This is a genomic window from Pedobacter jeongneungensis (genome assembly GCF_039538295.1).
GTDB lineage: Bacteria > Bacteroidota > Bacteroidia > Sphingobacteriales > Sphingobacteriaceae > Pedobacter > Pedobacter jeongneungensis.
In genome coordinates this window covers 57,672-115,342 of sequence record NZ_BAABBY010000015.1, presented here as the reverse complement: position 1 = coordinate 115,342, position 57,671 = coordinate 57,672, and the positions used below count along the sequence as shown (strand labels likewise).

Sequence of the window (57,671 nt, the reverse complement as noted above, 5' to 3'; positions counted from 1 at the left end):
CTATTCCCAAAACAGTTAATGTTTATTTTGTGTTCTTTTTCTCTGTTACCTCAGCGCGGATTTCCTGCGCAAGGTTTTTAAGGTCCTGCATGCCTTTTCTCAGACGTGTACCCGCAGCAGCGTTTCCATTTTCATAAAATTTTACCGCATCAGCCTCAACTGCTGTCACGAGTTCTTTAACTTTTCCGAATTTTTCCATTTTTGATATTGGTTAAATATTTAACAATAGGTTTTACCTGCTTAAAAGCAGGCGACTAAAGTAATAAATTTTATTAAATCCCCATCTGCCTGTTTACAGACTGCTTCTGGTGTTTGGTTTTTTCCTTTCCGACCTGCTGCACCACCTGTTTCTGGTACTCCTCACGCTTTAGTGCCTTCCCCTCTTTGCTGTAAAGGTTCAACTGAAGAAAACGGGGTGTTGCTTCAAGATAAACCGGCTCCAGCTTACCTTCTTTTTCGATTGATACCAACGCCCGGTCACCGTTCTGCAGTGCCGCAATAATCCCATCCGAAATGGTACGGTTTTCCATGCCGTTGATCGGATAGCTGCCAAGCAGGCTCCTTAAGTCAAAGCCATAGGAAGGGTCATTGTATGTATTCATCGCATAATTATGGTGCCGATCCCTTTCCGCATCCACATCCAGCTTTACCCAGGCTTTATAAGGCGTACCAGCCTGGCTCATCAGGTCATCGCGGTACACACTCCGCCCCTCCATCAGGTTTGCTGCCTGCTGGGCGGTAAAGCCCCTGCCGCGGTCCACCCACATCGTCTGGGTTACGGGAGGGTTACGGTAAGTGGCAATAAACTCCGTGGGTATCTGCGAGAGCTTACCATCCACCCTTTCCACGATCAATTGTGCATCTTCCAGCGACCTGCCAAACCCAAGCTTGGCGGTCTGGTCGGATTTCTTGAATTCTTCCAAAGCCTCGGCAACCCTGGGCGTCTGAAGTTTAAGTTCCAGTTTTCCATCCGCAGATGGCAAGAGTACAAAATACTGCTGTCCTTCCTCCAGGCTCCAGCCCTTACCCTGCGTCACTTCAAACTTATTAAAATAAAAATATTCAGACTTACTGGACTGCCTGAAATACAGGTCCAGATCAACTGGCCCGTTCAAACCCTGCACCTGCTCACGCAGGGTAAAGGCAGTAATCCCCAATGCAATGCTCTCATGCATCCTATCTACTGTTTCCTGACTGAAACCAAGGCCCACGAGTTCTTCCTTTAGGCCCTTGATGTTGTTCTCGTTCATCATCTTTTGTTTTGGTTAGAAATTTTACCGTTTATTTTTTACCATTATCCCTGAGCAGTACCTGGATCCCTCCCGGCACACGCACTTTAACCGACCTGACCTTTTTCGAAAAAAGTCCCTTGGCAGCATCAATTCCGGCCCCTGCCAGTTGCGTCCCGACCGATTGGTCAAAGCTGGTCAGCTGCAAGCCACGCACCGCGTCGTCAGCTCCTCCCGAAGCCGCATTTCCGATCACCGCCTCGGTAGTTTCAATCCCCCTTATCCCGTCCATCCCATAAATGCTCAGATCAACGGGCAGGATCAGCTTCCCCATCCTTACTGTTTTGATATCGATGAGAAGACGCTGGTTGGTAAACTTGCATATGCCATAGAGTTCATGGCCACCCGGCACCATTACGCCACTCAGCAGTGCACTGTCCAGAAGCCTCAGCCGCAATACTGCTCCCTCGCGGACTTTCTGTTTTTCTTCGATAAGTGCCGGGATTGCAGCGAAAATGCTTTCTTTTTCTGCGCCAGGATTCACCTTGTTTCCACCTGCCTTTCCAGGGTTCTGGATTTCAATGATCTTCTCCAGCATCGAATTGAGCTGGGCCACTTCCGGGTCTTCGGACTTATTTTCCTGCATAGTTTTCATCAGCAGCTCCAGCCTGTCGACATCTCCGCCAATTCCGGGCACCTGTAAAACCCTTGAGCGGTCCGGGCTTTTAAGATCATCCTGAGGGGAGGCCAGTGTCTTTTGCAGCAACGATAATTTAGTTTCAAGCTCCTTTGCCTGCTGATCTCCGTTACTTCGTCCGGTGACTTCAACAACATAGTTTTCGGACCTTGCTTTTTTTGCAGAATCTGCCTGCATCACTGCATAAAAATCCATCTTCCCCGACGGCTCTTTTTCCTTTAATTTAGCGTCGGGCAATGTGGTATTTATCCCTTTTGCCGCCACTGTTATTTCCCCGTTTTCCTTGCCTCCACCAAGCGCATAAAAGCCCAGTGCAACAAAGGGCAAAACCATCAATGGGAGCACCAGTAATATCTTTCTGGCATCCTTTTTTTTTCCTGTTTCCATATCCTTTTTTTTTAATTGATTTTTCCCACTATCAGTGCCAGGCAAACGAGCGTTCCCAGACAGCAGAATATCACCAGCGCTGCCATTAATATTCTTGCAGAAATGTTTTTCGTCCGCGCGTTTAGCCAATCGGCCGTTTGCTTTTCCACTAATTGTAACTGCTCCCGAAGCATGTATACTGTTTTATTTTTGACCTGGCCATAACCGGGCCGTGATTGAAATAACCTCATATTAATTTTTACTTTATATGATTTTATATAAATTATTTATATACTGGTTTTTATTTTTTATTATACTTGAATATCTACTCTTATAAACCAAGAATAACCAGGTCATAAAAACACAGCATACAATTTATTAAATATTTGATTTTTAGTTAGTTAACAATCATCAAACCATAAAAACCAAACAGAAACAACAATAACTATCTGTAATTAAGATGCTTAATTTAATTCACCCGTAAATACCAATATTTCACAAAACCACCAGATGACAATATCGTACATAAAAAACCGCGCTATTTCGTGACCAAATCCCGGTTTTCCAGTGTCTGCCACTTTTGGATCAGAAAGCCGTGCGGGTTCTCATCACTCCTATCCTCGAGCGTCCTGACCTCTCCTGTTGTCACCAGTTTGCGATAAGAAATTCCACTGCTGCGCACCAGTTTTTCAGTGGCAAAACAGGTGAATTTATAGGGGTAATTATCCAGCGTTAAGTGGATGCTGTCCACCTGTATTTCCTGCGAAATATTGGCTGCGATCATGCGGTTGTAAAAGCCGGATTCGCGCAGGTTATCATACTCTTTTTTCGCTGATTCATCGGCTAAATAAAGTGCCTTATCCATATCCCTTTTGATCGCCCCGTCATCAGGACTGACCGAGAAAAAATACCCGTGAAAGGTGCGTATATGGTCCCGCAATTCTACCGGCAGGTTTGCACGCCGATCTGCCGCCAATGCCTCCAATACCTTCCCGTTATGAAGCACATAAACCCGCTCCTGAGACAGCTCCACCATATGGTAACTCTGGTAGATACAGAATACCATACACAAAAAATTAACCACCATAAAACCTACGCTTAACGCCTTTACATGTTTAAAGGCAGTATCAATATTTTTTAGCTGCATGAACATAAGTTCCTCCCCCCGATCTTAACTTTTACCTGAAATCCTTTTCTGCTGCGCAGATTCCCCATCGCCATCTTTAAAATAATCTCCTGATGCATCCGAAGCATATCCACCTGCCTGCCTTCTGGCCATATCCCCGTAAGCATCCATTGCCATCCCACCAGCCCCACTGACGATCTTTCTTCCCGTAGAAACAGTTCCACTCGCCACAGAATTCACCTTGCTCAGCATCGCATTACCTCCACCTGCATTGACAATGTAATTGGACACGCTTGGCACAGAAAAATAGCCCACTATGCCAATAATCAAAAAGACCATGTATGCGGTATCGGTTGAAGAAAAAAAGGTATCGCCCTGCGCCTCGATCTGCGATAGGTCAAGCTTTAACATATTCTGCTGGATCTTTCCTAGGATACTTCCAAATATATTGGCCACTGGCAGCCATAAAAAGATATTGATATACCGTGCAAGCCAGATGGTAAGCGTCTGCTGAAAGCCGTCGAAGACCGCAAAACCAAATACCAATGGCCCAAGGATTGCCAGAACGATCAGAAAAAACGTCCTGATGGTATTGATGCACAGCGCTGCAGCCGCATAAAGCACCTCCAATACCTCGCTCAGCCAGGTTTTCACAGAGTTCCTGAAATTATAACTTTGCTTCTCCATCCAGAACTGCAGGTCATTTCCAAGCCCATCCAGGAAAGTCTCTTCATCACGACCGGGGTCTTTGGGATGGGTATACTTATACCACTTATCACTATCGCCCATCCCACTTTCCCCGACATACATCTGCCAGTATTTACTTTTTTTGATGGCCTCTTCTTTAGCTTTAAGCAGTCTTTCAATCGCAGCATTACTGTCCGATACCATCTGCCCGGTTGCCGAAACCGTTGGCTGCAATACTCCATTCATGATCCCGATCACGGTAGGAAACATGATAATGCACATCCCCAGACCAAAAGGACGAAGCAGCGGATAAAAATCTACGGGTTCAGCTGATGCAATATTCCGCCACACCCGGTGCGCGATATACCACATTGCACCAAACCCGGCCAGTCCCCTTGCAACACCGATAAGCCGGGAACACATTGGCAACATCTCTGAATAAACCCTGTCCAGTACCGGCTGCATGCCTTTGATCGTTCCCACTACGCTCTGCGCCATGGCAGGGCTGCCCAACATCACTAATACGAACACAATGGCCAGCCCGTACCTTCCAGGGTTATAGTTCTTTCTCATCACACTCATCATTATTTTCTATTATCTCATTTTAATTTCATTCCCGGTTTTCACTTGGTTCCTGCATAATGCCGATACAAAACCTTGTTCATCTTAGTTTAAAACCATTATTTATCGTTTCTAAGTGTTCTGTTCTTATTCTCGGTTAAAACACGGTTCCTGCATAACACAAATACAAAACCCTGTTCTTCCCGGCATAAAATCATTATTCGTCATTTTTAAAAAGGCTATTCTTGTTCTGGGCCAAAACCAGAGAAGATAGAAAAAGCCTATTGCTTATACAGCGACTGCATACCGGTAATTGATGTCCTTGCACGTTCCCGCTGCATCTTTAACTGTACCACCTCACCGTTAAAACTCCTCAGAAAGCCCAGTTGCTCTTCCACCTCACCAAATAACCTATCGATCACCTTCAACCTTTCATCATCACTCATCCTAAGCTCTGATGCCGTCAATACCGTGGTCAGCGCATCCAGATTGGACAGACTCTGCTGAAACAGCTCTCCATAAACCCTTGAAAAATAATCCAGCTCTCCATCTTTAAAGACACCGGATAACCTGAAGCCTTTCAGGGCTGCCTTATATTCCGAAACGATCCGTCCTTGCGCAGTAATAATGCCGGCCACTTTATGATACTTTCTGACCTCTGGGCTGACCAGCATCAGCCCATCCAAAAAGACTTCGTGCAGCGAAAAATTCCCCTGCGAGATATTCCGGACAGCCTGATAACTCTTCGATACCACCTCATATCCCTTCTTCATATCTTCCAGAATATTCTTGAACTGGGTCAATTTCTCCACATTGATCAGTAACTGTTCTACCTCCACGCTTTGCGCCCTAGCCTTACCCGGCACAAAAAGAGAAACAAACATGAAGAGTAAACACATCACCAGTATGTTAATCTTATGCCGGGCAGGTAACCAGCCTGCCCAGCGATAAGACACCTCAAACCAAACCCATATCTTAATTCTCATATAAACCTCCAATTCCGATCAGATTATTCAACAGCTTATCCTTCTGACTATTAAGCAGCAGCACCTCACCCCTTAACCATCGCACAAAGCGGTACTTCTCTTCAACCGAAGCATGCAGTTCGTCCAGCCTCCTGAGCCTCTCCTCCTCATCCAGCTCCAGCCTATTTGAGCTGATAATCATCATCAACACTTCCATATCATACACCGATGCCTCCAGTATTTCGCTACCAACCGAAGCGATATAAGCCAGCGCCATCGGCTCCAGATCATGCATCCTTCCCAAAGTCTTAAACACCGATACCATCTCCAGCTGCATGGCAATGACTTCCGCCACCTTTTTATGCCGGGATATCACCGGACTTACCTTTGAAAGTGATGAGATAAAAGCGCTATGTAGACCAAACTCACCATTAGTAATATCACGCACAGCCTGTATCCCGTCCCTTCCGATCTGGTAACCTTTCTGCAGATAGCCGGCATACACTTTCAGCGCAGCCAACTGTTCAATAAAATATTTACGCTGCGTTTTCTTCTGGTTAAAAAACTCGCCGAACGTCTGTCCGTAGCCCCAGCTACCCGCCAAGCATAATATCAACAGCAGACAAGCCATCTTCCTGATTTTTATTTTAAAACCAGGCATAAAACCGGGTTCCTGACCAAATCCTATATCTTCTTTCATGTTATTCCTGCTCTTTAATACCCGGCTTCCACCTGGCCCTATCATAAAATTTCAAAACAAAAACACTAAACTAGCACATGGAAACGGGCTCCAGACTACTGCAGTCCATACAGCTCTTTCAGCACTACCACCTCATCAGCAGACGCGGCACGATCGATACTGAGCATTGCGTTACGTGTATTGAACTGCTTTAAATCACGGAGGTTATCTTCCAGCTGTTCACCGGCTTTGTAGATAATTTCCAACCGCTCCCCGTCACTCATCTGCGTTTTGAAGGCATTCACCACCAGCAGAATCTGATCTAAGTTTTTTAAGCTTTCTTCCAGTATCCCCGAGTACACCTGTCCCATCTTTTCCAGCTCCTCCACACTAAAATGTTTGTCTTTTGAAAACAGCCCCCAAGCCCATTTATATTCTTCGACAATCGCCACCTGCTTCTCGGTCAATGATTTCACTTGCCGGTAATAACTGATCGCTGCTTTCACTTTCCATAACTCTTCATAATACTCCGCATAAAGTTTCCGCTGCCTCTCCGTCCAATCCGCAATCTCCGTCAGCTTTAGTTTCGATAACTGGTTCTCCAGTACCTTCTGCGCATTCTGTAGCCAGATCGTTTCGTTCTGCAGCCGCTGCACCTTCAGGTCCACTGCCTTGATCACCTTTTTAACTCCTGCCTTGATTACTTCCAGCACCGCAATCTGTGCACTGGCCCCTTTGGGCATCGCCACAAACAGCGTCATCGCGCTCACCGGCAGGATCACCATATACTTTTTCATCTTACTGATCCAATTCATGTTACACCACTCTGCTTAATTTTTTAATTCACCTTTCCATACACCCGTTTCCCCAACATGAGCCGGGCCGAATCCTGGTCTAAATACAATAACCGCCCCTTTCGCAGCTCCTTCAGAATACCCTGATCTCTGTACCAGATCGCTTTCCATTCCTCCTTTTCATATTCCCTCTTGCCCAGTTTCCCATCAACAACCCTGTTAAATCCCGTCCTCCGATGGATCAGCACCAGATTGCCATCGCCCACCTCTACCACCAGTGTGTCATCTGCTATACTTTATTTTCCTTCGCTATGGCTGACATAAATCCCTTCAAGTGCGGTTTTACCTGTCACCACATTACATGCCGTCAGAACTAAGCCCAGTAGCAAAGCCGGCCATAAAACTTTATTATTCATATCATTTATTTTTAGCTGTCTATTACTTTTTGATCTTGGTTTCAGTCCCGATTCCTGCATCCGCCATAAGAAATCCAAGCATCAATCCTGGCGACAAAAACTCTTTTCATATCCTTATACTTTTTGCCCGGTTTCAAACCTGGCTCCTGCATCCGAAATACAAGAGCCATGCTATATCCAGGCAAAAAATCATTAAACATCTATTTTTCTCTTCAAAACGATCTTGGTTTAATCCCACCAGAAAGGAACCCAGCCCTCACCTGGTCAAAAACAACTATCGTCTATTATCGGCGTCATGATAGCTTTCCTTTCAGGCTCTCCTCCCGCATCTCTGCCGCCAACATCTCTATCCCCTTACGGATCGATCCATACATACGGGCATATTCATAAACTTTCAGTTTCTCCGATTCCTCCGTGGTATAGGTCAAATATTCCTCAAGCGATACTTCTGTACGATACACCTGTGAATGGTTACCAAGTACGAATGCCACTTCCTTATACTTCCTGCCAGGTTCATTAGCACGGTTCATCGACAGGATCAATGATTTATCCTTATCCGATAATCCCATTAGCGATTGTATCTGCTCAAACCTGTTCTGGTATTTGCTCTGATCCAGCAGTATTTTACAATCAGCATTATTGATAATGGCCTGTTTTACGATCGGAGATGAAATAATATCTTCAATCTCCTGCGTCACCACCACCGCCTCGCCAAAGAACTTCCGTACCGTTTTAAATAAGTATTTAATGTATTCCGCCATGCCTTCCTTAGCAATCGCCTTCCAACATTCCTCGATCAGGATCATCTTACGTACACCTTTGAGCTTCCTCATCTTGGAAATGAAGGACTCCATGATGATCAGGGTAACCACCGGAAAGAGTATGGGATGGTCCTTGATCTCGTCGAGTTCAAAAACAATAAAAGGTTGGTGCAACAGATCCAGGTTCTGCGTAGCATTGAGCAGATACTCAAATTCTCCGCCCCGATAATACGGCCCAAGCACATACAAAAAGTTCTGGATATCAAAATCACGGCTACTCACCCCCTTACTTTTTAAAGCAGCAGAATACCCTTCGCCTAAAAACTCATAAAAGGTATTGAAGCAAGGAAATACGTCACCTGAAGCGGACAGATGCTCAAAATACATCGTCAGTGCATTGCTCAATCCCACATATTCTGACCTACGGTACTCTTCATCCTCTTTTTTCCATAGCGATAACAGCAGCGTCTTCAGGCTTTCCTTCTTCTCGGTATCCAATACTTCTCCCTTTCCCAAAAAGAAAGGATTAAAGGCTATGGGATCAGATTCACTGTAGGTAAAGTAATATCCACCAACCAGCTCACACAAACCGCGGTAACTATGCCCAACATCAACGATCAGCATATGCGTTCCCTGCTCAAAATAACTGCGCACCAAATGGTTGGTAAAAAAGCTCTTCCCACTACCACTTCCTCCAATAATAAACTTATTGCGGTTAGTGATCCATCCCTTTCTCATCGGCTCATCAGACAGGTCGACATGCAATGGCCTTCCGGATAACCTGTCCCCCATCCGTATCCCAAAGGTGGATAGCGAGGACCTGCAATTACCCTCCAGGTTAAAAAAGCAGGCCGCCTGCTCTGGAAAAGTATCAAAGCTATCGTTCATCGGAAAATCTGCCCCATTACCTGGCAGCCCTGCAAACCAGATCTGCGCTGCGCCGTCACTTTCCTGTTTCGCCACTGCATCCATGCGGGCCATGGCTGATGCCACCTTGTTCCTGATCTCCCTTCTCACCGCTATATCCCTTGACCAGGCTAGCACATTAAAATGCGCCTTCACCGGGATCCTCGACATTGCCACCGCCTCTGACAGGTAATCATTTACCGCATCCCTTGCCACCGCATTCTCCCTTGAATAACCCGCCAATGATCCCAGACGCAGCTTTTTAGCTTCCAGCCTCTTGATCGTTTCCTGCCCATCACCCACAAACACATACTGGTTACAAATATGCTCGCAGTCCAGTAGCTGCCCCAGTGGCGCTGCAAAGCCAATTGAGAATCTGCTTTTATCGGTTGAATAAGCGTCATAATCTATCCTGCTCCCGCAGATTGCCGGCAGGGATTCCACCTCACCCAAAGTATATAACTCCAAAGGCAGATCCCCTACCACCAGGCCATCCTTTACCCTGATATCCCGTACTACGCTCATCTCATCTGACCTGAGCAAAAAACAATATCTCTCTATCAGGCCAGGTTTTACAGCAGTTCCGGCCAGCTCGTCATCACCCAGCGCGGTTACCGTTACAAAACCGCTATCCGTTAAAATCTGGCAGAACTGGCTGCACCTGTCCCTGAAATCTTCTATGGTTCTCCTTTCCACCGCCTGCACGGGAACCAGACTTTTGCGCAGGATATTGCTGTAAGCTGAACTGGAAAGCCTTTTACCCACAGGCCTTTTGCTCAGCATTAAAAAACAGCTATGCTCCAGATAGGGCCTTTCGGCAAAATACCGCTCTGATGACCTGGACAAAAATGCATCACCGCAGGTCTCAAAATCCGCTTTCACCTTTTCCTGCATGAACCAGTCCTGCTTATGGACCACCGAGTAGACTGGCAAAACCCTGATCGCACGCACCCATACTTCATGGAAGGCTTCATAGTCACTTGCCGACATGGAGAATATCTCTGGCAGCTTCAGCTCATAGGCATAAGTAATATCACCTTTGCGGGATAATATGCAGCCGTTCTCGATCTTATAGATGGGAAATATATTTGCTGATTCGATCATAAAATGAATACTTAATCTTTTATTGCTATAGTTTATTTTTACTGGCTAGGTTTTACATCCGGTTCCGATTTCTATTTTCCGGGCCAAAACCGGGTATTAACCCCGCGCAGAATCATTTGACATTTTAAGCTTTTATTTTGCTATTGGTCAGAACCAAACCTAAACCCGGTCGATAAAAACTGAACAGATAAATCCGCAAATGCTAAGTCTTTACCTTCAGCGAAGTAAATACCCTCCTTGATCGAAAAATGATAGCTTTCGGCAAACTACGCTTGGCAAAATACTTCATCAGCCCATACTGCCCGAAACGCCTGCTCAATGCAAATACCCCATAAAACAGCAGTGTACCCAACCCCAGTATCACCGGCAACACCACAAAAAGCGACAGCCCCAAAATGTACAGCACCGCAAATGTGATCAGCAGCAGCACCAGCCCTACGGCCAGGTAAGCGATATACTGCGCTTTTAATCCCTTAAAAACGATCGGCCTCGACACGCCCTTATTGATCTGGAATACCCTTGCCATGGCTTATATCCCGAAAAACGATTTCAAAACAGTGGCCACGACCACCAAAAATATACAGCTCCCAAACCATGCCGCGGCCACTTTATTCGTATCGGGCTCTCCCGCATTCCACTTGTTGAATACCTTGACAGCACCTATGATGCCAACCACTGCACCGATGGCATACATCAGGTCACAGCCGGTATCAAAATATCCCTTCACCTTATTCGCTGCCTCCTGTATCCCGGCATTGCCGTCCTGCGCCCTCACGCGTATTGCTATCACTAGTAGCAGCATCGAAAAGATGTAGATTACCTTTAAAAAATATGCACGTTTTTCTTTCCTTTTCGCTTTATACCTAAATCTCATGTCTCAAACACATTAAATGTTATCCCCAAATTATTTTATCACTTTTACCTACCCCGTTTTTCTTACTGCCAGGAATCACTTGGTCACAAAAAATACCCTCTCTTGGAAAGATTAGCAGGTTTAATTCCACAACCCTTCCAGTTCATCTTCACTGATCGCGAACGGCGCACTGTCTTTGATAAAAGCATTTACTCTTGCTATACAAGGACTTGAACCCAATGGTCCAAACTGAACCTTTAACTCCGTGACCATTCCAAAGAAGTCTTGTTTGGTGCCATCATTAGCTGCCAGTATCTCATAAATCTCCCTAATGCCAGCTATCAAATCCTCATAAAGGCCACCAGTAGTTACCTCACCATTCGCTAACCGATCGGCCCCGTCATTGTCTTTTTGCGCAGGAGCAAAAACCGGGTTTCCACTTGCTACCCTTTCCATTCCCTGCTGTGGCTTGGCCTTGCCCATCAGATCATGATCTCCTGCCTCCCCTCTATCGTGTTGATTACTTCTGGCCGGCTTTAATTCCTGTTCCTGATCAGCAACAGACACTCCTATCTCCCTTTCCTGAACACCTGCATCAATTACACTATCATTAGATTTTCCTTTTTTCTCCTGGACAGGACCAGGCCTATTATCGTGTACCGGATCATTTTGAGACCTGAACTTTAAAACACCGCCCGCTCTGTCTCCATCTGCCCCTCTACCCAGCAAGGCCAGCACCTCTTTTCGGTAAGCTGTAAACAGCAGTCCCAGATACCACAGCAGGCTTACTGCCCCATAACAGCTTAAAAACTGTCCCCATGTAAATTGCCCCAACATAAGTTTGAATTGTTTCATCGGGCGGCTCCATTGCCCTTCCGACAGGACAAAATTGGTTCAGATGCCGTGCCTTGAAAGGTATAAAGGGGGCAGTACCCTTACATATTTTTTATCCAGCGCTGATTGAGCCGAGAGCTGTTTCTCCAGCGGTATAACCGACCATGCAAAACCACTTTTTTACCTAAAAGGTATCTGCATTAAAAGATATAGGGTGCTAGTGAACATATCGCAGGCAACACCATCCCCTCTGCTCTATCGAATGAAAATCTTAGGCATAAAAAAACCACCGCTATGGGTGGTTATAATCCTTAAAAGAGGTATTATTTATCGCGATGGATATACACCTCGACAGCAATACTTATCCCAACACAGATCAGGATAAAAACAATACTCCAGGTACTCATCTGTTTTCTTTGACATAGGCAAAATATGCCTTTGCATTTGCCGAGAAATTCAGCCTGTATAGCGCCAGTGAATAAACTACCAGCCCCACAAACAACGGTATCTTATTTACTATCGGCGCATCTTCAAATACCGGAGGTATAAGTATTACCAAACCGATTGCTGTAAGTACACTGAAAAGGTTCCTTGCCCAGCTATAACCCTGGAAAATTAGATAGAAGATCAAGACAGTAAGCAGGAACCTGATGATATGTACCACAAGTTTATCCTGATCCACATGTCCAAGAGAGACATGATAGGTTACCGATACATATAAACTAAATAAGAGAATACTTGCCAGGGAGCGGAGAATGTCATTCCTGCCCTGTTTTTCCATTTCGTCCATGAGATGCGTTAATTTATTCTGATAAGCGAATATAACAATTCGCCGTTTTTCTCCAAACAAAACATGGATAGCATGTAGTCCTGGGATTGATCAATCTCTTTTGAACGCACCTGAGTTCCCAAACAAATTCATGAATTAAAACCTAAAACACATTCCTTGAAAGCACATCGGTATCCTCAACGATCTTTCCATAATATACAACCGGTTCCTTACCCAACCTAAGCGTCTCCCTGAGGCCCCGGCTTACATCTAAGGGATAGTATGCAAAAAAGTAAAAATCATTAAATTCTTCTGGAAAGATCTTGAAACGCAGTATGGTATCTATTGGCTTTGCCGGAAGCGCTAAACGTTTATAGTTAACGAATAACGCCATACTGTTTGCAGTCGTTTTTGAGACCTTAAGGTGCATCTCCATTACGTTCATTTCTATGCCCCTTATCTTGATGTTATTTTCCTTTCCTGCCACTAGCCGATAGGAATAAATGCTTCTCGGACGGACATAATCTTCATTCTCTACCATTGCCACATCATAACTGTGATAGTTCCCTTCAGCGGTAAAGTCCATCGAAAAATTTCCGTTTTGATCAGCGGTGACATCCATGAGCCGGTCTGAACAGCTCCTACTGCCATTTACCGAAAGGATTTTACAGCCGAGCAGCATAACCTTCGCATTCGCCAGACGTTTGTTTTTTGCACTATCGATCACATAACCTTTTACGGTAGTCCTAACGCCTTGCTTCACTTTTTTGCAGGAAAACAAACTTAAAATTATAAAGACCACCAGAGAGAGCGTGAAAATAGGTTTCATAAATATCAGTAATTCTTGAAGTTTAAATATAGCGGTAAATTATCCGACTGATGTTAAGCAGCTGTTAACATCTCAGTACCCACATATAATCCTACACTGCCACTTAAAAAAGGCAACAGAGTGATTTTTCCGGTTATTTTAGCGCTGTTTTGATTATCCCGGCAAAGGTTGCCGCCCAGATTGCCCCATCTTTGTCCTTGGTGATCCGCTCAATATTGACACTGGGAACATTAGAATTTTCAGTGGTATAGGTTTCGGTCTTTTTACCTGCAATATCGTATCTGATAATGCCAACGTTGTTCTGACTGAGCCATAAAGTGTTTTTTTCTTCATCCAGAAAGAAATCATTGATGCTGTTGCCGGCAAACATTGTCGGGTTGTCTTTCCACAAACGCTCCCATTTCCCCTCTGGTGAAAGCATATACATTCCTGCTGCCGTACCTTTTTCATTATACAGCGAGAACCAAAGATTACCTTTTTTATCTTCCCACATCTTTGATATGTAAGCCTTCGATAGCGGTGAGGATTTATCGTTTAATGCTGTGGTCTTACCTTTTTCAACAACGACGTTGCCTTCAAAAGTACCGATCCAGGTGCGGTCCTTGCTGTCCACAAACACTCCCAAAACCCTGTCAGATGGCAAATTTGAGTTCTTCCTGTTCATCACGCTCCATTTGCTACCGTCAAACCTGGCCACGCCTTCCCAAGAGGTAAAAAGCATATTCCCCTTGGGATCGACAACGATATTTCTTGCCCAGTTAATGGGTGAGTTCAGGGAATCGAATCTGGTCCAGGTACGGTTATCATAGCGGTAAACATCATAGCCGATCACAAACCACTTATTGTCTTTTTGATCAACCGCCATATCCCTAACCGACTCTGTCTGTCCCTTATTGTACTGCGTTGCCGAAATAATGGTATTCCCAGAATTAAAGTGCTGCCATTTACTGCCCGATATTTTCACTATCCCGTTATCAGTTCCTATCCAGACATCACCCTTCAAGTCGGTAGCCACAGCCCTGCTCATATCCCAGGGCAGTTCTGAGTTGCTTTGGGTAAATACTTTCCAGCTCTCGCTCAGCTCGCCCCGCTCGCTTCCCTTCCGATCAGGCGTGCCTGCAGCTTTCATATTGGACTGGTTGGTAAAGTTAAATGTCCGGCGTTTCGCACGGAATTTCCCACCCTCGAATTCCATGATGAGCGATACGGAGCTACTCTGCTTCTTCGTACCGTCTATTGCAGGTGTCCAGTTTTCAGTAGCATTGACTGATTGCTTGATACCGAGTTCAGCTGAACCCAGGTTTGTCTTGTTATCAACGCTCAACAGACATGGCTTGCCTTCCTGGTCGACCAGGATCTGCATTTCTATGGTTCCTTTAAGCGTTGTAAGGTTCTTCTCGCCGATCCCGCGCAGGATATTCTGGAATACAGTCTTAGGTGGCTGGGCCTGCGGATTTCCGCAGTCCAGGCAGAACTCGGACAATTTGCAGTCTTCAAACTTTTCAGGGTAAAGGCTCTGCGCATTCAGCTGCATTGAAAAAAGGCTTAGGGCAATAATGTAGATTGTCTTTTTCACGATAATTTTATCTTTTGTTTTATTCCAAGGTTAAGCATCCAACCAATCCAGGTTATCCCACTGCGATATCCTCTTCCACTGCTGACTTTGGACAAAGCCTGATGCAGTCCCAGGAATATTGCAGGAGTTTTTCAAGCTTTCCGCCCGGTCCCTGGACTATTAACTGCTGATGTAATTCGGTTCTGGTCATTTTTGTTAAGAGTTGACTACAGCAATAATAGCATTATTGATCGCTGTATAAAGTGCTGAGGATACGGTATTGTAGCGATGCTGAACCTGTTTGTCTTCAAATCCCATATCGTTCCAGGATCCCATTCCCCCAAACACCCATGCATGTGAGGCAGCAAAAAGCAACTGTTGCTCTGCCATCCCGTAGGTATTTTCAGGCAATAGATCACTGTGATAATAATCCTGGTCAGGATGTGCTGACGCCAGGGCAGCATTCGCCCTTTGGAAAACCTGGGCAAAATTTTCCATATCTATTTCCTTGGCAAATGATTCTATTTCATTAAGTGCTTTTGAAAGCACATCCCTTTGCAGTCCTACGCTGAACTGGAGGTTTCTGGAATCAATCTCATACTCGATGCACCTGTATTCAACTGACCAGAAACGGTTATCTTCAGCCTTTTCACTGCTCACTGTCCATCCGCCATACCAAAAATCTGAATACTTGGGGTACATCGCCTCGATCACCCAGGTACCCCCTCCGCCAATCATGCCAGCCAGTTTATGGTCAGCTGTACCAGAACTTCCATCCGAAGGCTCATAGTATAAACGCAGTGCCTGGCATCCGTCCAGACCAAGATACCGGAACCATTCAAGCGGGTTTTCGGCAACTGTTGTGCGCTTGCCTTCAGAAAAAAAGTATTTTTTCTTTTCGGCCGTAAAAAAGACCTTTTCGCAGAACCGGAAAGTGCTATGATGCTGAACGAACTCCCTGTGAGTGCCGGGATATGAGATACATTGGTTTCCATATGCAACCAAAGCGATGAGCTGGGCCAGGGTTCCTGTCATGTTTTATTTGAGCGTATTAGATGAAGAAAAATAAATTACGAAAGATATATCATTTCATTTAATTACTCAAAATTAATTCTTAAGGATATCAAGAGATTTTTTAAGACTTATCATTGTCCGGCAGCATATCTGGCGTTGCGATATGTATAAAACCTTCAAGCTGCAGAAGAATGAGATATTGAGCATATTTTTCACATTAATTACTAACATATAGATGATTGTTTATCAACTTGTTAAATCCCTATTTAGATCTAAACAACCGCATTTATGACAATACTATTATTATTAGCAGCCAAAAAGATCGGATCAGTGTTGATAACTGAGATATACTAATATAATTCGCAATTATTAAATTTGATATAGATTAATATTTTTATGTAATCGACTGTTAAACAATAATTTTCATTAAAATATCAAGTAGTATGGACAACCATCAGAGTGAAGTAAAGCAGGCAAAGGTTGTCGAAGATCCCAGGCTCTCATTGACTCAATTTTCCAGGTATCATGGCTCGACCCTAAAAGGCCGCCAGAGGATACTATTGGACAGTAAATATCCTGGGGATTATATCCCAAAGTATTACAATATCGCAAGGAAGATCATCACAGGAACTTTTTCAGCCAATTTCAATGACTACGATTTGTACTTTGAGGAATTCCGCAGACAAGCCACTATATTGAAAAAGGAAGCGCTTGCCTTCCCGTCTAATACGGACGACTACAAAAACCGTTATCTATCGGCAGGAGCCCTTGAAGCCCTGATCAGGATGGCTGATAAGCTAACCCGAGTATTGGATAGGTACGTACTGAATACCAATAGCAAACGAGCGGCTATAATGGTTAATGGGGTAAAAATCAGTTCAAAAGCGGATATGCAGCTATTTGATCTTGCAGCTGAACAGATTGGTCTACTTAGGTTCAATTTTTCACAGAGCCGCCTAAAAACCAATGAAGCTGACCTTGCGCTGAAAGTACTCATGAGTTATGCCAAGGAAACGGATGGAAAATCTTTGGCACCAAAGCATTGCCTGTTAATAGATATCCATTCTGGCAATATCCTTACCGCTAAAGATAACCGGTTAATTGAAAGTGTGCTTCTGGATAGCTGTTCCGAAATCGGACAGATATGGAAGGCTCTTTAAATATAACATACAGATGTTGCTCAGTACTCGATGGTACAATCAGTTTGTACCATCGTTTTCATTCAAGAGTGAAAAATCTAAGTCAGGGTGCACCGTAATTCACTCACCGCCCATCATCCTGATCCATTTTCCGCTCCAGAGCATCTTTAAGCTCATCCAAAAATTTCGTCCGACTCAACCTTTTCCTGCTCCTGATCGAAGCCAGCCTTCTTGCTGGTACACCAATGGCTACCGATAACTTTTCCTCCAACCAGCGGAATACCTGCGCCACCCCTGCCTGCCCGTTATTGAACTGCCCGCTTAATACCAGCGCATAACCAAGTTCCGCTAGGTTAACTGAATCTCCCGTCCACCTCAACTCCCCCGCCTCCGACCCCGGCTGATATGCTACAGCAGGATTCCTTGCCAGATAATCCAGTCTTTCAAAAATCCATTCCTTTAACAGCCCATAGGCACGGAACTGCGAAAACAGGTAATCCGCCGGCGTGGAAAAACTCTTGTCAAAATCCGCTGCCTCTGACCCAAATAATCCCCCGCCTTCAGAAGACATCAGGAAATACTGCCTGTCAAGCTCTATTGCACCTGCGCGGTAATACTCGTAGGCAAAAGGATGCGATAAAAAAGCGTTCCACATAAGCTACCTCCGCCAGAAAATACAGCCTTTGTGCCTCCGCATCCCGGTTAGGCATATTCCGCTCTAGCGTATAACGCTCGATAACAAAAATCTGCTGGCCATAAAAGTCCGGCTTGATGTTTTTAAAAAAATGAACCTCCTCTTCTTCCGAGCTAAAGCCCTGCTCCGTACACTACATGCGGAGCTTGGCAATCGCAGTCCTTACAATTTTAAGCGAGGATTTCATTTTTTCGAGCGGATCGCTCACCTGATAGTCGATGGAATGGAGTTCATCCATAAGCTGCGCCAAAGCGCGCACTGAAAATTCTTTGATCATAGGATAAATGGTTAGTGAACAAAAAGCGCAAACATTATAAGGCTTGCATTCAGGCTGAAAATGAAAAATGAACAATAATTTTTTCCATAAAATTTCCGATATTCATTTTTGTATCCCCGTCTGATAAGACAAATCTATTTCCCACAGGTAAGAAAAAAGTTGGTTTGAAGCACAATCGAACCACATGGAAAAACATTACGACGAGGCTACCGAACTGCTCGCCGCACTTTCGTTCATCACCCCAATTTCACAGCCCTTCCAGCAGCGGCTCAATGAGCAGCTCCTGACAGACAAATTCCCCCGTCGCCATATCCTGCTACGGCCTGGCGAAACAGCCCGTCACATTTACTTTATCAAGGAAGGTTTCCTGCGCGCCTATTTCCTTGACCGCGAGGGCCGCGAATGCACCACGTGGTTTATGGGAAAATATGACTTGATGATATCGGTATACAGTTTTTTTACCCAAAGACCCGCATACGAATACATCGAAGTCCTGCAGGACAGCACGCTTCAGCACATCACTTATCTGCAGCTCCAAAGTTATTATGCCGACTTCCGCGAAGGCAACTTAATTGGCAGGGCAATGATGGAACGCTACTACATGATGAGTGAGGAACGGGCTATATTCCTGCGCTGTAAAACCCCATCAGAGCGCTATGAGCAGCTGCTTAAAACCCACCCTGATATCACCCAAAAAACCACACAGATCATCATCGCCTCTTACCTCGGTATCGGCCGCGAAACTCTTAACAGGTTAAGCGTCCAAAAACTAAAAAGTGATTTCAAGCACAAAAACGGCCTCGGGCAGGAGTATCATTAAACCATAAAAACAAAAACCACATAAAAAACAACCAACACTAACCAAATCTAAAACCATCATGAAAAATTTTAACCTCAAAGGGCGGCACCCGCTCATTCCCAATTTTCTTATCCTCATTTTTCTGTTCCTTTTATGCCAGGCCATACTCCTCGGTTCCTGCAAGAAGACGGAACCCGCCCCATTAAGTGGCCAAGAAAAACAGGAGCTGTTATCACTCACGATTGAAGAAGCCACCCAGTTCTTAAAAAACAGTATTGCAACAGCTAAACACACTCCTACAGATACCACCAACCATTTCCTTGCGAAGCTAAACCCTGACTACACCAAAATATACCATAGGAAAAATTCAGGCACAGATTCATGGAACCTCGTCTTAAAAGGTTCCCCTAGCTATCTTGGCCAAAAAATCGGCTACCGCAAACTGCGCATCTTCCGCGACAGCACCACCAAACGAATCTCAGCTGAAATCATCGAAGTTTTGCCTGACCCCATTGCCCTGCAACTCGGAAAGATCAAAAACCAGCAAAGCTTTACCGGAAAGATATACCGTTATGACCTTGGCTATAACTTTAAAGGCGGCTCCATCCTCTCTCAAGGAAAAACCGTCGGCGAAATCCGTCCAGGACCTGCCCCAACACAAAACCTGATACTGGATAAACCTGGAACAATGAAAGGCTCCAGTCCAAAAGACCCGCTCATGTTCATCACCGAATCCTGCGGCTGGACCCAGGACTGGTACATTGACAGTGAAGGCGGCCTTAATATTCATAGCTTGATGAGCTGCTCTTATTCCTTCTACCAGGACATGATGTGGAGCATCTCCGATGACTTCGGCGGCGGAGGTGGTGGTGGTGATTACTATTATGAATATGGTAATGGAGGCTCTGGAGGCACAGGACCGGTAAACCCTACCGTTCCAGAGCCCTCCAACCTCCCTATGGAGGATGCAAAACCCGTAAATCCCAAAGAAATGACCGACTGTTTTTCGGCCATCACCACCCCTAATGCTGCATTCACTGTGCGTGTGCTGGTTAGCGAAGCATTTGCCGGCACCAGCTTCAATGTCGGCCCTAACAGTTTCGGCCATGTAGCCATCCAGCTGTCCAAAACCGGAAATGGCCAGACCATTACCCAGACCATGGGGCTTTACCCCACCGGAACAGGCCTTGCTAAACTGGAATCCAGAGGCCAAATCCTGGACAACGGCGATATGGAGTACGGCATCTGCGCTACTTATGCCGTAAACAGCGAAACATTCACTAAGCTCATCAACTACCTTTCGGGAGAAAGAAAAGATTACCATTTTACCGATTTCAACTGCGCCAGCTATGTCTATCAGGCTGGACAGTCGGCAGGAATCAACATCCCGAATCCCCTCACCTCAGTTGGCCTCTCCGGCCCTGGCGGTGCTAGTTTTGCCGATACCCCTTCCGGAATGGCAGCTGCCCTGCGGGAATAAAAATTCAAGAACCCTAGCATGGATCTAAACCAGGGTGGCGGAAAAGTCGGACCAAGTAAAGGACCTTGTGAATAAATATAAATCGAACAGCAATGAAAAGCCAACAAAAGAAACATCGCACGATACGCACCATCACCATCATTCTCCTGTGCCTGATCGCCATCAGCAATACACCTCCTATCCAGTTTTTTACCCTAAACGATTACCATTACCAAAATGCAGATGGCAGCTTTACCTATACAGAATTCCCAGGAAAAAGCCTGGACTTTGAAGTTGGAATAACCAGATGGGAACGCTTCAAAAATCAGCACCCAGACAGCCCGAACAAAACCCTTTACCGCACCTTCCAAATCAACCACTTGAAGTTCTGGGAATGGTGGCAGTTTATCGCACATCATGAACGTTTTTTACTTCCTTACCTACCTAAACAAAAAACAGAAAAAGCCGCAATAAACTACTACAAATCTGATAACGAGCAAAATACCCAATATCTAGTATTTGTTTCCACAACCATTAAGAATACTTTTATTTAAACCAAACCAACCAATTATGGCACAGCACAATACACCTCCATCAAAAAGGACCTGGATCATCATTGTACTTATTGTGATCTTCCTGATCGCTGTATTTTACTTTTTTAACCTGAACCGAAAAACAGAGCTGGAGGGCAGCGCAAGCCCGGACACCACTGAGTCTGTTTCATTGCCACCACCTTGCTTTGAGGATCTTGAGGGCAGGGACTCTTCCCAATTCATCAAACTGGAAGTTAAATATACCTCAAGCAAATTCGGCAGTCTGGACATCTCCTCACTTAAATTTGATGGGGATGAGTTTGCTGACCACTGTCTCACCAAAAACGCAGAAGGCGACGCTTACATCATGTCAGCCTATGTTGCCATCGGGGATACCGCGACCACCTTCCCCATCAGCTCTACTGTTTCTGCAGACGTGAAGCCATTTGATTACACACTGGCCATTACCGCCATCAGCACCAAGGGTGATACACTGCTGAAATTCAGCAAGGAGAAAAAACTGACCCTTTCACACACCTATGACACCATCACCAGCACCATTAAGATCAAAAGATGAAAAAGACCATAATTTTCTGCATAACAGCGGTACTGATATATTCAACCGCTTCAGCACAGACCATTTTCGAGGATGCCAAGGGCGAATCTTCTATCTTTCTTTCCAACAGCCCCTGGGCAGGCCTGCGCATCAATACCTCTGATAAATCTGCGACACTGGGTTTTAACAAGGTCAAAAAAACAGGATACGATGTGCGCACCACCGGACTACTGGGTAACTTCAGATGGCTTTACGGGACAGAAATCAAAATCAGTTCAGACGATGGGATCGGCAGTATCGTAAGTAAGGGAAAGTCGGCCATCAATTACGGCATCAACCTGAACTTTGGCATTTCAGGCCACCGGCCATACAAAACCAGTTCCACCACCAACGATTATCTGCTCTATCTCAAAGCGGGATACCGCTACGACCGCTATAAGCTGATCGATCTTTCTTCCTCAACGCTCAGCAAGACCAACCGTTACCTTCCATTCCTTGATCTGCATTTCAACAAGGTCTGGGTCAATAACATTAACACCACCAAACAGCTCTACACCTTCTTTGGTGCCTCGCTTGGTGTACACAGGGGCAACAACATCGATGATCTTGATGACGGCCAGATCAATACACTGGTTGCCCAGTCAGCACCTAATAGTGTCAGCACCGTAGAAACAGGAAAAATAGGCTCCTACCTGCAGCATACCTATTATCCACTGAAGGCAGACCTTGGATTTTTGCCCTACCTATTTGACCAGAACGTACTGGGCTTCAACGGCTATGCCAGGGCAAACTTCAAAACACCTGGCAATCCGGTCAATACCGGACTGGGCATTTTCTTTGCGGACCCTAAAAAGGTGACCAGCATCAACGGCGGTGCCGCAGTGCAGTTCAATGATATCTTCAAAGCAGGAACAGCCACCAAAGATAAAACCTCGGTTTTTTCTACGTGGGTTATACCATCAAATAGGTGCAGGATAATCTCCAGCGCCTGCATCACCACCGCCTGCAAGAAGACAATAATTTGATATCTTAGATCCATCAATCAATTGCTATGTTAATGCTTTTACAAAATCATCCATTACAGGACCAGATCACTGACCTGTTGAACAACTGGCCAAGCCAGCTCCTGTCCGCTACGCTGGCCATCGGCTTTCTGACCATGACCGTAATCACCTATTACAAATCATTTATACGTATCCGCTTTCATGCAAGGCGCCTGGCTGACTGGCTCAAGCTGAGCCCCACACAACTGGACGCAATCAGGGAGACTGCCCGAAAGCACTATGATGAAATCCCTGAGCAGGAAAAAGTCTATCCATATGATGCGGATTTCGCAGCACCCGGAGGTATCGAAACCCTTTTAAAACTGACCATTGCCGGAGATGGGCGGGCGCTGTACAGCCTTGGCATAGCCAATCTTTCCGGTCAATTGGCCCTGGGAACCCAGGCCCTGCTGGAAAGGCCGAAAAGACATCCGATATTGCTTGCAGAGCTTATCGGAAAAGAGATCAAGAGCGATGAGATGCAGGATGATTATTGGACGGTAGTATCTTACCGCTATAATTTCTATTTCAGATCACCCGATCAACCGACTGATGCTGATTATTATCCCCAGGTCCAGGCGGAAAGGATGAATTATTCCCGCAATAGGATCAGCGCCCATATCCAGCGCCGCATTGATGCTTTTCAGATCAGGACCGCTTACCTATGGAAGAAAAGAATGCGCCTGGTTTCATTTGCCGTTGCAATATCCATCTCACTGGCCGGTTCCTTTCTTTTCGCAGAAAGCGGCCATTTCTTTGGGATATTGATAGCCGCACTGATCATCGGTTATCTTGGGGCTTTCCTTGCCGGACTTTTCCACGATATCATCGCTGTTATCCGCTCACACAAGAAGTAAACCGATGGAACATTACTTTGAGCTCAGCCTTCGAAATGACCACCTATCTGGCCGTCTTTCCACCGACATCAGGCAGCACGGAACCCTTCCGCTGGACAGCAGGCCAATCATCATTCTGGTCCATGGGTTCAACAATAACTATAAGCAGGCAATGGACAGTTTTGACGCCTTCCTTGCCAACCTAAAAAGATCGACAGCCACCAGCTCGATGCCAAAGTCGATCTGCAGGTTATTCTGGCCCGGCAATCTGACCAATGCCCTCGCGTCCAAACTCAGTTATGCCCAGCAGGTACCCAAGTCCCTGCGCTGCGCAGCTATGCTTTCAGATTACCTGGTTGATCTGGCCAAGGCAAAGCCCGACACACCGATAATACTCATCGCACATTCCCTCGGCTGTAGACTTGTTCTGGAAACAATCCTCCACGCCGAGTCCCGCTACCCTGAAATGGCCGGAAGATTTCGCCTTAGCATACTAATGGCAGCAGCAGTACCGGGCTTTATGGTCAACGACCGCTACGGCCGTCTATATCCTGTCCGACTGAGCGAAAAGAAATTTTTCGGCCTGCATTCCAACTCGGACAACATCCTCCGCGTTGCATTCCCCGCAGGACAGACGCTCGCCGGAGAAGGTTTTTTCCCTTCTGCATTAGGACTTAAAGGGAACCCTAAAAGTTTCTGGTCTGCAGGTGACTGCGCTACCGGGCTTACACACGGAGACTATTGGCAGGACCAGGAGAACAGTGCCGTTATATCTACCACGATGGGGCAATCTTCAAAACGTCACCTTCCGCAAAGAAAGCTCGCCATGCACAGACAGGCATACTATTGGCTGAATGAATTAGGTGAGCGTTGAATTACCATAAGGAAACATAAACTTAACACCAGCATAGATAAATCATTGATAAAATAGGCGTAGATTGTAGGTAACATTCCACAAAATAACGCACAACAGTACAGAAATATAACGCTTAAAACAAACTAAATTAACCATGACAAACTCAACAACTGCATTTGAAGTTTCCGGAGGAAGCGAAGACGCCCTTTTTACGTTAAAAGCCTACCGCGGGGAAGGCATGGCTTTACTCGCCATGAATTGGAAAGGCGAAGAATTACCAATAGACTTCGTGGGCTTTGCCATCGAATACATGGAACCGGAAGGCAAGAAATTCTATCCGGTAACCAACCGGCTTGCATTTGCGGATAGCGAAGGTGCGGTAAACCCGAACATCCTGTCCACCCGGCTTTCACCCATACAAAAATTCCGCTGGGTACATTTCCCCTGGCACGCCGATATCAAGGGTGATTATCTATACCGGGTATCACCTGTATTCATGAGCCGGGAAGGCATATTAAGCTACGGGGAATACCAGCAGGTAGCCATCCAGCTGTTTCACCAGACCTATCCCGGACAGCTGAACGTTTCCTTTACAAGGGGCTTTGTTTCTTCACAGGCTTTTGTCAACCGTTTTGAAACTTATGGCGAAATAAAAACCCTGCTGCCATCAAAAGCCAAAGATGGACTGGATTTTACAGGTAGTCACCCAAAATCAAAAGAAGCTTTGGAATGGATGGGTTTTGAGGCCAGGAAGGAGATCATGACCGTCCTTGAAAATGCTGTTGCGGATTCCCAGGCTAAAGTATATGTAGTGGCTTATGACCTGAACCTCCCTGATATGGTTTCGCTTCTCGAGCAACTGAAAGACCGACTGATGATCATTATCGATGAGGATGGCTCCCATGGCGAGGAGGGCTCGGCAGAAAACGCTGCAGAACAGCGTTTAGTGGCAAGCGCAGGGAGAGATCACGTCAGGAGGCAGATTATGGGAAAACTCCAGCACAATAAAACCATAATTGTGCAAAGCCCGACCCAGAAGACAGTTGTTTGCGGTTCTACAAATTACTCATGGAGGGGTTTCTTTGTGCAGGGCAATAATGCGATCATCATGCATGGAGAAAACGCAGTGAACCTATTTCTAAAAGCATTTAATAACTACTGGACCAATAAAAATGACGCCGCATTATTTGGTTCGACCGAGTCGGCAAAGTGGCAAAATCTGGGACTGGAAGGCATTGATGCCTCAGTCACTTTCTCCCCGCACATCGCTGACAACGCCCAGTTGGACAAGATAGGTGAAGACATTGCCAATACCGGCTCCAACCTTTTCTACTCTTTGGCATTTCTGGCACAGACCGGGGGACCTGTAAGGGCCGCACTTACAAAAGCAACCTTCGATCCCGGCATATTCGTATACGGCATGGCCGATAAGGAAATTGGCGGATTCGAACTGCTCAAACCTGATGGCAACTATGCGCCGGTAAGCGCCGAAACACTTGACGAGCATGTGCCCGAGCCCTTTAAATCAGAGTCGGTTGGTGGTAGCGGTACGCGCCTGCACCATAAATTCGTGGTCATCGATTTCGACAAACCGACTGCCCGGGTCTATATGGGTTCATATAATTTCTCCAATCCCGCAGATCTGTCCAATGGTGAAAACTTACTCCTGATAAAAGACCGCCGGATAGCGGTTGCTTATATGATCGAGGCCCTTCGCATTTTTGATCACTATCACTTTAGGATCGCACGCAAAAAAGCCAGTGACGAAGGAAAAAAATTGACCCTGGCAAAACCGCCCAAGAATGATGGTGATACACCATGGTGGAAAGAATACTATACCGATCCAAGAAAAATCAGGGACCGTGAACTATTCTCATCCTGAATAGCAATTTCAGGCAATCCGAAATAAAAAAAATAGTGCGTAAATATCGGTACAGGACCGAAACATACCTGATCTATTGTTATCACCTGCCAATAACCACACTCACAAAGTGTAAGCACTTCGTTCAGATATACCGTTAACGAGTTTTATTGCTGCCTGAAACAAAGATGCCGTTAATTAAAATGGCATCTTTGTTATAAATCCTGTTTGGTTTAACAACAGTCCCAATTGAACCAGGCTTTCTCAAAATCTTTCTCTTTTAAACTTTCAGGGCTGATAAATAAGTTCCCAACCCCGGAATCTCCAAACATAATCTCTTCATCAGTATCTATCTGTAGCAACAAAATATCCTCTTTCTGTTTTTCATTATAATCCCTAACGTCAGATTGCGTAAAAAATGCGTAACCGCCTATCTTATGTCCGGTTCCATCAAGGATACCATCCATTTCGGTTTTTTGCCCTTCGGTTAACTTTTCCTGAAACCCATCATAACCTTTACCGCCAAAATCCATGTCAAACCTAAAGTCCTCGTATCCCCCGTATTCAACATTTTTTTCAAAAGCCAATGTATGCTCGCAATACACCGGACTTTCCCCATACAGTTCTTCAGTTAGGAAAGAGAAATCTCTCTGGTATTCACCCTCGATGGTCTTATGGAAAAGAATTTTATAATCCTCCATATCATACCATTCTGTCGGGGAAATAAAAAACTGTAAAATACCTTCAGTGGGATAATTTTCGAGTGGTGGGGTTTCCGCAAAGTTGATCTGCGCCAACAGTATCATAGGGCTACCCAGTTTGTCTTTCGGGTACTCAATGCCGGTTGGCAAATATGGTTTTCCCAAAAATTTACTCTGCGTAAAGCTTAGCGGTTTGCCGCCGCTATTTGGGCTTGCTTTTATCTTTATGCTTTCAAGTTTAAACTTTTCAAGTTCATCTCTAAATTCATCTAAAAATTCTGGTATCATGCTGTTTAACGCCTGCTTGTTATATTATAGCCAACATCCGAATTTACCTGTTTAAATCATTATCACAACAAAGTATCTACCCTTTCTTTCCCAGCCTACGGAATTCAACCGGGTTCACGCCCTTTACCCGCTTAAAATAGGTCAAAAAATAACTCAGTTCAGAAAAGCCCAGTTCGTAAGCCACCTCCTTTATCGCGACCGTGGTTTCCAACAGCAATACCTCAGCCTCCAGCATCATCCTGTCTATCACCACACCAAACACCCCTTTCCCAAAAATCGGCCGCACAGAAACAGGCAATTCTTTCTTAGCCACCCCATAATAAGGACGGGCGATATCATTAAGCTGCTGCAGAGACAGGTCCAGTTTCAATACCTCTGGAGATATACCACCATGCACAAATAAATAATCTCCGACCCTCTCAACCACATTTTTGGTGCGCAGCCATCTGCCCAGTTCCGTATCTTCATCAAACAACCGGATATAATCCAACCCTAAGCTTTCTGCAATCCGCATGTACTTCCGGTCAACATGCCTAAAATCACCCGAAAGGTTCATGATATCATGATTACCCAAAATCACATGCACATAACCACCAGCCGCCTTTGCTTTTTCCTCCAACGAATACAACAACCATGAAAACTCCGCAACCTGTTTCCCGCGATCAAATAGATCCCCGCAGATCACCAAATGCACCTTGCCAAAAGTCCAGTTGAACCTCCTATCAACTTAATAATTTTGAGAACCCAATGAGATGAACACGTAGAAATGACTTCACATTTATACCGTTGCCCTGTAATATTCTTGATCCCCTACAAACAATATTAAATGGAATTATCCCGTTTTTCAGCAAAAAAGGTTGTCTTTCTTATCGCCTTATGATTACCTTTGTACAACAACGCCATGCCTAATTTATCAAATAAAATCACGCCGATATTGGCCAATAGCCTCGCAAGAAGCTATTCTCCACTACTTTATCCAAAGAAGTTGCGTGAACTTTTGGAAGCCATTGTTCCTGGAAGCAATTACTCAGCTTTCGATAAATACTCGCTCCACCTAGAGGTCAACAGATTGCTGTGCGGAAATTACAGAGGCGAGGAGCTGATTAAATACCAGATTGCCAAACGTTACCTGCTAAAGGATACCGTTGCTGCATTCGAGATCAGGGTCGGTGAAAGCCGTGCGGATTTTGCGAGCATTAATGGTGTCAGCCGCTGCTACGAAATCAAGACCGCACTGGATAATCTGGACAAACTTGACAAACAGAGCTTGGACTACACCAGTGTTTTTGAGTACAACACAATTATATTGGATGAAAAACACCTTTCAAGGGCAGAGCGTGACCTACCTTCCGGGTATGGCATTATGGTCATCGGCAAAAATGCTCTCAAACAGCACCGCAAAGCTTTAAAAAATGATAAAATCTGTTCACTATGTCAACTGGAGATGTTGACGGCGAAAGAACTGACATTATTTTTCGGAGGAAAAAGGGATGACCTGGAAAGCATTTCACTGGAAACCAAGCCTGCAATGATCAATAAAAAATTCAAACTCGCGCTAAAAAAACGCTACCAGGATAAATGGAATTTTGTACGCGAACATCACGGACAGATCCTACCTATCGACTTCCAGTTTTTCTTCAGCACACAGGAACAACCATCATTGCTCTATCAAAAAAACTTCTAAATCGCTCCCTGTTCGATCAACGTTTTCATCGAATGAAGGTAGTGCATAATCGAAATCCATTTGTATTTAGCCTGGTTCTTAGCAGGCTCTTCATTCTGACTGATCCTCACCAACCGGTCATAACCTAAATTCCCATTCACATATTGTGATCCAGTATTCACCCAATGCTGCACATATCCGCTGTTTAACACCGCTGGAATAATGGTGGTCTCAAATTCTGAAAGATTTTTTGTTGGTCCGCGGTAACCATAATACAAGTTGTCATCCGGATTGTAAAAAACCATCCCGGGACTGATGCCACCGCCGGCATTCAAATCATCTCGTTTCACGCCGGCATAATCACCAAAAGCATCAAAACCATATTGTGGGAGCGAAAAAAGCTCCATTAGACTATTGTCCGCCAGGGAGATTACCTGTTCGTGTTCAAGATCTACATTCTGGATATCCGTATTGATGGCACTTCTAACGACCACTTGAAAATTGTCCGGAAATATATCTCGCAGATATTTGCGGTGTTTTTTCACTATGGGATTTGTAATACTGGTCTTTTCCAGATCATAGATAATGATATCATTATCCCTTAACACGAGCTGTTGAAGCTGCTCAAATGCTAGATCAAAACGTTCATTGTAAATCCGGAAAGCGAGCTGGGGGAAAATATCCGACAGCGCATCGAACTGTCTGATTAATGTGTCCCTTTCCTCGGATATGGGTTCAAGGATGGATATTACGGGGATCAACTTACCCGCCATGGCAGAAAACTGCGCGTAAAATCCAACACGCGCATCCAGTCGACTTATTGTCGAAAGGAAAAATGTCCTCACCTCGGAGCTGGTGCTCACCTTTGGCGCCAGATAAATAGGCAGATCCATCAATACTTTTTCAGCCTGGGTATTTGCAATGATATCCGAATAGATCTGAAAAGGGCTACGCTGGTTATCCTTACGATCCTTTTCCTTGATAATTTCAATCAAGGGAACCATACGGTCACCAAAATCGAATTTCTGCAGCACATCGATCTCCTGCTGTCTTGCCCTGAGAACAGGAAAATATTTATAATCCATCTTAATTTATCTTTAAATCTCTGATCGCCAAAAGCTCCTGTTCTTCCCATGTTTCCGCAATTTCATACCTTTCCTGGTTTTGGATATAGTCTTCCAGAAAAGCATCAAACTTCTCTGCCGTCCATTTATATTTTGCATGCACCCGTGCAATTCCATTATACTTGTCCAATGCAGCACTTATCTTTCCACGGCAAATCATAAGGTAATCTTTTTTTCCCGCACTATCCTCAAAATTCTGGATATGTGCATATCCGTTGATGAACCTCACCCCATCCTCCTCAACCAGTAGCCTATCCAGCACTGATTCTTCATCTGAACTGAAATTCCCCAAACTACGCATCTGCAAGATAACAGAATAAAAAGAATCGGATACAATCACCCGGGGATGCACCGCTGTTTCACTTTCCAATCTATATGCATTGACCAATGGCACCCCTGCTGCCATATCGCTACTGTCTAAAAACCAACCTGCATCTATACCACCTCTAATAAAATAACCCTCCCTGATAAATTCATAGTTCAATAGGTTTACCAGCTGGAGGATCTCCAAAAAAAGCGTTGGCTGCTCGGTTTCCTCAACCACATAGTCAATGGTAATGCAGATATTATCACTAAAAAGGTAATGGTTGCAGCTTTTCTCCCGGATCCATCTCACCGAATCCTGGAATATCTGCAATAACCTGTTCAATGTCGGCGACTGATGGTACAGTTCATCTTCTGAGCTGTCATTATCCATTGCCTCTTTCTCAAAATCGGGCAGCATGTTGCTAAAGCCCAAGATATCGATAAAAACTACAATCTGTTTGGTATATTTCGGCACAATCTACTATCTGTTACTATAAATATAATAAAATCCTAAGACAATCATTCCCTAAAGCTCTAGCCAATTATTAACACTTCCGGCAGGAATGTGCACTGATTAGCTTGGTAAGACAAAAATCATCGTCTCCATCACAGTTCCGACAAAAGCGAATGTGAATTCAGGGCAAAGTCTCCTGCACAATTTACCTACAATCCCTTATACGATAGTTCCGCTTTCCAAGAGCGCATTAAGATACATTGCACTGGTATAAGAGGCATAGCCTTTTGCCTTATCATTTTTAGCAGTTGTATTATCCATTACCGACTTTATGATCAGGGCTTTTGTCTCTCCTCTTCCTGATGTTTCTGTAGCACGGGCGACCCCATAACTTTCCATTTCAACAGCTGTTGCTTTTCTGTCTATACTCTGAATGACTTCCTTAAAATAATCTTTTTTATCGACAACATATTCAGTGCAAGCCATAGGGTCAATGATAGATTTTAAAGACTGGAAATTAAACTTATGAAACCTTTCATTCAGTGTCGGGCTGCCTATCAGTTGAGCTTTAACTAAATTAATATTCTTAGAATCGCCTTCTTTCACAGACCGGATAAGCAACTCGTCAATCTTTACAAATTCTAACTCCCGCAGAAAACGATCATCTTCAAGTTTTCCTTTATGAAATCTAAAGATATACTTAGCAATAACTACTGTACCCAATTTAGTTCCCACTGCTCCGCCGCACACGCCTGTCATAAAAACATAACGTGGTTTAAATTCCCTGATAACTTCGGTTACCAACGCACTGGCTTCAGTTATGCCAACATCAGTTTGATAAACTGCAACAATATTTTTTTCAGGGTAAGATTTTAGCTTACCAGTGTACACACTTTTGCCTCCAAGATTAACCTTGGCGTCCTTTTCCAAATTAAATACTTCAACGAGCGATTCAAACTCATCCTTAAAAAGAGCGGTTACAATTGCAAAATCAACAGTCTTTTTAGAACTTGTATTTTTGGAAATGACCCTAGTCTTTCTGATTTCAGATAATTTCTGTGGCTGAATATCTAAACCTATAATAGTTGTTATCTGATCTATTGTGTATTTGCTTTTAATCTCCGCAGGAGCGGACAACGGATGTCTTGAAATTAACCTAAAGCGTATTTCCGGGTGATTTACACGCAGACTATCTGCTACAATGAGCGGCGGATATTCAGTATCACTCCCCATAGTTCTCTTGATATTAGGATGTATCCAGACATAAATTTCCAGCTCATCCGGCATCAAACTTAGAAGCAACAAAAATTTTTCAATTTTATATTCGATCTCCAGATATTGTATTTTGGGAATATTAGCGATTAATTGCGAAAAATTCTTCGTTTGGCTATCAGAATTGTCTTTTTCGTTAATCGGTGTCTCATTAAAAAAGATATGTAATGGTTTCGATAGGTCGTATTGGTGTTCCATGTTAAATAATTATTGAGATTGGAAATTTAAATTCAAAAGCATAGTTTATTTTGTCTTTTTCGGTGAATTGCCCACCATGTATATGCGCAATATGGGCAAAATCGCTAATCCCCCTTCCTCCAACTTTGTCCATTATCTTATTGGAGCTCTGAGCATAGTTGATTAACAGATCTGTTTTATCTATTTCAAAATTTAGAGAGCAAGAGGAGTTTGGTGAATACTTGATTGCATTATTTGTTATTTCTTTTACCAGAATTCTAAACAATTGCGGGTGGCTCGCGATATTCAAGGAAGCTATGGAAGCTGCAAACGAAACATTGAAGTTAATGTTGGCAGCCCTAAAACGTTTTTTTGTTCGTTCTTTGCCGAACCAGTTCTGCACAAGGTTCCTCAGATCAAATCCGATATATTTAAAATTACCTGTAAATGCAGATTCCGGTTCTAAAATACTATTATTCAAATCCGTAAGACTATCAAAGACTACTTTTCGTTCCGAGGCATCTGTTATCTTCATTGATACATCAGCGCTTAAAAGCCTGTCTAAGCTTGCCATGGCGACCCTAGCTGTCATTTCCGTTTGCCGTATCTTAAAATTGTATACTAAACTTTTAATCGGGATCAGCCCTTCGATAATCGGCAACACAGAGTCATTCACATAATCTCTTATTGTCCTTAAGTCATCAGCATATTCGGCTAATACCTTTAATTGTTTATCGGGATCTTCTTCTACCACATACTCTAAATAGAATTCTTGTAGCCTGCTGTACAACACTGGATGATCGTCCTTTCCGATTACGTCGAAATAGTAATTTTTAAGACTAATCATTGCCTGCACAAGTTTAGAAGATGAACTCGTTAGGGAATCTATCCTGAACTGTTGCAAAAACTCCTTAATTAGGTTAAAAAAAACTGGCTTTTCTTCGCTCATTAATAAAAATTTACCGGCAAGTTCTTCGACAAAATTACTTAAGCGAATTTTAAGCGACTCCTTATTCAGATCCTCATAATTAAGTAACCGGTTATGCTTAATACAATAAAGAATAAATGCATGGTAATTGAACGCTTCATAAATCTCCTCCTTGTCCGCAATGCTCTCCTCGTCCTTTATAGTCTCGTTCATTTCTAGAAAAATTTCCGTCATTACATCGATATTGATCAGAATTCCAATATTGATAAAGCTCAGTATCCTAAAGTAATAAAGTTTTAAAGTGAGGGGACATTCTTCAGTGCGCAATACAAAAATATTGTAAAACCGCTCATTTATGTAGTTGATAATCGTTGGATAAACCTGGTTTAGCGAACGGATCAGCCGGGGCTCATGAACCAATACCGCTATCATAGCTTGGAATCCGTTTTCAGAAGATATCAGGTCTACGATATACTCTTTTGAAGATTTCCCACGCCCTTTAAACGACATTTTGGGATCATCTTCCTTGTAAAGCCGGTAGCTATCAAACTTTCCAACAACATTTCTAATCCGGAACATCTCTTTTCGGGATATAGCTTCAGGGATTAGCGGTCTGGCATTTTGAAATTCTTGTATATTGCCGTTAATCTGGTCTCTGCGAGTAATCGCATAGTTTTTTACCGGGTCGGGAATATGTGGCTTTGTAAAACTCTCAAGATCCTCAAATTCAGCCGCATACGGATGAGTTGACTTTGAATATACAGGCATATTAAAATGTGAGCCAAAATACACGCGTAGTGGAATCGAATGCTGGTCTACTTTAATTTCATTAATTCTCGTCAGAAACTCACGGTTGAAATCCTCTAATCTTGCGAATACCGAAAGTACGGTAATCTCTTTAACCTTTAAGAAACTGATCGTATCGATCATTTGTACAATCGTCTCTCCCGAGCAAGAGCCGTCGTCTAGGATCAAAATATTTTTTTGACTAGTAATATGGTTAAGAAATTTGGGCGGGAAAGTAAATCGCCAACCGCGAGGTGTCATGATGCGGGGTATGGGATATATCTCAATACCATTTTTTCCCTTGAACGCTTTGAGAATTGTATTGATTTCATGTTCAAAATGGGAGACAGCCGAAAGGAATGGGTAAAAGACAAAATCAATATTGTCTTCCCCTGGATCCACGTCAGCGATAAGTTTTTCAAGTTCTTTGAACTTTCCTGCTATCTGTTCCCTATCTGCTTTTATCCCATTTAATAACCTCGCTTCCAGTTTAGCATAGTCATGATTCAGGCTAGTTCGCAAAAATTCCTTTCTTCTCTCTTGAAGCCTCTCGATCATGCGCGTAAGAAGTTCGAAGTCCTGCGGTTGCTCGAGCCCGGATATCTGCTTGAACAGGTTATCCGTTTGCAGATAATATGCGTGATAAACAGTATTGATATGAAAAAGGCCTACTTTAAAAAACCTTTCGTCCTGAATACAATCTAAGAACTCGGAAGGAGACAAAAGTACATTTTGGATATTACTTTTACCAACACTCATTGTTGTCGGTGCATTCAATATGGGGTTGATCCAAATTGGCTCATGAGCAAAATCGATACTATGGGCATCTCCTTTCTCTACCACATAGTTAGCGAGGGGTATTATATTATCTTCGGCATAATTTTTCTTCTCATTATCCTGCCTGCTATCCACAATAGTGAGGATAATAATCGAAACTTGATCCGTCCTGCGTTTGATAGTTTCCATTATGCGTCTACTTAGATTTCCGGTAGAAATTACGTCGTTGACCACAAGAACCTGATCTTTGTTCCTGATTTCTGAAAATCTCGGCTCTTTATAGAATTCATAATAACTTGATAACGGTATCAAACGAATTTCCCGGTAATCGTCCTCATTCTGGGCAAGGGTATCCAAAATGTCTTTAACCTCTTTGCCAAGCAGCTGACTACTTAATGTCACCGTAAGAATGGTGGTGACCGCTTTTCTCTCCCTGTTTATTGCATTTGGTGAAGAGAAAAAAGAGAAAACAAAAAAAGTACCTATCATTCGTCGATATTCCTTTTTATATAGTTTTTCTATAAAAGAAAGAAATACATCCTGATATTTGCCGTTCGCAGTAAGAAACTTTCTTCCACCCGGATCCCTTTTCAAAATCACATTATAATCATGTTTTAATTCGCCATCTACCCCATAATCTATCAAATCATCAAAGCGGATACCGGAATTTTTTACCTCATGCAAAATCATCCTGGTGTGGTGAAGTCTAATCCTATCAATAATTTCAGAAAATAACGGCATTCGACATTTAATTACTGAATGATTGGTCATGGCGTAGACCTTTAACACATTTCCATTGATCTCCTCGGGATGCAGGAGATAATTTTGTTCATAGGAGTCGTCGCCCTTCCATGCTTCAGTTAATCTCTCGCCCAATTTGAAGGGGGAAATACCGAGCCATGAAACCTCCAGATCAGGATGTATACAAGGAATAACATGTGGAAAAAAGCCTAGTGAACTCATCTGTGAGTCCGGCCAAAGCACCGCATTTGCTATATTTTTTTCCAAGATATTGAATATCAATGCCCCTACATTATCATTTATCAGTGTGGTATAGGATAAAAAATAAGTAAGCTTGACGTAGAACCCTTTGAGTTCATTTGAAATACCGGCGAAATTTACACAAACTAAAATTTTTTCCCTCCGGTCATTGAGTTCACTCAGTATCACGCATATTTCGTGAAAAAAAGAGTCATAGAAATTTTTCTCGTTTATTTTCCCATCCTCTGACCCACGTTTGTAATGATCTGTATATAATTTTAGGAGCCCAAGAAAAATGATCTTCCGTGGCTGTTCTTTGACTATTTCAATTTTTTCCCGACTTTCATTCTTTCTCTGTCTGGTAGGAAGAACAATAGTAATAGAAGTTCCGGGAAAATCAGCAACCGTTTCGCTGAAATCATCCTCTCTAAAGCGTACGCAATTTAATGGGTCTGTATCGACCTCTCCGCTAAAATCGAAAACAACCTTTCCCTTACGGCTCCTGGCTATAATGAGGCCTTTATACTTTCGAACAATGTCTTTAATGATATATAATCCTCTTGGAATAAAGTCATGTACTGCAAGATCCTCGGCAAGTTCATATTTACTGGTAAAAAGTAGAAAAGCATATTCCAATACTAAAGAATCTATATTCTGGGAATCAGCATTCCCAAATAACTTATGGGAAACAAATGCCGGATTCTGGGCTTCAAATTTCCCCCTTAATGTACGCGAAATACCATCTCCAAAATCCAGAAACGTCATCTCTACATAAGAATCGTTTTTAAAGGTTTCAACGTCTTCATTAAAAAACAATCTTTCTTCTATTGGACGCTCAGAGTACCGGTCTTTAAGCACGCGCTGTAGAATCCGTTCGTTATCGAGCTTTTCAATCTTTTTATTATGATAAAGTGAAATGTAACAATTATTTTCACCTTCAGTAGAATAGGCGTGCTGACACACATTGGAGTAAAGCTCTTTGATGATCGAATAATTTAAAAACTTATTCTCAAAATAGTTTAATTCCGTATTGGTTCTTATTTCCCGTTCTGAATAGTTTTTAAACTCTTTAAGACGAAGCTTAAAAAGTGTACTAAACTCTTCTTCAAAGGTAGCCAAATCGTAGCCCATTACGGGAATAAATTCAAATGGTATAGCTGGCACACCGGTTTTTTTTAAATTAAGCGGTATCCCCCCTTTATAAACGTCGATTGGACTACTGAAACATTTATCCAACTGCCAGTCCTGCATCAATAACGATTGACAACGCTGTCTCCGTTTAAAAGTATCGCTCTTACTATAAACGTCATTACCATTCTGAAGCTTAATCGATACCTTCTTGTTCTTTTCTAACAGATCCTCAATCCACGCACTTAAAAATGTAAGTTGTTCGTAGCCGATCCATTCTAAGAGACCGAAATCAAAAACAATAATTTTGACTTCATTTTCAAAGCTTGCATTATAATATTTCGTTATAAAGATATCGAAATTGATAGATGTAAATTTTCTTTCAAATTCGATTGAAACTGTAATTTCTTCTGACTTCATTGAGAGCGTTCAGTTTAAGATTGACGGTTGCCGAGCTGTTGACCCTGGAAACAAAAAAAATAATTATCCACCTTGTTAAGCAAAACACATTACATTGAATTTATGACAATGTTAATGCAGTTATTCCCGTTCTTCAGGATAGAGATAGTAATGCAACTCGAGGTTAAGCTCTCTGTAAGCCAATTGCAGCTTCTTGCGTTCATCTTCTTTTATTTTACTACCCCCTAGTAATTGTTCACTGATATTTAGCGCATCTTCAATTACCTTGGAAGTTTTCTTTAAATTACCAGGTAGCAGCTTCGATTGTAGATACTCCTTAAATTTGGTTTTTAAAAGTGGGTAGCTCTTGACCTTACTGCCATTTTGAGCATCCCTCGCCATAATCTTCATAAAATCCTCTATAAAATCATGTATCTGTATAGGTGTGATCTTTTTGATAACCTGAAACGTATCTCCTTGGGCTTGACGGGATGGATAGGAACTAACATATTCATTAAATACCTTCAATAATTTTCCATATTGACTCGGCTGAATGAAATCGAAATAGTAGTTTAACCATCCCATGGGTTTTGCTGTACCTTCCCAGGAATGGTCCTCATCCCACTTTTTGAAAACATAATTAATAATGGCGGCTTTAACATCCGGAGAAATTTCCCTTGTATCGATTTTAAGCTGATGATCCAAAAGATCGTTGATTTTGTTATTATCGTTACCAACCAAAACCGACATGATATTTTGGTCGTGCTCATCAGTGCTTTTACTTTTGTAGTATTCCAGTTCAGCTTCGATAACTTTTGGCACAACGTTGAATTCGAAAATCAGCTCAACAAGCTGGTCTTGGGTGAGAATTTTCGTGTTAGCCCTTACATCTGTAAGATAATGCATTTCAAAGTTGGCATCATTTGTATGCATTTTAGAGTTTATAAAAAGGACATAATTGGCAAAAATCGATGCATGTGCTTTTCCCGGTATTGGTATTTTATGTGCCCTGTTGATTTGCCCAGCGAATTTTGATACATTTTGGGCTGTCGCTTTTTCAGCTTTAGCTTGAACTACTACATACTCGAAGTCCTGAAAAAGCTTCACATAGCGATAAAAGATAATGTCTGCACCATGCTCTCCAGGTCCGTGCGTATTACGTCGATGAACGTAATAACCCTGATTACTAAAAATAGGGATGATAATATTATCGATTAAATCGTCTTCGGAAACCATCTCCAAATACTGAATTATGATTTGTCTGTTACCGTTGTTTTTTGCTATCAATTTAGATTTTATGATGATGTTAAATATTCATTGTTTTTGATCAGCTACAGCCTTTCTGAGAACTATTGCTTATTTCTCAAAAGCGTTTACTTCACTAAGACGTCAGCCTCCTATATGCACCTACTATTTTTTACATGGACATTTGTAAATTTATTGCATTATTGACACCAAATGCCCACCTGACGATCTTTCTATATATCCAAGGCATTACGTACTTCCGGATTCAGATCTAAGGTTGTTTAAATTCAAATATATTTTTTTTTACTTACTATTCCGTTTCATCCGTCAACAGATTGACAATTCTCAACCATATTTTTTGCAAGCTATCATTGCGTGCTAATTAAAGAAAAGAAGTAAAAGAAGACAATACTTATTTCTTGGTATATAACAAGTCCAGCTCGCAAAAATATCTCAGAAATTTAATCGATCAAATCCACTTAATTTTACGGTTTTCCGTGATCCTACCTATAATTCAATTTACGATAGCACGGATCAACAAATAAACCAAACCTGTCGGCATTCAATCGTGCCTAGAGGTAAGTGTCCGACTAATTGTAAGGATTGCAATAACGACCACTTGCCGACACCGATTAGCAACTGTTCCTCCTTGCCTGATACCGGTAAGCCCTAGGGCTCATCCCCGTCATGCCCTTAAAAAACCGGCTAAAACAGCTTACATTTTTAAAGCCTGCCCCAGCCGCAACTTCCCTGATTCCAATCTCACTTCGTACCAGCAGTTTCCTTGCCTCACGCAGCCTCCTATCCATCACCAGCTGATAAACCGTTTGCCCCAATAAAAAGCTGCACAGTCTGTTCAGGGTCTTGACCGATAAACCCAGTTGTGCACTATAAAACACAACAGCTTTATCCGACCTGTAATGGCATTCCACCAATCGCGTCAGTTTTTCCATTTTCTCGATATCACCTGCACTACATTCCCGCTTCCACGCATAAACACTGCGCGCACGCTTTACCGCAATTCCCGCTAACCTGAACTGCAACTGAGCCTTGGCCAGATGCTCCTCAAGCGCACAACTATCCTTCACCACCAATTACCCCAAGCGGTCAATAAACCCATTGATAAACCCTGCATACCCTGCCATACCTTTCAGGTCACCATGTCCACCACCAGTTAGTATATTTATCTCCTTAACATCACTGGCCAGGTTCTCCCATATCCTCTCCGCATGGTCCACCGTAATCACCTCATCCAGTTCCCCATGTATCACAAGCGCAGGTATCAAAATATGCTTCGCCTTTTCCGCATTGTTCAGCGGATACGAAGGACAAAGCCCCTTAGCAAACTCCATCTCATCTACCGAAGAATAACCACTTTCCATAATCACTGCCTTAGCGCCTTTACGACTGGCCAGATGACAGACCATCGCCACACCCATAGAATAACAATACAGTATAATCTCCTCATTCCGGTAATCGAGCGCCCTTGCAAACGCGTAAATCTGCTCTGCATCGGCATATAACTGATTCTCTCCCAGAAGCTCCCCACCCGATTTACCAAAACTCCGGTAATCAACCACCAGCACATTATAACCCCAATCAAGTACCATCGAATGGTTATCCGAAAAATTCTGCAGGTTACCCGCATTCCCCTGAAAATAAAATCATCAATGGTGCATCCCTGTACCTTCAGTAATATAACCCGCTTAAAAGAACATTCCCCTTCACCGGCACCAATACCTCCGTTATGAACCTGGGCAACGCAAAACAGTAATCCCCATCCAGCCTCGTCGGAAAAAAATCACACCGATCTGCTCTTTTAAATTATCAAAATCCATAAAAATTAGCCGATCACCCTTTGATTCTGCCCCTGGCCCTAAACTTCATGGGGCTGATGCCCTTCTCCCGCTATAAATACGTTGAAAAATAACTCATTTCGAAAAAGCCCAATTCGTAGGCTATTTCCTTCATAGCTATATCCATTTTGAGCAACAGCAACTCAGTCACGGCATCATCCTGCCAATTACCACACCGAACCCCCTCTTACCAAATGTGATCTTCAGTATGCCATTCAAATCCTTGGGTTGCATCGATATCACCTAACTATAAAGCTTTGGTATTCCAGTATTATTAATATAATAACCAAGAATGTATCTCCCAATCCTACCGCCCATCATCCTCATCCATCTTTCGTTCCAGCACCTCCTTCAGCTCATCCAAAAACTTTGTCCTGCTCAACCTTTTCCTAGATCTGATCGAGGCCATCCGTCTCGCCGGCACGCCTATACTTACCACAAACTTCTCCTCCATCCACCGGAACACCTGCGCAATCGCTGCCTGCCCGTGGTTTAATTGCCCGCTTAGGGCAAGCGCATAACCCAGTTCAGCCAAATTCACACTATCCCCCGTCCACTTTAGCTCCACTGACTCCGCGCCTGAAACATAAGCTACCGCCGGGTTCCGCTCCAGGTAATCCAGCCTTTCCATAATCCAGTCCCTGACCATGCCATAAGCCTTGAATTTCGAAAACAGGTAATCCACCGGGCTTGAAAAAGACCGATCCCTTTCCAATCCTTCAGGAAAAATCAAGCCCGACCCCTCACTTTCCCTTAGAAAATAAAGTTCATCCAGCTCGGTTGCCCCGATCCTGAAATATTCAAATACAAAGGGATGAGATAAAAAGAAGCGCTCCACATAAGCCACTTCCCCAAGCAAAAATATCCGCTGCGCTTCGGCATCCCTTAAAGGCATATTTCTTTCTAGGGTATACCGCTCCACCACAAAGATCTGCTGAGCATAAAAGTCCGTCTTGATGTGTTTGAAAAAATTAACCTCCTCTTCCCTTGAAGAAAACCCCTGCTCCAGCACGATTTGCTGAAGCCTGGTGATAGCGGTTTTAATAATCTTTAACGAACCGCTCATTTTTTGAAGCGGATCGTTGGTCTGATGGTCCAAACTGTGCAGTTCATCGAGCAAAGTGGCCAGACTGCGTTTTGAGAATTCCCTGATCATAACAGATGGTATTTGGGTGAGTTTATTTTTTATTGGTTCAAACCTATCCACTGAATATCGCCGGAAAAAACTTTAGCCCTCTTTGGGCCAAAATGGGCTAAAACGAACCACATAAAGCTCATTTGGAATTAAAAAAAAGCCGATAGACCCCAAAAATGGAAACCAAAGGCAGGATAAACCTGGCAGGTGCTATACTACTACATCACCTCAGACTCTTCCCCTTCGCCTGCTCTCCCGGTATTCACCTAGTAGCTGGCTTTTATAAAACCTGTCTCCTCCGGGCAGTTTCCTCGGCCTGAGTACCCCTTCCCTGACCTTTCTCTTATAAGTACTCTCACTGATCCCCAAATAGTCCTTGACCTCTTGCCGGGTCATCTGGGGATCTTCGTCTAAAAAACCATTACCGTGGAGCCTGCTGTTGTGGACCAGCACCAATAGCTGGTATATCCTGGACAGGACGTCCAAAAGTGCATCGATCTTGTTCATTTATCATAGGTTTTGAATGTGAACACTTCCGGGTCCTTAAAGTCCTGCCAGGCAGAACGTCCATAAACATCTACCCTTCAGTACTACCTTATAAACCGGACCATTATCAAATCAAAGAAAACATTATTCCCCTCCGCTGTCAAGTGGCTGCCCGGTGGCGCAACCCGGCAACCATAGTCCTTTCGCACAAGGTGGAATAAGAATAACCGATCAGTAAGCAATCTTTCACATCAGCCGACAGTACTTTCACCACGGCAGACAGTTGTCTTACCACGGGAATGATGTTAAAAGCAGCAGATTTCCTTATGTTGCCCGATCCATAAGTGAAGATGATGTCAAACAAACTACCCCTGCTTAGGCAAGCGATAGAAAGGTTCCTATCGGGTACCCATCCCGCAACAGGCAATGAGGATACCCCAGGGGAAGTGGTAAAGCAATGTGGGGAGATCCTAACCTCCCTACTGGCGGATATTCCTTTAATGCCGACCGAGCAGGGCCAGACGTGTATCCGGCAGCACCAGTACTTCATCAGCCTCATGCTTGATAAAATGGACCCCCCAGAAAATCCGGATGAAACAGCTAATAGAAGGAAAAACCGGGCAATTGCTGCTAGTATAAAGCTTAGCCTGAACAGCCTTCTCGATAACCTTGAGCTATATTTCCCATCCCTTTTTGACTATAGCGCCAATATTCCCCGCTCCCGCTTTGAGCGTTACCAAATAACCCTGCTCGAAAGAATAGAAGGAACGATAGAACTCCTGGTTGGGAAAGGGGTGGAAAACGAAATACCGGAAATGCTCAGCTCCCTTTCGCTTCAGCTTTTAGATAACAAAACCACCATAAGCTATTATCAGGTCTATTACCTCCTCGATTTTTTCAATGCGCTCAGTCCTATCTTCAATCCGGATATGGAGAAACCCGGAACATTGGACATACTGCTCAACATGGCATCCCTTGGATTCAACCATCCTTACTTTTACCAGTTCTGCTGTAGTTATTTTAACCGTGAACTGGAAAAATGCGAAAATATAACAGACCGGTACAGTATGCTGAATTTCCTGGATAAAACACTCCGCCAGCTGACCGAACGCTCAGGGGACAGTTATAACCAAAAACTTCCCTCAATCAGGGAATCACTGTCCAGGTATGTCCATGCAGAACTTGATTACCTCAAGTCCCTTGAGTCCACGGCCACCGACCTCCAAGGAGGAAGGTTTTCAGCAGGGAAGTTTCAGGGTCGGTTTCACCGTCAGGCAACTCGCCCTTTTTGTCCGCCTGCAGGTCGAATCAGAGATCATCATCGCCCAGAGCCCAAAAACACTGCACCGCTATGTCACCAGGCACTACAGTACCATGGAAAAAGAGAACATATCTGAGAAAAGTTTCAAAAACGCCTATTATTCGGCGATGGGGAACGACGTGGAAAAAGTAATCGAAAAAATTGCTACCATGCTTGCCATTGCCCAGGAAAAATATTAGCCTAGCAAGTGCAAAAGCCCCTTGCGCCCAAGAAATCCTACGAATTCATAATACCAGTGTTCAGAGTAGTCCTCCAGCTCATGTAATCCCTTCTGGTCTGCGGCAAGAATGTCCTGCAGGGTAAAAAATCCCATGAGTTTGCTCCTGAGCTTAAAAGGCTCGGACAGCGGAAGTTCTGCTATAGGCAGGTTGAGCAGGAAGAGGTTTGATTGCAGTGAATGGTCCATAAAAAAGCGCGGGCTGACCCGATATCCGCTTTAGGGGCACCGCGAAGAGCCCAGACACAAGATAAACATGCACCCACGCATAGCGTAGGCAACCATCTATTTTTTCCTGTGTCTTTCGAAAGTTCGCGGTTTTCTAAAACAGTAAAATAGCTATTGCTACAATATCATATATTTAAATACTTTTATTTCATGCCCCAAATATAGCTGATTCCAAACTTTTTTAGCCTTTCAATGCCAAAAAATAAATGGGTTGCCCGGAGTTGCCACAACAGCAACTTGACAGATGCCCAAAAGCGCATTTCTTTACCTGAAAAATGGAAAAAGCAACTTACCTGACTAGACTAGCCTCCTATCAACACCTTTCAGTGGGCCTAAAAGCATACTTGGGATTCACCCTGCAGCAAACCGCGTTCAAGCGGCAACAACAGCTCTCCCTTTCAAACATTACCCTTGGCGGCTACTCTTACCTGGCAACGGGCAGCGCAAGGATATTCCTGTACGTGGAAGATAGCAAGCAGGAAGTTACCGTGCTTTTTCTTCCCTGCGGACAGATGCTGCCAGATCTGCAACCAGTGGCACAGCATTTCAACGGAAAGCTTTTTCTGGAATTCCTGGAAGGTTCTACCCTTCTCAGCATCCCTGAAAAACATATGGCCAATATCCACAAACTCTTTCCCGAATCAGTACCCCTTAACGGAGCTATCAATGCAGAAACGCTTGCGGGCACCATATCGCTTCTCAGCAGCCTCAAGCTGCTCAGCGCTAATGAACGCCTTGAAAAGCTACTGGATTCCTTTCCGGGTGTATTTGCCCTGGCCGCGGTTAAGGATATAGCCTCTTATCTTGGCATCCATCCCAGCACGCTCAGCGCAATGAGGAACAAAAAATAAAACAGTAAAAATCGCCCACCCAATTCCCCACTTGTCCCAAAACCCATCCAGACCAGATCAAGACATCAGGCAGTCTCTAGTTTTTCGAGTATACATGTGATAGCCTGACCACTATAAAATGCCAACTTCGGTCAAGGAAATCCAAAACGAGTAATATGGATACTATCGAAAATACTTCCCGGGCATCACAGTTCATATCAGCTGCATTTATCCTGTTATGGGTATACGCAGCTGGTAGTAAGATCGCCTCCTTTGACAGCTACCACCTGGAGATGCAGCGGCAGGTTTTCTCATCCAATACATCGGCAGTCCTTGTCTATATCATACCCATGACCGAACTCCTGGCCGCAGTGCTGTTGCTTTTCAAAAAAACAAACAGGATGGGGATCATCTTTTCCTTACTGCTCATTTCGGTCTTTACCGGATATATCCTGCTGATCATCACCGGGTATTTCACACATGTCCCGTGCAGCTGTGGTGGGGTGATCAGCTTGCTTAGCTGGAAGGGACACCTGGTACTCAATATGCTTTTTCTAACGGCAGCAATTATCGCAATATCCATAAAACCAAAGCGGGAGGTAGGTGACAAAGAGTAATGCAGAAACATGGGACGGGCCAGCCCAACAAAGACAACAAGAACCACAGTCCGGCGGCCAGACAAAGCGGACACGGGGGCCAGCTGCCCAGGCCCTATCCTTTGGGCAGAAAATTTAAACTAAAAAACCATGTTAAAAAAACTGAATTTAGGCCTTGCAGCCCTTGTATTGGGGTTCGGCCTTATCATCACCCAAAGTGCATTCACCTCTTCAACCTTAGGAACACTTTACCATTATAAAGATGCAAACGGCCCGGTAGATGACCCGGACTCCTGGGAACCCGTTACCGGAGAACCAACCTTTTCATGCAGCCAGGAGGATGTACTTCCCTGCACCATCGAAGTAACCGGATCACTTTCAGATTATCTGGACAACCACCCTACCGCTGGCGACATCCTTACCTCACCTGAAATCAGGTCTTCAAGGGACTAGTAATAAGCATGCGGGATTTGACTGTTCACTTATCCCGGTAATCTGCCATGAAGCCTTTAGCCCAAAAAGCTAAAGGCTTTTTCTCATTATGTCCGAATCAATCCTCAGCCACCGCCTCCGACTGGCCATTTACCTCTATTTTCCATAATGCAAGGTCAGTTCTCCGGGTTTAGTTAAAACAGACATTTATCTTCCGATAATGATATTGGCCATATAGGCAAGGCAAACGATACCCGTCAGATATTGGATAATTATCCAGCCAGATAATACGACGTTCGAGAGTTTGATCTTTTCCAGGTCCAATGTCACTCCCCAAAATATAAACCCCGTATAAATTAGACAGTAAATACCTTTATAGAAGTATCTTTTGAACCTATTGGGTTCATTAACATGAAGGTCGGCAGTGATGAATTCAGGCATTAAATAACCTTCATGCAAAACCCTTGGATAAACAAACAGATTGATCACATAACAGATCATCATTAAAATCACCGAATTCATGAAAATCATATTTTTATCATATCCATAATTATTCCAATGTTCCTCAACCAGATCAACAAATACCGACCCCTCGTACCTGTTGACCATTTTCTGATATTGGATGTCATACTTTTTCCTTTGGTCGGGAATCTCCTTATAGCGGTTGATGACCTGCTGATAGAGCCTCACTTTTTTTAGATATTCCTGGCCTGGATCAATGATAAGGTCTACACCATAGGTAGGAATGGTTAATTTATCAAAATCTATGCCTTTCAATATGATTTTTGCACCATAATTGGGATATTCATTCCATTTTATAGTCAGGTGCCCACTAATCTCAATGTCATCGAGCACAGTAGAGTCTGCTAAAAATAGGCTACCATTGTTAATACTGGTGCCACGTACAACAAGCGTATCACTCCTGATCTGGTCGGTCAGGTTTTCAAAGGATGATTTCTCAATACCGTGGTAGCCTGCCATCCCCGTTATACTCGCATTATCCTTAAATTCACTGGATAAAACCTCCACCTTACCAGGTGATTCCAGGTTGACCGAAGCAGCACCACAGCTGAACTTCTCAAATAGGATCTTGGAAGTAACAATCTTTCCCTTTAACTGTTGGGGGCCCTCACCGGTTACCTTCACCGGATTACAGGTAAAAACCGATTCTAAAAAACACATATCTGGTATTGTAAAACTGCCACCATCCAAATGGGACACCGATACACTTCCATTATCAAGCTTAGAAACGCTATCCTTGCTCAGGAGAATTTTTTTATACCTAAAATCGACAACAAAAGTGCCCGGATCAGAAGCAGGCAGTCTTAAGGTCCTGTTTTTAAAAGATACCCTTTTCCGCCAATCGCTCAATCGGCTACCGACTGGACAGCCAATTACCAAGCCAGAATGCTGGGTAAAATAACCCGGTTCAATATCCTTTTTCCTACAGGATAAGATTGACATTGCAATAGCTGCAATGATCATCAAGGAACAGCATACAGATGATTGTTCGGTAGAGAGCGTTGATCGCATTAAATAAGTTATTGGTTAACAGCGTAAGTATACGTAAATTATTAAAAAGATGTAAGCGATACCAGTTGAATAAATAAGTAAACCGCTGTTCATTTTCATAACCACAATACATACAGTCCGCTAAATATGAACAGCAAAAAGGATTTACCTAAAGCTACCGATAATCCCATGTTAAAATGGCAAAAGGCTTGCATTAGTATCCTCTTGCCATTTTCTTATTACCCTTAAGGGCCGCGGCACAATTTTCCAGCTCATAGTAGGAATACAGCCATCTGACACCGCCCAGCTGCGATCCGGTTTAGGCAATACCAATCTACCCTGGCTATAAACCTTAGCTCACACCTCACGGATTCTGCTCCATACCCGAAGCCTGGATGACCAGCTCAGGTATCGGTAGCACGAAACCGCTTGAATTCGGCGCAACCATATAATCAACCCCGTTAACCGTCCTTTTCAGGCTAATTCCCGCGCCCTCCTTATTGAGCCTCTTGATATCCATCCATCTCAGTCCCCTCATCAGCAGTTCCTTCCTCCTTTCGGTCAGTACCATTTCTAACACCGCCTTCTGATCATCTGCTGCCTTATCGGTAAAGGTTCCTTTTTTATGACGGTTCCTAAGCAGCCTGTTTAAATCCGCCAGCGCTTCAGGCAGCCTGTTCAACCTGGCATAACATTCGGCCCTGACCAGCAGTACCTCATCAACGGCAACCCCGGCAAAAAAAGTCGTGAACCCTTCATAACTCCCCTTAAAGCCATAAGTCCCGTTTTTATTGTCATTGAAGAACACCGTCTTCCTGAGGTCATTCGGCTCATAAAGTAAAAAAAGCTGTGGATCAATCTTCGCCCTGACATTGGAAAGCGGCACGCCGGTAAAATAACTGTCATGCAGCACCTCCGCATTAAATTGCGGAATAGGCAGCGCCAAGGCGGCGTTCAGGGTATTGAAGTCCATTAAGTCACTCTTCAGTCTCAGTGCTGAATCCGCATATAAAGCGGCCTGCGCATATTCCCTCATCGAGAGCAATGCCCTTGACAACAGGCCAAAGGCAGCAGCCCTTGAAGGCCGCATTACGTGCACCGCCACTGGGGGCAGGCACCGCACCGCGGTCTTCAGGTCGGACACGACCATGGCATAGCCTTCAGCAACGCTTGCCCTCTTCGAGGGCACATTGAAATCCGAACCGGTGCGGAGCGGAACCCCAAGATCAGTTGCCGCAGACCCCACATCATAGGCCGGTGCCCATACAAAAAGACTTTTCAGGATGTTCTTTGCCCTGTAAAAACAGGCCTGCCCGTTCACATTGTCCCACTGCTGTGCATTCGCATCGCTGCGGCCAATCTTTCCCAGGTTTTCGATCACGCTGTTTGCCCTGTAAACAGCCCTGTAGTTATTGGCCCATTCATTAAGCTCAGGCAGGAAGATATTACTTCGCTGCCAGGTATACATATTACGCTCGTTTTCCAGCCGCGAGGCGAAATCCGCATCGGTCAGGTAAAAATCAGTGGCACTGATCTCAGCGGCATTCCCATCCGCCTGGTTGAGCACCTGGTAATGGTCCAGCAGCGCCTGCTGATCGGAAAGCGTTTCGGCAATGGCAATCGATCTATCGGATTTCGCATCCAGGAATTTCTTGCAGGAAACCAGAACAGGTAACAAAGGCAAGATGATATACAATATTTTTTTCATGATTATTATCTTTATAAGTTTGTCCTAAACCCCATGGCAATATTTTTGGCATCAGGGAACGATGGAAAATCCGGATCGATATGCTGGTGGTTTGCACGCCAGATGACCCCGAGGTTGGAAACCACCAGAAAAATCCTCGCCTGAGTGAGAAAAGTCCTTCCCGGCCTTTTAGCGGAAACATCATAACCGATATTAATGTACTGCAGGCGCACATGGTCACCTTTGAGCACGTTTACCTCCGATCCAAAATAAAACTCGTCCCTGCTGGAAGAAACCGGATAAACCATCGAGGGAACATTGGTAGTGGCCTCATCGCCCGGTTTCTGCCACCTGGAGGCAAACTCTCCGTTTCCATTACGCCCGGCAAACAGGGCGGTATAACTCAGGGAAGGTTTCCTGAAATAATAGCCCAACTTGTAGCTGAACCTGAAACTTAAACTGAACCTTCCATAGCTAAAACTGTTGCCCAGTGCCCCCGAAAATACCGGCATGGCAGGACCATGGTAGACCATATCTTCCAGTTTAGCACCAGACATCATCATTGAATAGTTTTTGCTAACAGCCCCGTTCAGGTAGCCCTGCGGATCTCCTGTCAGCGGATCAAGGCCCGCCCACCTGTAGGAAAGCATGCTGAACAGCGGAAGCCCTACCACTCCTGCTGAGGAGACATTACCGTTTACCAGCCCCCTCCCATTGAAAGTTGTGGAATAGTTTTTAAGCACCTTGTCCAGGTAGTAATTAAAGAAAAAATCACTTGTCCATGCCAATCTCCCTGAGGTATTGACGGTATTGAGCTCCACATCAACCCCGTTGCCCTGTATCGACCCCGCATTCCTAATCACCGTGTAGCCTATTCCAGCAGTAAGGTCAATAGGGCTCAGGGCAAGCAGGTCAACTGATTTCTTCCTGAAAAACTCCACGCTCCCCCTTACCCTGCCTCCTTTCAGCCCAAAGTCTAGCCCTGCGTTGAACATATAAATGCGCTCCCATTTCAGTTCAGGATTGTTATAGTTATTGAAGATGGCATAGGGGCTCTGCGTGTAGGGCGAATTGGTGCCTGCATAAATGACAGATGTCGCGGCAGATCCCTTTGGATCGGTGTTCCCGCTAGCCCCGAAGGTCATCCTCATTTTGAGTAATGGCAGCCACTCCAGCTTATAAAAATCTTCCCTTGCAATATCCCAGGCAAGCCCTGATGAGAAAAGCGGGTTCCATTTATCATTTGTGGCAAGTCCAAAGGCATTCGAGGCATCTCTCCTCCCGCTTAGCGAAAAGGTATACTTTTCGTCAAAAGTATAGGCAGCGTTTGCAAAAAGTGACACAAAACGTGAAAGCGAACCGGTAAATCCATCCACATTGGGTACATAAATATTACCTCCGGTCACGAAGGATTTATAGGGATTAACATAATCAACACCCGCGGAGCTCAGCGTGGATTCATTGACACCGTATACCCTCTTGTTCTCCCCGTCAACCGAGGTACTCCTGATCTCTGCTCCAGCAAGGGCAACCAGCAAGTGCCGGCCAAAGCGTTTATCCACATCAAGCTGCCCCCGAAGGTTATGCGCACTAAGCAGCGAAGTGGACAGGTCCCTGACTGATCCCAAGGGAATATTCCTTTTCAGCGTACCATTGGCATCTACCGAAGAAAACAGGTTTACCAGGTTCCTCACCATATAACTTCCCTCCAGATAACTGGTCTTGTTCTCGGTGGACTGCTGTTCAAACTGATAGTTCCCCGAAAGCTTCAGCCAGCTGTTCAGCTGGTAAGACGCCCTAAAGGACGCCAGCACCCCGTTAAGCAGGTTCCTGATCGGAACACTTTTATAATCCTCCAGCGGATAATACCTCCAGTCCAAAAGCTTTCCTCCCCCGGCCGATGCGGTATAAGAATCCCTATAGGTCCTCATCACTGGCAGGGAATTCCCTTCTCCGTCTGCAAGACGCGTATACGGCGGAAGGTTCCCACCCGGCGTACTCACCTGCGAGATATCCTCCCTTCCCCCGCTACCAACCGAATGCGTCAGCATCAAATTCCCGCTCAAGGTCAGCCTTTCTGTTACTTTCAGGTTCTGCTCTGCTTTCAGGCTATAACGGTCAAAGGCCGCACCCAGATTACTCATGTTCCGGTCAGCCCCAAAGGAAACCAACCAGTTACGTTTCGTACTGCCCCCTCCTAGTCCCAGCGAATACTGCTGCGCAGTTGCCCTGGAAAACACGCTGCGTTCCAGCTCCCCCCGCAGGTCATATCCTCTTAGCAAATCTATCCTCCTGGAGGCCTCCTGCGCAGAAATCTTTCCATCCCTTGCCGCAATCCTAAGTTCCACCACCTCTGATAAGGCCGGCTTCTCTGCCGCAGTTTCCAGCGTAGCGTAATAGCCCTTATCAAAAAGAAAATTCTCCACGTCAATGAAATCGCTTACCCCGATCGCCGGCTGATAATAGAGGTCTGGCCGCTGCGTGACCTTAAAGCTCCCTGAAAAGGACACCTTCAGCGGGGAATTAAACTTTGCCTTTTTGGAGGTAATCACCACCACACCGTTCCCTGCACGCGCGCCCCAGATCGAGGCAGCAGCAGCATCCTTTAAAACCGTCACGCTCTCGATATCATTGGGATTGATATTATCGATATCCCCTTCATAAGGAAAGTTATCCAGTACGATCAGCGGTGCCCGTTTACCGCGCAGCGTGCCAATTCCCCTGATAATAATCCCATAGCCGCCCCCTCCATTACTCTTCCTGTCAATACTGTATCCGCTCACCAATCCCTCCAGCCTGCCGATGATACCTGCCCCCACCTGCTGCTCCAGCATCTTATTCGACACCTGTACAAAAGAACCTGTTGCGCGCTCCTTTGGGAGCATCTGGTAACCCGTACTCACCTCTACTGTCTGCAACTGCTGCTCTGCCGAAACCAGCGCCACCCTAAACACCACTGTAAAGGGCAGTGAAACTACCGTGTCCAATGCAACCACGTTCAGCCCTGAAAACCTCAACCTGTGTTTTCCCGCATCGAGCACAATTGAAAATGTCCCCGCATCGGAGCTCAGCACCGCCTGCCCCTTATCCGTCCTCACCGCTATCCCCGCCAGCGGTTTCCCATCAGCTGCACTGACCGTAATCCCGTTTAACCTTTCCTGCGCGGACAGGGAAAGACAGGCACCCGATAACAACAATAACATGCACAACAGCCTAATATATAGGCCCACAAGATCATATATCCTTCCCATAGCCTACTTCTTTCTCGTTCTTAATGCCTCTAATTTCTTCCTTCTCCCATCCAGCTCATCCATGTGCCCGATAAGAAGCGCTACATTTTCTTTCGTCAGCAGCTCTGCAGTGGTCACTGCTCTCACCCCGCCATCTGCAATCCACACATAATGCGGCAGCGCCCTGTGCGGAAAGACCTTCAGAAATAACCTATCTTCGGTTACCACTGTAAGCGGTGTTGAGGTAAAACTCCCCGATCCAGATCGAAACCTTGATAAAAGCGAATCATAGCTATCCCCCGTCCCCACCGAATTCACCAGTAGTACCTTCACCTTTCCCGGAAAAGCCTTTTCGATCTCTTCTAGCTTTGGGAACCGCTTGATACAGGAAGCGCACCAGCTCGCCCAGAAATCGATAATGATTAGTTTTCCCCTGTCAGAAGAAAGCGAATATTCCCGAGGCACACCCCGCTCAAGCACGGTATGCCTGTAATCCCAGAAAAGCTTAGGTAGCTCACCGCCCACTGGAACGGGAGCAATACTGTCGATCTGCGCCACTTGGGCAGAAAGACTGTTCACAGTGCCAAACAGCACCATTAAAAAGAAACAGATTTTTTTAATCATCATTTAGTTTGGTTAGTTATGACCAGGCCAAACGGAATAAATACAGCAGGAACATCATCCTAAAAACAGCAGCCCGGATAATTCCTCGCCACTGCCCCCTGCATTTATAACCCCTGCACCTACAAAATGGAATCCCACGCAGAGCGCACCAGATCACCCATTATGGCCCAGCCACGTAATAGTTTATAGTTGAAAATTGGTTAGTTGAAAAAATTGAAAAACAATGCATGGCATCACCATAGCATAACACAAAAAGATGCCTATCCTTTAGACCAGCCCCATCCGCTCTCTCCTCTCATTCAGGGTTCTTAGGCTTCAATACAAAAGGCCGCTCAAAAGGGAACAGCCCACCCGGTAAATCCCCAAGCTCCTCACCTGAAAAGATAGACTGCCCGCTAAATGGATGATAACATCCACCGCTATAAATCATCCACCCGCAGCCATTAACACCACATAACAGCCCCTTGTCTCTTGCCAATAAGTCACCTGCCCTCACACTACCCTTAACAACTCCAGCACCTCCGCAATCCTCAACGGCCACAAAATCATCCTTTTCCCAAAAAGTGGACAATACCGAAAGCGGACTGTAAAGGATGGCCCAACAGAGAAAAAAGAGAAGCAAAAAGCGGTTGTCGGTCTTCATATTTAGATTTAGGCCCGGTTAAACTTTAACAGGAAAAAGGCAGTAGCTGCCCGGAAATAACGTTCCGAGGCAGCCCCACCATCTGCCGCCGCGCCCTTCGCGGATGGCACAGGCAGCTGGAAGCTTCAGCCGGAAAAATCCGGACATAACATTCCCCTTACGGCAAAACCGTTATATTTTTTAAAAGGAAATCAAAGCAGAAACCTAACGATCCTGATAGCCGGAACTCAGACAAAACCCGAAAACCGAAAAGAAAAAGACAGGACAGGTTGCATTATCAAAGAACCCATAAGAATCATTAACCAGAAGGTCCCGCCTGCCCTGCCACCCCTCAAACGGGATTCTTCGGCTTTAAACCATACAGCCTGTCAAAAGGATACTTTTCATTTGGGCCCATACGCTCCGGATTTATATTTGTATTAGAAAAAAAACAGGTAAAAACCAGCCCCTTCCACATAAAAATATGCGGATACGGTAAACCGTATTGCGTATTAGAAAAAAGATACCTACCTTGGGATTGCGAAAAACCATAGTAATGCACCCTTGCCTAAACCGCAATAAGGGCTGGCACCAAGCTAAATTAACCCACCGGGAATCAGTGCGCTCTTTCACACCAACCCCTGTTTTCTTTGGGCTATTTTATCCTCGGAAAAATCCAGCGCGCATTACGACGGAGAACAAATAACGTTCTTTAACGAGAGTTTAAGGGAAAACCGAAGTACCCCTTCCCCGAAGTGGTATGAATTGATGGCGCTTAATTTTTTCGTTTTCATAAACGGTTAATTTTTATGTAAAACGATGTACTCAAAAAGAAAAAAGAACCTGATTGACAAAAAATCAATAAGGCGAACCTCAATGCTTTTGAAACTGGTACCGTCAAGAACCACTCAAGCAATAGCTTGAGCCTCGCAAAAGACTAACATGAAGTCCGCCCTACTGAATATAAGATATCGCGAAGATAGCAAATTCAATAGATACGGCGAACTCACGATCAGCTCATGCGAAGATTGACGGTTTCGTTTCATGAGAGACATCGTTAAAGCCAGGTTAACCCAACTCTATTTGTCGCTATAAATAACTAATAACAAATATACAAAAGTTGATATTAAATATCAACAATTATTTTAAAATATTTATGATCAATAGGATTGGGGAAGTTTTAAAAGAAAAAGGTGCTGGTAATAAAGATTTAGTTAAGTTCCTTGAGATTGAAAAAGAAACAGTATCGAGATGGGTAAATAATAAACATCAACCAACTGTAACGACTTTAAATAGAATAGCTGAATATTTACGGGTTGATATTAGGGAATTACTCCATCCCAGTGATTGGAGTAATAGTAAAGTGGAAGAATTTAAAAAGTGATCTATATGGGGATTTCGCTAAAAGCGTTCAGCGATTCTCATTCCAAATTGTGCACTCCGTTTTTTACCATCTGGTCTTGATGGTATCCTAAAGACTGATCCAAATATATCCAATCCGACCTAATCACTTTTCAAACAGTATTCGTAGTTGTTCGTCCACTGACCCTCCGCGTGATTCTTTAGAAGTCAATATTCAGCGTCTAAAAGGATATTTTAGACTTGGACTAATAGAAAATTACCGTCGATAAAAATACTCCAACAAAAGATTTATAAGTTTCGATTTTAAGGCCTTTAGCGCATCGACAATTTAATTTCTCCATGCAAAACAATCAATGAGTCCGGTCAGGCTTTCGGAAAGCTTAAAACTGCTTCAAAATGAGCCGATCGGCCATTTTGAAGCGAAATAGAGCGAATAATATAGGCCGAAAAAGCTGGCCACTATGCCCGAAAACAGGTGGATACTATTGCCGAAATCCCCATCCAATGACTAACAGATAAAACAACTTAACCATTTAAAGGGGTTTCCCAAATAAATAAGAATATAAAAAGAGAAATTCACATGAAGAATTCACCAAACTTCAAATTCTTTTCAGACTAAGTCTCGTTCTGTTTTTTTTTGCTTTTACTCGTTTTAGTTTTTTTAGATTCTGCATCTGATAACCTTAACCTATCCATCAGGTGGTTTATTCTCAAATCTGCAGAATCAAGTCCTTTGAGCTCCTCTACAAACGATAAGCCCTCAACGCCGCCAGCAAGTACAATACTTATCACGTCCTCACTGTACACCAATAATAAATCGAGCGATTCAGGATGGCTGAGCATCGGAATAAATAACCGGCGGATCGCATCCGCCGGCCTGTCAGACAGATCAGCATTATCAATGAACATCCCAAAAAAGAATAATGACTGTCTGGTCGTGATCATCAGATCCGTTAAGAAGCGGTCCCTAATATTTTTTAATACAGTTTTCAGTCTTGCATTCGAAATCGATTTCTTAAGTATAAGAAAATCTGCCTCAGATATATCATCATAATCACCCGCAGCAAATTCTGAAATTAGTCTTTTAAAAGCGAGTACACAATTAACAGGCAATGACTTGAGCTGACCGCTCTCGATAAACGTCAACACGTTGCTCAGCGTACTGTCTTTATTTATGATTACTTCTGCCCATGCTTCCTCACTTATATCCTGCAGGGAATCCTTGTAGGTTTTGATCATATATCTTGAGAGTTTATTTTTAGAATTTACTGCCTTACGGTAAAAACCAACATCCCCAACCTTAGCCCTGATCGTTTCCTTACTGATATTATCAGGAAGGAACCTTGACCATCCATTTAATCTATCAATGAATATATCAAGATCCAAGTCAAAGGCAGTCCCAATCTCGGTAAACCGGGGAAGGACTTCAGCAATATTCATCCTTGATGTACCATAATGGTTGATAGTAATATTCTGCATCACACCCGTCAAAAGATTATTTTTCCATTTCCCGGCAAACAGCAGACCGGTACCATAATTACCATACTTTTCAAAACGTTTTGCAACCTGAGCGACAAAATCAGTGTCATCGTCTCCGGAAATTTCCAGAAAAGATTCTACGGCAATCCCTTCGTATGCATAACTTTTTCCTCTGGATAATCTCATGGCAGCAAGTTCAAGGAAGGTTTCCTCTTTCTGGTCAGTATGTTCTAAAAATATTTTAAGGACAGTATCAGGTAAACGTGGCAATAACAAGTCTGGGGTCATGGCATGTAAAAGGTAAACAACATTGACTAGATTATCATAAGTAATCTTATTGTCGACTGCAACCATTTGTGCTGTAAGATATTCAACTGTAGCTTTCAGATCGTAAGATTCTTGAATTTCCCCAATAACGGGATCGACCTTTCTGCCTTTACTGACAGCATCAATCAGGTATTCATTGAGCTTGCCCACATCAGTTGAAACCTTAAAATCCGGCTCCAGCCCGCCGCCCGCAGTCACAAAAAGCACAAAGTCTTCCGCTTCCATGTCCTTATCCAAGAGATGGTCATGGATGCTGATACCTAAACCGCCATCGCGGCTGAATTCATCGAATTTATTCAGGCTATGATAATACTTATCTCCAAGAAAATTATCCATCAAATTCATCCTTTTTGCGAAATAGCTGGCATGCTGCAACTTATGTTCAACAGAACATCGATCCATCAAAATCCTGTTCGCAATAGTGAATTCCTGCGTATTCTGGGGGGCCTTGATATAATACCTGTTAAGCCTGTCCCAGAATTCAGTAGATTCAGCAGCACTTATTTTTTCCGTCCTTCCCGGCAGCCCTTCGCAGAGCTGTATAAACGCGCTAATCGGCAACTCATCAATCATACTGATCTGTTCCAGCATATCAGAGAAATGCTTTTGGCCCGTCAATGCTTCAAAACGCTCCTGATTCTCCTCACGGATAGCGAGTTGTATCTCGCGCTTTAATATGATCTGTCTGGCAGACTCCTTGGGCACATTATAGGCTATCGCCGCCAGACTATCCTGTATCTGATCATCGTCCCTGAAAACAGTCTTGAATCGTTCTATAAAAGGAAGTTCCTCGATTATCCTTGCCGGATCGGCAAGGATTTCTTTTTTATTAAGGCAAAAAAGTCCAATATAACGTAATCCTACTTCATCGCCAAGTACCAGAGATACAGATACCATTTCATTAATAAATGCGATGATATCTCGCGGGGTAATACTCGGTGTTGCGAGATCAAATATTGTCTTGAGGACAATCAGTTCGCTCCCATAGCCGCTACCAAAAGCATTTTCGAACTTGAGTGTAAAGAACGCCTGCCAGTCGGTCAGCACTGGTTGTGCGACCCTGAAGATCACCCTAAAAGTTTTACTGATAAACTGTCCTGCCACGTCATCGCTGTTGCCAAACGCAGCCAAAATATGGGCCGTATCAAAAGGAATGATTACCGATATGTGATCAAAAGAAAAATCAGAAAAGAAAGTATTGATCGAAGACCATAATATCTTGACTTTATCCGGAGGAAGGCGGTCCATATTGTCAAAAACCACAATCAGCTTTTTCTCACCAGTTCCTAGATCATCGGAA

51 protein-coding genes and 1 pseudogene (1 of these 52 only partly in view) are annotated in these 57,671 nt (G+C 44.1%); 16 read left to right on the top strand and 36 right to left on the bottom strand.

Annotated features, from left to right (window positions below; translation table 11 throughout):
• Positions 1-22 precede the first annotated feature (22 nt).
• From ABD769_RS23095 to ABD769_RS23020, 16 genes are all read right to left on the bottom strand, one after another.
• Positions 23-199 (bottom strand): histone H1, encoded by a 177-nt coding sequence (locus ABD769_RS23095; protein WP_344853723.1) that lies wholly within the window; start codon positions 197-199, stop codon positions 23-25.
• Positions 200-272: 73 nt separating this feature from the next.
• Positions 273-1,253, bottom strand: a complete 981-nt coding sequence (locus ABD769_RS23090; RefSeq protein WP_344853722.1) for a hypothetical protein — start codon at positions 1,251-1,253, stop codon at positions 273-275.
• A gap of 28 nt (positions 1,254-1,281) precedes the next feature.
• Positions 1,282-2,442: a conjugative transposon protein TraM gene (gene traM / locus ABD769_RS23085; RefSeq protein WP_344853721.1), complete on the bottom strand. Its 1,161-nt coding sequence runs from the start codon at positions 2,440-2,442 to the stop codon at positions 1,282-1,284.
• 388 nt (positions 2,443-2,830) lie between these two features.
• A complete protein-coding gene (gene traK / locus ABD769_RS23080) occupies positions 2,831-3,439 on the bottom strand; it encodes a conjugative transposon protein TraK (protein WP_344853720.1) in 609 nt (202 codons plus the stop codon).
• 24 nt (positions 3,440-3,463) lie between these two features.
• A complete protein-coding gene (gene traJ, locus ABD769_RS23075; protein WP_425568873.1) occupies positions 3,464-4,678 on the bottom strand; it encodes a conjugative transposon protein TraJ in 1,215 nt (404 codons plus the stop codon).
• A gap of 269 nt (positions 4,679-4,947) precedes the next feature.
• Positions 4,948-5,565, bottom strand: coding sequence for a TerB family tellurite resistance protein (locus ABD769_RS23070; protein ID WP_486357902.1), 618 nt, complete (start codon positions 5,563-5,565; stop codon positions 4,948-4,950).
• A 76-nt stretch (positions 5,566-5,641) separates the two neighbouring features.
• Positions 5,642-6,331, bottom strand: coding sequence for a hypothetical protein (locus ABD769_RS23065; protein ID WP_344853718.1), 690 nt, complete (start codon positions 6,329-6,331; stop codon positions 5,642-5,644).
• A gap of 95 nt (positions 6,332-6,426) precedes the next feature.
• A complete protein-coding gene (locus ABD769_RS23060; RefSeq protein ID WP_344853717.1) occupies positions 6,427-7,125 on the bottom strand; it encodes a conjugal transfer protein TraI in 699 nt (232 codons plus the stop codon).
• A gap of 688 nt (positions 7,126-7,813) precedes the next feature.
• Positions 7,814-10,291: a TraG family conjugative transposon ATPase gene (locus tag ABD769_RS23055; RefSeq protein ID WP_344853715.1), complete on the bottom strand. Its 2,478-nt coding sequence runs from the start codon at positions 10,289-10,291 to the stop codon at positions 7,814-7,816.
• 202 nt (positions 10,292-10,493) lie between these two features.
• A complete protein-coding gene (locus ABD769_RS23050; RefSeq protein WP_344853714.1) occupies positions 10,494-10,817 on the bottom strand; it encodes a DUF4133 domain-containing protein in 324 nt (107 codons plus the stop codon).
• 3 nt (positions 10,818-10,820) lie between these two features.
• Positions 10,821-11,093, bottom strand: a complete 273-nt coding sequence (locus tag ABD769_RS23045) for a DUF4134 domain-containing protein (RefSeq protein WP_344853746.1) — start codon at positions 11,091-11,093, stop codon at positions 10,821-10,823.
• Positions 11,094-11,285: 192 nt separating this feature from the next.
• Positions 11,286-11,981, bottom strand: coding sequence for a hypothetical protein (locus ABD769_RS23040; RefSeq protein WP_344853713.1), 696 nt, complete (start codon positions 11,979-11,981; stop codon positions 11,286-11,288).
• 400 nt (positions 11,982-12,381) lie between these two features.
• Positions 12,382-12,768: a hypothetical protein gene (locus ABD769_RS23035; protein ID WP_344853712.1), complete on the bottom strand. Its 387-nt coding sequence runs from the start codon at positions 12,766-12,768 to the stop codon at positions 12,382-12,384.
• Between the two features lie 142 nt (positions 12,769-12,910).
• Positions 12,911-13,576: a hypothetical protein gene (locus tag ABD769_RS23030; RefSeq protein ID WP_344853711.1), complete on the bottom strand. Its 666-nt coding sequence runs from the start codon at positions 13,574-13,576 to the stop codon at positions 12,911-12,913.
• 133 nt (positions 13,577-13,709) lie between these two features.
• On the bottom strand, positions 13,710-15,059 hold the full coding sequence (locus ABD769_RS23025; protein WP_344853710.1) for a ligand-binding sensor domain-containing protein: 1,350 nt from the start codon (positions 15,057-15,059) through the stop codon (positions 13,710-13,712).
• A gap of 288 nt (positions 15,060-15,347) precedes the next feature.
• Complete coding sequence (locus ABD769_RS23020) at positions 15,348-16,166, bottom strand: hypothetical protein (protein ID WP_344853709.1); 819 nt, start codon at positions 16,164-16,166, stop codon at positions 15,348-15,350.
• Between the two features lie 422 nt (positions 16,167-16,588).
• On the opposite strand from ABD769_RS23020, the gene ABD769_RS23015 reads away from it, so the two are divergent.
• On the top strand, positions 16,589-17,305 hold the full coding sequence (locus ABD769_RS23015; RefSeq protein WP_344853707.1) for a hypothetical protein: 717 nt from the start codon (positions 16,589-16,591) through the stop codon (positions 17,303-17,305).
• Between the two features lie 103 nt (positions 17,306-17,408).
• On the opposite strand, the pseudogene ABD769_RS23010 reads toward ABD769_RS23015, so the two are convergent.
• Positions 17,409-18,021: pseudogene (locus tag ABD769_RS23010) on the bottom strand (RteC domain-containing protein).
• A gap of 90 nt (positions 18,022-18,111) precedes the next feature.
• The gene (locus ABD769_RS23005) at positions 18,112-18,255 is read right to left on the bottom strand and encodes a hypothetical protein (protein WP_344853705.1); all 144 of its coding nucleotides are present in this window, start codon (positions 18,253-18,255) and stop codon (positions 18,112-18,114) included.
• A gap of 184 nt (positions 18,256-18,439) precedes the next feature.
• On the opposite strand from ABD769_RS23005, the gene ABD769_RS23000 reads away from it, so the two are divergent.
• From ABD769_RS23000 to ABD769_RS22965, 8 genes are all read left to right on the top strand, one after another.
• Positions 18,440-19,075 (top strand): Crp/Fnr family transcriptional regulator, encoded by a 636-nt coding sequence (locus ABD769_RS23000; RefSeq protein ID WP_344853704.1) that lies wholly within the window; start codon positions 18,440-18,442, stop codon positions 19,073-19,075.
• 58 nt (positions 19,076-19,133) lie between these two features.
• Positions 19,134-20,534, top strand: coding sequence for a hypothetical protein (locus tag ABD769_RS22995; protein WP_344853703.1), 1,401 nt, complete (start codon positions 19,134-19,136; stop codon positions 20,532-20,534).
• A gap of 92 nt (positions 20,535-20,626) precedes the next feature.
• Positions 20,627-21,067, top strand: coding sequence for a hypothetical protein (locus ABD769_RS22990; protein WP_344853702.1), 441 nt, complete (start codon positions 20,627-20,629; stop codon positions 21,065-21,067).
• 16 nt (positions 21,068-21,083) lie between these two features.
• Positions 21,084-21,623 carry a hypothetical protein gene (locus ABD769_RS22985; RefSeq protein ID WP_344853701.1) on the top strand — a complete coding sequence of 180 codons (540 nt, stop codon included), beginning with the start codon at positions 21,084-21,086 and terminating at the stop codon, positions 21,621-21,623.
• Positions 21,620-22,627, top strand: coding sequence for a hypothetical protein (locus ABD769_RS22980; protein WP_344853700.1), 1,008 nt, complete (start codon positions 21,620-21,622; stop codon positions 22,625-22,627). Before ABD769_RS22985 ends, ABD769_RS22980 begins: the two co-directional genes overlap by 4 nt.
• A gap of 32 nt (positions 22,628-22,659) precedes the next feature.
• On the top strand, positions 22,660-23,502 hold the full coding sequence (locus ABD769_RS22975; protein ID WP_344853699.1) for a hypothetical protein: 843 nt from the start codon (positions 22,660-22,662) through the stop codon (positions 23,500-23,502).
• Between the two features lie 4 nt (positions 23,503-23,506).
• Positions 23,507-24,355 carry an alpha/beta hydrolase gene (locus ABD769_RS22970; RefSeq protein WP_344853698.1) on the top strand — a complete coding sequence of 283 codons (849 nt, stop codon included), beginning with the start codon at positions 23,507-23,509 and terminating at the stop codon, positions 24,353-24,355.
• A 136-nt stretch (positions 24,356-24,491) separates the two neighbouring features.
• On the top strand, positions 24,492-26,219 hold the full coding sequence (locus ABD769_RS22965; protein WP_344853697.1) for a phospholipase D-like domain-containing protein: 1,728 nt from the start codon (positions 24,492-24,494) through the stop codon (positions 26,217-26,219).
• 212 nt (positions 26,220-26,431) lie between these two features.
• Here ABD769_RS22965 and ABD769_RS22960 read toward each other — a convergent pair whose 3' ends face one another.
• Both ABD769_RS22960 and ABD769_RS22955 read right to left on the bottom strand, forming a co-directional pair.
• The gene (locus ABD769_RS22960; protein ID WP_344853696.1) at positions 26,432-27,187 is read right to left on the bottom strand and encodes a YwqG family protein; all 756 of its coding nucleotides are present in this window, start codon (positions 27,185-27,187) and stop codon (positions 26,432-26,434) included.
• Positions 27,188-27,263: 76 nt separating this feature from the next.
• Positions 27,264-27,881: a helix-turn-helix domain-containing protein gene (locus ABD769_RS22955; protein WP_344853695.1), complete on the bottom strand. Its 618-nt coding sequence runs from the start codon at positions 27,879-27,881 to the stop codon at positions 27,264-27,266.
• 207 nt (positions 27,882-28,088) lie between these two features.
• Here ABD769_RS22955 and ABD769_RS22950 point away from each other — a divergent pair, with 207 nt between their 5' ends.
• Positions 28,089-28,871 carry a sce7726 family protein gene (locus ABD769_RS22950; RefSeq protein ID WP_344853694.1) on the top strand — a complete coding sequence of 261 codons (783 nt, stop codon included), beginning with the start codon at positions 28,089-28,091 and terminating at the stop codon, positions 28,869-28,871.
• Here ABD769_RS22950 and ABD769_RS22945 read toward each other — a convergent pair.
• The 9 genes from ABD769_RS22945 to ABD769_RS22905 all read right to left on the bottom strand — a co-directional run bounded on the left by ABD769_RS22945 (position 28,868) and on the right by ABD769_RS22905 (position 41,925).
• The gene (locus ABD769_RS22945; RefSeq protein WP_344853693.1) at positions 28,868-29,935 is read right to left on the bottom strand and encodes a beta family protein; all 1,068 of its coding nucleotides are present in this window, start codon (positions 29,933-29,935) and stop codon (positions 28,868-28,870) included. The two genes, ABD769_RS22950 and ABD769_RS22945, sit on opposite strands and share 4 nt — an antisense overlap.
• 1 nt (position 29,936) lies before the next feature.
• Positions 29,937-30,755, bottom strand: coding sequence for a hypothetical protein (locus tag ABD769_RS22940; RefSeq protein ID WP_344853691.1), 819 nt, complete (start codon positions 30,753-30,755; stop codon positions 29,937-29,939).
• 198 nt (positions 30,756-30,953) lie between these two features.
• A complete protein-coding gene (locus ABD769_RS22935; protein WP_344853690.1) occupies positions 30,954-32,204 on the bottom strand; it encodes a 5'-methylthioadenosine/S-adenosylhomocysteine nucleosidase family protein in 1,251 nt (416 codons plus the stop codon).
• Position 32,205: 1 nt separating this feature from the next.
• Positions 32,206-37,203 carry a hypothetical protein gene (locus ABD769_RS22930; protein WP_344853689.1) on the bottom strand — a complete coding sequence of 1,666 codons (4,998 nt, stop codon included), beginning with the start codon at positions 37,201-37,203 and terminating at the stop codon, positions 32,206-32,208.
• A gap of 120 nt (positions 37,204-37,323) precedes the next feature.
• Positions 37,324-38,469, bottom strand: a complete 1,146-nt coding sequence (locus tag ABD769_RS22925) for a hypothetical protein (protein WP_344853688.1) — start codon at positions 38,467-38,469, stop codon at positions 37,324-37,326.
• 590 nt (positions 38,470-39,059) lie between these two features.
• The gene (locus ABD769_RS22920; RefSeq protein ID WP_344853687.1) at positions 39,060-39,515 is read right to left on the bottom strand and encodes a helix-turn-helix domain-containing protein; all 456 of its coding nucleotides are present in this window, start codon (positions 39,513-39,515) and stop codon (positions 39,060-39,062) included.
• A 6-nt stretch (positions 39,516-39,521) separates the two neighbouring features.
• The gene (locus ABD769_RS22915; protein WP_344853686.1) at positions 39,522-40,037 is read right to left on the bottom strand and encodes an alpha/beta hydrolase; all 516 of its coding nucleotides are present in this window, start codon (positions 40,035-40,037) and stop codon (positions 39,522-39,524) included.
• Between the two features lie 553 nt (positions 40,038-40,590).
• Complete coding sequence (locus ABD769_RS22910; protein WP_344853685.1) at positions 40,591-41,439, bottom strand: RteC domain-containing protein; 849 nt, start codon at positions 41,437-41,439, stop codon at positions 40,591-40,593.
• A gap of 207 nt (positions 41,440-41,646) precedes the next feature.
• The gene (locus ABD769_RS22905; protein ID WP_344853684.1) at positions 41,647-41,925 is read right to left on the bottom strand and encodes a MerR family transcriptional regulator; all 279 of its coding nucleotides are present in this window, start codon (positions 41,923-41,925) and stop codon (positions 41,647-41,649) included.
• 329 nt (positions 41,926-42,254) lie between these two features.
• On the opposite strand from ABD769_RS22905, the gene ABD769_RS22900 reads away from it, so the two are divergent.
• Together ABD769_RS22900 and ABD769_RS22895 are read left to right on the top strand one after the other, a co-directional pair.
• Positions 42,255-43,301, top strand: coding sequence for a hypothetical protein (locus ABD769_RS22900; protein ID WP_344853683.1), 1,047 nt, complete (start codon positions 42,255-42,257; stop codon positions 43,299-43,301).
• Entirely contained in the window at positions 43,279-43,404 is a 126-nt protein-coding gene (locus tag ABD769_RS22895; RefSeq protein ID WP_344853682.1) for a hypothetical protein, read from the top strand. The genes ABD769_RS22900 and ABD769_RS22895 overlap by 23 nt, the downstream gene beginning before the upstream one ends.
• Here the strand turns inward: ABD769_RS22895 and ABD769_RS22890 are convergent.
• Entirely contained in the window at positions 43,401-43,631 is a 231-nt protein-coding gene (locus ABD769_RS22890; protein WP_344853681.1) for a hypothetical protein, read from the bottom strand. The two genes, ABD769_RS22895 and ABD769_RS22890, sit on opposite strands and share 4 nt — an antisense overlap.
• 314 nt (positions 43,632-43,945) lie before the next feature.
• Between ABD769_RS22890 and ABD769_RS22885 the strand changes: the two genes are divergently transcribed.
• The 3 genes from ABD769_RS22885 (at position 43,946) to ABD769_RS22875 (ending at position 45,549) form a co-directional block, all read left to right on the top strand.
• The gene (locus ABD769_RS22885; RefSeq protein WP_344853680.1) at positions 43,946-44,521 is read left to right on the top strand and encodes a cyclic nucleotide-binding domain-containing protein; all 576 of its coding nucleotides are present in this window, start codon (positions 43,946-43,948) and stop codon (positions 44,519-44,521) included.
• 155 nt (positions 44,522-44,676) lie between these two features.
• Entirely contained in the window at positions 44,677-45,117 is a 441-nt protein-coding gene (locus tag ABD769_RS22880) for a MauE/DoxX family redox-associated membrane protein (protein WP_344853679.1), read from the top strand.
• A 129-nt stretch (positions 45,118-45,246) separates the two neighbouring features.
• Positions 45,247-45,549 carry a hypothetical protein gene (locus ABD769_RS22875; RefSeq protein ID WP_344853678.1) on the top strand — a complete coding sequence of 101 codons (303 nt, stop codon included), beginning with the start codon at positions 45,247-45,249 and terminating at the stop codon, positions 45,547-45,549.
• 186 nt (positions 45,550-45,735) lie between these two features.
• On the opposite strand, the gene ABD769_RS22870 is transcribed toward ABD769_RS22875, so the two are convergent.
• From ABD769_RS22870 to ABD769_RS22850, 5 genes are all read right to left on the bottom strand, one after another.
• On the bottom strand, positions 45,736-47,061 hold the full coding sequence (locus tag ABD769_RS22870; protein WP_344853677.1) for a hypothetical protein: 1,326 nt from the start codon (positions 47,059-47,061) through the stop codon (positions 45,736-45,738).
• Between the two features lie 343 nt (positions 47,062-47,404).
• Positions 47,405-48,748: a RagB/SusD family nutrient uptake outer membrane protein gene (locus ABD769_RS22865; RefSeq protein ID WP_344853676.1), complete on the bottom strand. Its 1,344-nt coding sequence runs from the start codon at positions 48,746-48,748 to the stop codon at positions 47,405-47,407.
• Between the two features lie 11 nt (positions 48,749-48,759).
• The gene (locus ABD769_RS22860; protein ID WP_344853675.1) at positions 48,760-51,978 is read right to left on the bottom strand and encodes a SusC/RagA family TonB-linked outer membrane protein; all 3,219 of its coding nucleotides are present in this window, start codon (positions 51,976-51,978) and stop codon (positions 48,760-48,762) included.
• Positions 51,979-51,981: 3 nt separating this feature from the next.
• The gene (locus ABD769_RS22855) at positions 51,982-52,584 is read right to left on the bottom strand and encodes a thioredoxin domain-containing protein (protein ID WP_344853674.1); all 603 of its coding nucleotides are present in this window, start codon (positions 52,582-52,584) and stop codon (positions 51,982-51,984) included.
• A 292-nt stretch (positions 52,585-52,876) separates the two neighbouring features.
• Positions 52,877-53,224 (bottom strand): hypothetical protein, encoded by a 348-nt coding sequence (locus ABD769_RS22850; protein WP_344853673.1) that lies wholly within the window; start codon positions 53,222-53,224, stop codon positions 52,877-52,879.
• 1,135 nt (positions 53,225-54,359) lie between these two features.
• Between ABD769_RS22850 and ABD769_RS22845 the strand changes: the two genes are divergently transcribed.
• Positions 54,360-54,587, top strand: a complete 228-nt coding sequence (locus ABD769_RS22845) for a helix-turn-helix transcriptional regulator (protein WP_344853672.1) — start codon at positions 54,360-54,362, stop codon at positions 54,585-54,587.
• A gap of 593 nt (positions 54,588-55,180) precedes the next feature.
• Here ABD769_RS22845 and ABD769_RS22840 read toward each other — a convergent pair.
• Positions 55,181-57,671: the 3' portion of a P-loop NTPase fold protein gene (locus ABD769_RS22840; RefSeq protein ID WP_344853671.1), read on the bottom strand. 665 nt of this gene lie beyond the right edge of the window; the window shows 2,491 of its 3,156 coding nt (coding positions 666-3,156); its start codon lies beyond the right edge, outside the window; it ends in the stop codon at positions 55,181-55,183.

What these genes read in the sequence shown, in the direction of transcription:
- ABD769_RS22880 (WP_344853679.1), top strand. Translation starts at nt 44,677, where the DNA reads ATGGATACTATCGAAAATACTTCCCGGGCATCACAGTTCATATCAGCT.
- ABD769_RS22905 (WP_344853684.1), bottom strand. Translation starts at nt 41,925, where the DNA reads ATGAACAAGATCGATGCACTTTTGGACGTCCTGTCCAGGATATACCAG.
- ABD769_RS23050 (WP_344853714.1), bottom strand. Translation starts at nt 10,817, where the DNA reads ATGGCAAGGGTATTCCAGATCAATAAGGGCGTGTCGAGGCCGATCGTT.
- ABD769_RS22855 (WP_344853674.1), bottom strand. Translation starts at nt 52,584, where the DNA reads ATGATGATTAAAAAAATCTGTTTCTTTTTAATGGTGCTGTTTGGCACT.
- ABD769_RS22910 (WP_344853685.1), bottom strand. Translation starts at nt 41,439, where the DNA reads ATGATCAGGGAATTCTCAAAACGCAGTCTGGCCACTTTGCTCGATGAA.
- ABD769_RS22875 (WP_344853678.1), top strand. Translation starts at nt 45,247, where the DNA reads ATGTTAAAAAAACTGAATTTAGGCCTTGCAGCCCTTGTATTGGGGTTC.
- traK (WP_344853720.1), bottom strand. Translation starts at nt 3,439, where the DNA reads ATGCAGCTAAAAAATATTGATACTGCCTTTAAACATGTAAAGGCGTTA.
- ABD769_RS23070 (WP_486357902.1), bottom strand. Translation starts at nt 5,565, where the DNA reads ATGTGTTTACTCTTCATGTTTGTTTCTCTTTTTGTGCCGGGTAAGGCT.
- ABD769_RS22885 (WP_344853680.1), top strand. Translation starts at nt 43,946, where the DNA reads ATGGAAAAAGCAACTTACCTGACTAGACTAGCCTCCTATCAACACCTT.
- ABD769_RS23040 (WP_344853713.1), bottom strand. Translation starts at nt 11,981, where the DNA reads ATGTTGGGGCAATTTACATGGGGACAGTTTTTAAGCTGTTATGGGGCA.
- ABD769_RS23045 (WP_344853746.1), bottom strand. Translation starts at nt 11,093, where the DNA reads ATGCTGCTACTAGTGATAGCAATACGCGTGAGGGCGCAGGACGGCAAT.
- ABD769_RS23095 (WP_344853723.1), bottom strand. Translation starts at nt 199, where the DNA reads ATGGAAAAATTCGGAAAAGTTAAAGAACTCGTGACAGCAGTTGAGGCT.
- ABD769_RS22960 (WP_344853696.1), bottom strand. Translation starts at nt 27,187, where the DNA reads ATGATACCAGAATTTTTAGATGAATTTAGAGATGAACTTGAAAAGTTT.
- ABD769_RS22900 (WP_344853683.1), top strand. Translation starts at nt 42,255, where the DNA reads ATGATGTCAAACAAACTACCCCTGCTTAGGCAAGCGATAGAAAGGTTC.
- ABD769_RS22860 (WP_344853675.1), bottom strand. Translation starts at nt 51,978, where the DNA reads ATGGGAAGGATATATGATCTTGTGGGCCTATATATTAGGCTGTTGTGC.
- ABD769_RS23030 (WP_344853711.1), bottom strand. Translation starts at nt 13,576, where the DNA reads ATGAAACCTATTTTCACGCTCTCTCTGGTGGTCTTTATAATTTTAAGT.
- ABD769_RS23000 (WP_344853704.1), top strand. Translation starts at nt 18,440, where the DNA reads ATGGAAAAACATTACGACGAGGCTACCGAACTGCTCGCCGCACTTTCG.
- ABD769_RS23060 (WP_344853717.1), bottom strand. Translation starts at nt 7,125, where the DNA reads ATGAATTGGATCAGTAAGATGAAAAAGTATATGGTGATCCTGCCGGTG.
- ABD769_RS23065 (WP_344853718.1), bottom strand. Translation starts at nt 6,331, where the DNA reads ATGAAAGAAGATATAGGATTTGGTCAGGAACCCGGTTTTATGCCTGGT.
- ABD769_RS22850 (WP_344853673.1), bottom strand. Translation starts at nt 53,224, where the DNA reads ATGAAGACCGACAACCGCTTTTTGCTTCTCTTTTTTCTCTGTTGGGCC.
- ABD769_RS22970 (WP_344853698.1), top strand. Translation starts at nt 23,507, where the DNA reads ATGGAACATTACTTTGAGCTCAGCCTTCGAAATGACCACCTATCTGGC.
- ABD769_RS23015 (WP_344853707.1), top strand. Translation starts at nt 16,589, where the DNA reads ATGGACAACCATCAGAGTGAAGTAAAGCAGGCAAAGGTTGTCGAAGAT.
- ABD769_RS23055 (WP_344853715.1), bottom strand. Translation starts at nt 10,291, where the DNA reads ATGATCGAATCAGCAAATATATTTCCCATCTATAAGATCGAGAACGGC.
- ABD769_RS23005 (WP_344853705.1), bottom strand. Translation starts at nt 18,255, where the DNA reads ATGATCAAAGAATTTTCAGTGCGCGCTTTGGCGCAGCTTATGGATGAA.
- ABD769_RS22985 (WP_344853701.1), top strand. Translation starts at nt 21,084, where the DNA reads ATGGCACAGCACAATACACCTCCATCAAAAAGGACCTGGATCATCATT.
- ABD769_RS23020 (WP_344853709.1), bottom strand. Translation starts at nt 16,166, where the DNA reads ATGACAGGAACCCTGGCCCAGCTCATCGCTTTGGTTGCATATGGAAAC.
- ABD769_RS22915 (WP_344853686.1), bottom strand. Translation starts at nt 40,037, where the DNA reads ATGGTACTTGATTGGGGTTATAATGTGCTGGTGGTTGATTACCGGAGT.
- ABD769_RS22895 (WP_344853682.1), top strand. Translation starts at nt 43,279, where the DNA reads ATGGAAAAAGAGAACATATCTGAGAAAAGTTTCAAAAACGCCTATTAT.
- ABD769_RS23035 (WP_344853712.1), bottom strand. Translation starts at nt 12,768, where the DNA reads ATGGACGAAATGGAAAAACAGGGCAGGAATGACATTCTCCGCTCCCTG.
- ABD769_RS22945 (WP_344853693.1), bottom strand. Translation starts at nt 29,935, where the DNA reads ATGGATTATAAATATTTTCCTGTTCTCAGGGCAAGACAGCAGGAGATC.
- ABD769_RS22890 (WP_344853681.1), bottom strand. Translation starts at nt 43,631, where the DNA reads ATGGACCATTCACTGCAATCAAACCTCTTCCTGCTCAACCTGCCTATA.
- ABD769_RS22990 (WP_344853702.1), top strand. Translation starts at nt 20,627, where the DNA reads ATGAAAAGCCAACAAAAGAAACATCGCACGATACGCACCATCACCATC.
- ABD769_RS22995 (WP_344853703.1), top strand. Translation starts at nt 19,134, where the DNA reads ATGAAAAATTTTAACCTCAAAGGGCGGCACCCGCTCATTCCCAATTTT.
- ABD769_RS23090 (WP_344853722.1), bottom strand. Translation starts at nt 1,253, where the DNA reads ATGATGAACGAGAACAACATCAAGGGCCTAAAGGAAGAACTCGTGGGC.
- ABD769_RS22950 (WP_344853694.1), top strand. Translation starts at nt 28,089, where the DNA reads ATGCCTAATTTATCAAATAAAATCACGCCGATATTGGCCAATAGCCTC.
- traJ (WP_425568873.1), bottom strand. Translation starts at nt 4,678, where the DNA reads ATGAGAAAGAACTATAACCCTGGAAGGTACGGGCTGGCCATTGTGTTC.
- ABD769_RS22865 (WP_344853676.1), bottom strand. Translation starts at nt 48,748, where the DNA reads ATGAAAAAAATATTGTATATCATCTTGCCTTTGTTACCTGTTCTGGTT.
- ABD769_RS22980 (WP_344853700.1), top strand. Translation starts at nt 21,620, where the DNA reads ATGAAAAAGACCATAATTTTCTGCATAACAGCGGTACTGATATATTCA.
- ABD769_RS22935 (WP_344853690.1), bottom strand. Translation starts at nt 32,204, where the DNA reads ATGGAACACCAATACGACCTATCGAAACCATTACATATCTTTTTTAAT.
- ABD769_RS22975 (WP_344853699.1), top strand. Translation starts at nt 22,660, where the DNA reads ATGCTTTTACAAAATCATCCATTACAGGACCAGATCACTGACCTGTTG.
- ABD769_RS22930 (WP_344853689.1), bottom strand. Translation starts at nt 37,203, where the DNA reads ATGAAGTCAGAAGAAATTACAGTTTCAATCGAATTTGAAAGAAAATTT.
- ABD769_RS22870 (WP_344853677.1), bottom strand. Translation starts at nt 47,061, where the DNA reads ATGCGATCAACGCTCTCTACCGAACAATCATCTGTATGCTGTTCCTTG.
- ABD769_RS22845 (WP_344853672.1), top strand. Translation starts at nt 54,360, where the DNA reads ATGATCAATAGGATTGGGGAAGTTTTAAAAGAAAAAGGTGCTGGTAAT.
- ABD769_RS22965 (WP_344853697.1), top strand. Translation starts at nt 24,492, where the DNA reads ATGACAAACTCAACAACTGCATTTGAAGTTTCCGGAGGAAGCGAAGAC.